Genomic DNA, 43,026 nt, shown 5'->3' on the forward strand with positions numbered 1-43,026 from the left:
TCTTAGTATGTTTGTCAACTGTAGTGGGTTGATGAAAAGTTATAACCTGGAGAGGACCAACTTGGTTCTCTCCTTTTTGATGTTCAAAGCAATGAGAATTCTAGTTTTAAAGTTGTCAAAGTTCCGGAAGCCAAAAGCATTTCGCTTGATGACCTTGATGAGGTTATTGGTAGCCTCTAGTTTTGCGTTTGAGTAGGGCAGTTCTAGTGCGTTCATAATCTTGTCCTTATCTTTCAAAAAGGTCTTAAAAACGGTTAGAAAGATAGGATTTACACAGGAAATTGTTTCTTCAATCAGATTAAAGAAATGGTCTGCTTTTTTCTCTTGAAAATGAAAGAGTAATAGTTGATAGAGGTCATAGTGCTCTCTAAGTTCTTGAGAGTATGAAAGTAGCTTTTCGAGAATCTCTTTATTGGTCAGGTGTGAGCGAAAGGTCGGGCGATAAAAACGTTTATCACTAAGTTTACGGCTATCCTGTTGAATGAGTTTCCAGTAACGTTTTAGTGCCTCATATTCGTGAGATTTACGACCAAAACGATTCATGACTTGGATGCGAAGACGATTCATAGCTCGACTGAGAAGTTGGACAATGTGAAAGCGATCGAGAACAATTTTTACATTTTGAAGTGAAACAGTCCAGTGGACTGTTTCAGCCTGAGCCTAGAAATTCGAAAGCGAAGCTGTTTAGCTAAGGCATAGTAAGGGCTAAACATATCCATGGTAATGACTTTCACGCGACTTCTCACCTTTCCAGAATAACGAAGAAAATGATTGCGAATGGTCACTTGAGTCCGCCCATCCAGGATAGCTACGATCTTTCTGGAATCAAAATCCTGTGCAATGAAGCTCATCTTACCTTTCTTGAAGCTGTATTCATCCCAAGACATGTGAGTTGGAAGGAAAGATAAATCTGTCTTGAATTTGAATTCTTTCAATTTACGAATGACTGTCGAAGTAGAGACAGATAGACTTTCTGCGATAGCCGTCATAGGGACTTTCTCGATTAATTTTTGAGTGATTTTCTGGTTGACGATGGTCGCGATTTGGTGATTCTTTTTGACTAAGGAAGTCTCTGCAACAGCTATTTTCCCGCAGACTTTACAACGGAAACGGCGTTTTCTCAATCGAATGAGAGTCTTGTATCCTGCACATTCGAGGTAGGGAATTTTAGATTCTTTTTGAAAGTCATATTTAGCCATTTGTTCTTGACAGTTGTGACATTTAGGGGCAGGATAATCGAGTTTAGCGATGACTTCTTTATGCGTTCCAGCATCAAGATAATCTAAGATTATGATGTTCTTGTCTTTAATTCCGAGCAAGTTTGTGATAAAATTTAATTGTTCCATAAGATTCTTTCTAATGATGGTTTGGTCACTTTTCATTATAGGTCTTATGGGACTTTTTTTCTACAACAAAATAGGCTCCATAATATCTATAGGGGATTTACCCACTACAGAAATTATAGAGCCTTTTTTCATTAGTTTGAATAGATGTAAGTAACATAACCTTCAGAAGTTGTAGTTGGGTTGAACCATCCACGTTTATTACTGATTGTACGATCTCCACCGTAGTTAGATTCAGATACCTGAATACTTGATGATGATGAAACAGCTGTAACAACCGCTACGTGTCCATATCCTCCATCATTCCAACATGCAATCGCACCAACTTGTGGTTGAGAACCAGTACGGAATCCTGCTGCTGCAGCACTTGTAGCCCACTGCGCTCCGTTACCCCAGTAATCTCCAGCCCAAGGTGCTAACGTTTTAGCTCCCCAAGTACACTCACCTGTTGGATAACTTGAAGCATTTGTACTATATGTTGGATGTGATGTTGTACGTGTAGCAACAGGAGTGTAGCTTGAATCATCATCTGATGATGACGAACTTGAAGTTGCTTGCACTTGTGCAGCAAATGTTGTATTTGCTGATGCTGCAACTGATTGACGTTGGCTAGTTTGTTGAGCTCGGTATGCTGCTTCTGCTTCTGCTGCCGCTTTTGCTTCTGCTTCTGCTGCTGCTTTTTGCTCCAACAAGCTCGCTTTTTCACCTTCTGCAGTAGCTTTCTCAGCCGCAAGGTTCAATTCTGCTACTTTCAATTCTGCTTGTTTTGTTGTCAAAACCTGAGCGTCGTCAGCAAGTGTTTGTTGGTTCGCAATAACTGTATTGATTGCTTCGTTGTTTGCAACTTGTTTTTCAGAGATAGCTTTCTTATCTTCTTTTTGTTGCTGCAACATTTTATTGTTTGCTGATACGATTTCACTCATAGCTGCTACACGAGAAATAGCTTCTGTAATTGAGTCAGAGTTAATAATCGTATTGATGTAGCTTGTAGCAGTTCCGTTCGTTTGTGCACTACGAGCTTGGTTTTCAAGCGATGCATTACGAGCTACGATATTTTTTGAAAGCTCTGCGATTTCACCTTCAAGTTTTTTAGATTCTTCTTGAAGTTTTTCGTTTTCAGATTGCAATTTTTCTTGCTCTGATTGAATAGCTGAAACTTTAGTTTGAATTTCGTCTACTTGTTTTTGAGCTTCTTTCTGTTGAGCTGTCAAGTTACTAATTTTACTATCTTGAGCAGCAATTTTTTCATCTGTTGTATTTGCTTTAACACTTGAAAGAACAGCTCCTTGTGAGACTAATACTGTACTTAACAAAAGTGATGCTAGGATTTTTTTCTTCATAAGTGTGAATACTCCTTCTTTTAAGACAATACTAGTATATCAAAAAAAGGCCTAATAAATATTACGCCTTTATTACAGTTTTGTTTCTTTCTTATAGATATATTTTTTCAAAAATAAACTGGAAAACTAACATCCATAGACAGTTTAATATCATTGACGGAACTAGACTATAAACGATAAAGACTGATATACTTGCAGCAGTTAATCCAACCGCCTGAGCTAATATAAAACTACCAAATTCAAACAAGAAAGTCATCATTAAAATTGCTAATAGTCTAGTCCATCTATTTGATAGAATGATAGAATTATTTTTATAAATGATTGCACCAATAATAACAAAAAGAAGACTGGCAATCCCTATCAAATGAAAGAAATATATATCATAGATAAGCCCTATGATTAAGCAATAAGCCAAAAACAAATATTCGGATACTTCTATCGTCTCAAATAATAAAAAGATGAAGATAAAGTGACTCACAATTTGAAAATGTGGAAAAAAACTATTTACACATTGCCCTAAATGACTGTCTATTAAGACAACTATAGGCAAGAGCAAAAACATTCCTATCTGCTTCAACAGTCTCATGATGGATTCCCCACTAACTCTACGACTTTGGTATTCATTGAATCAGACTGAAGTTTGACTAACACTTCTCTTGTCAGATAGTCATTGCTATGCGTCACAGATTCGACCTCACCTACTGGAATGTCAGTAGCATTAAAATTACCAAGACCACCAGTTACTACCTTGTCTCCTTGACTGATATCACTACTACTATTTAACTGGCTTATTTTAAGCAAGTCTTTTTCTTTGTCGTACCCAATGATAATACCATATATACTAGTAGAACCGTGCTGAATTTTAACGGAGATTTTCTCCGTATTTTCAGCGTTGGTTAATAAGTTGACCACAGTAGAGTTATCTTCAATCTTTCCCACGCTTCCAATCAGTCCCCCACCAGCAATCACAAGCATATTGCTTGTCACGCCTTGTTGAGAACCTGCATCAATTGTCAACTCTTGTTTCCAGGTTGCAGGAGTTCTCATGATGACGTCAGAAGCAATTAACTTGGTTGCACTCAATTTTGACTTCATATCCAATAACTGACGTAGTTGCTCATTTTCTTCCTTCAAACTGTCTGCTTCATTCGTTTCCTTCTTCATCTGATAGAGTTCTTTTTTGAGAGTTTCATTCTCGTTATAGGTTCTGGTCAAACGACCTAAATCAGATTTTACGGAAGAAAGCCATTGAAAAGGCTTTTGTACTATTCTATCGACTAATGAAATGCCATCTCCAGCTTTTGTTACAACTGCACTTGATTGTGTTGTCACTAAAAAAACGGATACTACTAATACAATGACAAATAGAACAATGATATATTTTGATTTTTTAAAACGGTTCATACCTCTACCTTATATTACATTCTAAGATTTTAGCAAAAATAGAATTGCACCCAATACACAAACAAATAATAGCGCTATACTGTCTCTGTTCATCCAATTTAACTGTCGATACTGACTGCGTCCATTCCCACCTTGATACCCCCTAGCTTCCATGGCTGTAGCAAGAGAATCTGCTCTCTTCAAACTGGTAGCGAACAAAGGAATCAAAATAGGAATCATAGCCTTAACCTTTTGAATTACATTTCCTTCTCCAAAATCAACACCACGCGCCTTTTGAGCATTCATAATGCGAATCGTATCATCCATCAAGGTTGGTACAAATCGCAAACTCATAGATAACATGAGCCCAATCTCATGAACTGGAACTTTAAATCTTTTTAAAGGTCCGAGCAAGGATTCAACCGCTGTTGCCAAGCTCAATGGCATGGTTGTCAAAGTAAGCAAGGTTGAGAAAAAGATAATCAACACAAAACGACAAAAAATAATTCCTGCCTGCTCAATACCATAGCTTGTGATTTTTATAAATCCCATCTCGAACAAGACGTGACCACCAGAGATAAAAAACAGTTGAAAAAGGGTTGTAAAAGCAATCAGAAAAAACATAGATCGCAAACCTTTTATAAAAAAAGATAAGGGAACTTCTGATAAAACGACAAATATGCCTGTTGCAATGAAGAGTATGAGATTTGTAATTGGATTATTGGCCCAAAAAGCGATGATGATCAATAAAATCATTGCTACTAACTTACTACGAGGATCTAGGCGATGAATAATCGAATTTCCTGGTATGTATCGACCTAAAATCATATTATCCATTGATAAACTCCTTAAACTCTTCTATCGTTATCGGCAATTGTTCGAAAGAAATTCCTCTGTCAACTAGCCTTTGAGCAAATCGTGTGATTTTAGGAACACCCAATTGGATATCTTCCATAAACTCCAGATTTTGAAAGACAAGACCTGGTTTCCCACCCTTAACTAGTTTCCCTTTTTCCATCACATAAACTTGATCAGCAAATTCAGCCACATCATCCATAAGGTGGGTTACTAAAACAATTGTTATGCCATCTTGATGAAGCTTTTTAAACAAGGCCATCAACTCTTTCCGACCAATTGGATCCAAACCAGCTGTTGGTTCGTCTAAGACCAGAATGCTAGGATCCATCGCCAAAATTCCAGCAATAGCAACCCTTCTCATCTGGCCACCTGAAAGTTCAAATGGACTTCGTTCAAAGAGTGATTCATCGATTCCTACTAGAGCTAGTTTTTCACGCGCAATAGCTTCTGCCTCTTCTACAGAAACTCCAAAATTTTGAGGGCCAAAAGCCACATCTTTTAGGACAGTTTCCTCAAAGATTTGATTTTCTGCAAACTGAAATACCAACCCAACTTGTTTGCGAATTTGACGAATTTGCTTATTGACGGATGTTGGTGTAATCAATGTATCAAAGACACGAACACTTCCCTCTGTAGGAACCAACAAACCATTCAAGAGTTGTAGAATTGTAGATTTCCCACTTCCTGTATGCCCAATAATGGCCGTATAGGAACCATCTTCTATGGTCAGACTCACATCTGACAAGGCTGCTGAAGCAAAGGGTGTTCCTTCCTGATACGTATAACTAACATTGTCTAGAATAATTCCCATAAAGCCTCCTCGAGCTCCTCCTCGGTCAGGTAGTGCTCTGGTAATTTCAAGCCACTAGTACGTAGCGAATCTTTTAATTGATTGACAAAGGGTTGATCCAAACCAATTTGATCTAAATCCGATCTAGAGAATAATTCTCTAGGCGCGCTTGTTGACTCGACCTTTCCTTTTTTCATCACCAAAACTCTGTCACTCATGGCCACCTCATCTAAATCATGCGTAATGGAGATGACTGTCATCTGGTGGTCTTGGCGAATTTTCTGGACTATCTTAATCAATTCTAATCGTCCCTCAGGGTCCAACATACTTGTAGCCTCATCCAAAATTAAAATATCTGGTCGCAGAGCAACAACTCCTGCAATAGCTACCCTCTGCTTCTGACCTCCTGACAAGCGAGCTGGTTCCTTTTTAGCAAATTCAGCCATCCCAACCAATGATAAAGCCTCAGAAACACGTTTCTTCATCTCTTCAAGTGGGATTCCTTGATTTTCCAGTCCAAAAGCAACGTCGTCTTCAACAGTTGCTCCTACGAATTGGTTATCAGGATTTTGAAAGACCATACCAATCTTACGTCTTTTTTCCCAGACATTTTCTGGAGTTAGGCAATCACCGTCTATCCAAATTTCTCCAGATTCAGCCTCGAGCAAACCATCAATCAAGCGAACTGTCGTTGATTTTCCACTACCATTATGACCAACGATTGACAACCATTCTCCACGTTTCACGTGAAACGAAATGTTATGAACATCATAATGTTCTTGATCTGCCTGATATCGAAAAGACAGGTCTTTTATCTCAATAATCGATTCCATATCTAACGAAAGGTTCCTTTAAACAAATATGCGCTTCCCTTGAAATAATCATAACCAGAATAAACTGTGAAGAACAAGGCAATATAAAGAGTTATCTGACCAAGCACATTCCAGTGAAGTAGCAAGAATATAATCGCAAACATCTGACTAAATGTCTTGATTTTTCCAGGCATAGCAGCAGCTAGAACAGTACCTCCTGTTTCAACTAAGAGCAAGCGTAAACCGGTGACAGCAAGTTCACGACAAATAATTATTGCTACCACCCAAGCTGGTGCCATCTTTAGACCGACCAACATGATAAAGGCTGACATGACCAATAATTTATCAGCCATTGGATCTGCAAACTTTCCGAAATTACTAACCACTTGCCATTTTCTAGCTAAATAACCATCTAGATAGTCAGTGATACTTGCAATAGCAAAAATAACTGCTGCTATTTTATGTAACACAGGAGATTGTCCAAATGATAGAAGGAGAACAAAAATCGGAATAAATAAAATTCTACCAAGCGTCAGTATGTTAGGAATATTTTCTTTTTTCATATTATCCTTCCTTAGTTTGAACTTAATGTTAGAGTAATCCAACCAGTTTGACCAGTTAATTTTGAAGTGTCAATTTCCTTATTATCAATTTTCACCGATACTCCTTTAACAACACCCAATGTTATGGTTACTGGAGATCCTTTAGAGATGGTTGTTTTGGCTATTTTATTATTAGGTTCAAGAGTCACTCCTCCTGCTAAATCAGTATCCGAAACACTAATCCAGCTTGTTGCATCTGTTACAGATAATTGAAGCTCCGCAGAATCTTTAGATGTCTTATATTCCACTGATAAAGCATCTCCCTGACCTGAAACAGTCAAAGTAGTTGCCTCACTCGAACTTGATGAACTAGTAGCTTGACTACTACTTGATGCTACACTACTAGAGCTACTTGTTGAACTCACAACACTATAGGTTGCTGCAGAAGACGCAGTTGGTTGAGTTTGAATATAATTCCACACATAGTAGGTTACAAAAATTAAAATTGATAAAGAAAAAAGAACAAAGTAAAATAGCGGGAGAAATGAATTTTTCTTGCGATTAGATCGTCTACGTCCTGAAAGTTCAATCTCATCTACATCAACTTCTTCATAAGTAATCATACTACCTGAATCATAGGCATCTAGAACAATATGTTCATCTAATTCAACTGCCCAAGCATACTTTCTCAAAAATGAACGAGCATAAAAAGTACTCGGTAGTTTGTCAAAATCATCTGACTCCATTGCCTCCAACAAATCCAGCTGAATATCTGTCTTTCTATGCAATTCCTCTAAGCTCAGTCCTTGGTTAATTCTTGCAAGACGTAAGACCTCACCAATTGTTTTTTTTCTCATACTTAACATTCCTTCTTTCTAGTGTATTTTCTAGCGATTATATCGGGAAAATTGTACAATCAACCATATCGCTATTATTTATCAAATCATGTCCAGCCTCTAGAACATCTTCTAAAGTAATTTCCTGCAAAAGTTTAGGAAGGTCAAACAGGGTAGAACCTGTATCGGTTGGATGATACTGAGTAGCAATATATTCTAAGGAATCCATACTATGAAGAAATTCCCCATACATCTCAGTTTTTACAATATCCAAGTGATCCTCAGTGACATCCTCATCTTTCATAAAATTACGAATAGCTTTACGAAATTGATGAGAAAGTGCCACAGGTTCCTTTGTATCCATTGTTAATATCACAAAATGGAAACGAGGATCAACTTCTATTTCTAGAGACAGGGAAGCATCCAGTTTACCAGACTCATATAATCTTTGAAATCTTTGTGAAGTCCAACCAAACATCATTGTAAACAACAATTTCAATAAAAGATGATAACGATATTGATCTCGATTTCCGATTTCTTTATTCCCTCTAATACCGATCGCTAATTTGGGAGAAGCAACGTCCATCCGTAAACTTTCAGTAGTCTTTACAGGATGTAAAGATATTTGTTCTCTTTTAAACTCATATTTTTTTTCTTGCGGATAAGATTTCTTAGCAAAATAATCTTCAAGCCGTTCAAAATCAAAATTCCCCACTAAAAAGATATTACTATTGACAGGTCTGTAAAACTCTTTAAAGTTCTCTTCTAAATCCTCCAAACAAATAGCATCAATAGAGTTTTCACTACCAACAATATCTGAAGCTAAAGGACTTTCAGGATAGAGATTTGCCAAAGTCTTGAAAAATAGACAAGAATCTGGATCATCCTGATACATCTCTCTTTCCTGTTGAATGATATCCTTTTCGCGCTCCACAGATTCTTCAGTCATATTGAAAGTAGTGACAAGTTCTTCTAGCAAATCTAAACACTCTAGAACATTTTCAGAAGTCGAGAAAAGATAGTTAGTGTTCGTAAAGCTCGTAAAGGCGTTACTTTCAGCCCCTAGCTCTGTAAAAGCTGCCATAACATCTCCAGAATCTTCTCGTTCAAAAAGCTTATGTTCTAAGAAATGAGCGATCCCTTGAGGATATTTTTGTAAGCCCTTATCATCTACTGTAAACCTTGTGTCAACAGAACCGACTTGGACACTCACAACTCCATAAACCTCGTTAAAGTCCTTTTTAGGTAGTAAAGTAACTGTCAAACCATTTTCTAAGCTAGTTTGATACAAAGTTTCTTTTACAGCAGGATAATATTTCTTTTGAAAAGTAGGTCTGGTCATTCTGCTCCTTCCATAAAATAAATAGCCTGCAACTTAAAACTATTTGCTGCTTCACAAATTGCTTCTCTATCAACTTGTTCGAGTTTATCGATTAAAGTTTTTGTATCAAGATTTGCTTTCCCAAAAAAGGTTGACAGATAATATTTATCGACAATAGAATCTTGATTATCCTGAGCTAGTAGTAAGGATCGACGAATCATTTGTTTAGTCTGATCAATTTCCTTATCTGTAAACTTGCTATTTTTTATGTCAAGCAACTGATGATTCATCAATTTTCTTACTTTATTTCGATTTTGCCGATCAATTCCAGCAAACAATCGTAAAAATCCACTAAAGAGATCCAAGTGACTTGACACCGTATAGGCCAGTCCTTCTTTTTCTCGCACTTGGGTAAACAGTTTCGAATGAGGAAAGGCTCCTAAAAGACCATTGACAAGAAGCACTGCCATCTGTGCTTCATCACCGTATGCCACTGAACTATGGTAACCCATCTCTAAAACAGACTGTCCTAATCTCTTTCTAACAATACCTTCTCTAAGAATATTAGAATAGGGTTGCTGATATTGAATGTTTACAGCTGATTTACGACCTATTAACGGAAATTTATGTAAAAACTCTAAAACTTCAATTTCATTAAAATCGCCTAAGAAGAAAATATCTATTTGGTCTTCTTTTAGCATTTTTTGATAGCTTGAAAAACATGTTTTTGAATTCTCTTCTGAAATTCTAGAAATCAAATCTTTTGGAACTAGCTGCATTGATTCTTCTTGGAAAAACAATTGATCTAACTCTTTATGTGCAAAGAAGAATGGGTCTTCCAATTCTGATTCTAGCCTTGATAAGATCTGTTTTTTCTCGATGTCAAAAGCATTTTTCTCAAATCCATCCTCATCCGACAATGGTGTAAACAGAACCTGGTGCAGTAATTCTAAAATTTGAGAAGTTAATACGTTTTTCTTACTTAAAAATTCATCACGCACATAGGTAATATTCAAATCCACAAGATGACTTTGTCCTCTTCGATAGGCGTGCGCTGACAAATCAGTTCCATACAAGGTTGCTAAACGTTTTCTAAACAGTTGAGCAGTTGGATAACTTTGGTTGGCAGTTTCAAACATACTGGCACTTAACATGCGACTTGAAATTGAATCCAAAGACAATGGAGCTGTGAAACGCACAGTAATTTTATTAGTTTTAAATTTTTTTGATTGGATAAAATGCACTGCAATTCCAGGTACTAACTCCATCGCTTACCTCCTTCTACATAGAGTTCTATTATACCATGAAAAGAGAAAATTTTCTTGTTCTCTTTATTCCTTTTAGAATTAAAATCGCTTTCATTTCTAATGAATTTACCTCTGCCATTTCAAGGTAAAATATGGTATAATACCAAAGATTGAGGTGAACTATGGAATACAAATTATTTGAAGAATTTATCACTCTCCAAGCTCTCTTGAAAGAACTTGGTATTATACACAGTGGCGGAGCCATTAAATCCTTTTTAGCTGAGCATCTTGTCTACTTTAATGGCGAATTGGAAAATCGTCGTGGGAAAAAAGTAAGAATCGGAGACTCCATCGACATTCCTGATTTGAAAATCCACATCATTTTGACTCAACCTAGTCAAGAAGAACAGGAAGAATATCTTCAAGAAAAACTTGAGAAAGAACGTGTGGCTAAACTTGTCAAAGAAATGAATAAGACGGTCAAAAAAAAGCCAACAAAAAAGACCCAGAAAGCTGAAACAAAAACTGCGCCACGTTTCCCAGGTAGATAAGTATGTGGCTGAAAAATTTATCCATCAAACAATTTCGAAACTATCAGGATGCTGAAATTGAATTTAATCCTAAATTGAATGTATTTGTTGGTCGAAATGCACAAGGCAAAACCAATCTCCTGGAAAGTATTTACTTTTTAGCTTTAACTAGAAGCCATCGGACAAAGACAGACAAAAATTTAATTCAATTTGAAGAAGAACAGCTTCAAGTTTCTGGAATTCTTCAAAAACGAACGGCTACTGTTCCACTTGAGATTGACTTGACTCCAAAAGGTCGGATTACTAAAGTTAATCACTTAAAACAAGCTCGGCTATCTGACTATATTGGACACATGAATGTTGTTCTATTTGCACCCGAAGATTTACAACTTGTCAAAGGAGCACCTGCTATCCGACGTAAGTTTATAGATATGGAACTAGGACAAATCAAACCCATATACTTGTCAGATTTGTCAAGCTACAATCATGTGCTCAAACAAAGAAATACCTACTTAAAGTCAGCCAATCATATCGACGAAACATTTTTATCTGTTCTTGATGATCAGCTAGTGGACTACGGTTGTCGAGTGATGGTTCACAGAGCAGAATTTATCAAAAAAATGGAGTCTTTTGGTCGTGAAAAGCACTTTGATATTTCAGACCAATTGGAAGAGTTGTCAATACGTTATCAACCATCTGTAAACTTCACTGACAAGGAACATCTAGCTGAATCTTTCTATGCATCACTTCAAAAAAGTAGAGCAAGAGATTTATTTAAAAAGAATACTGGAGTTGGTCCTCATAGAGATGATATGATTTTCATGATTAATGGTATGGAAGCAAGTTTCGGCAGTCAAGGGCAACATCGTAGCTTAGTGCTTTCTATAAAACTTGCTGAAATCGAATTGATGGAGAGCATTACCAAAGAATCTCCCATTCTTTTGCTTGACGATGTTATGAGTGAACTTGACAATGCTCGTCAACTTAAATTGTTGGAAACTATTTCTCATAACATTCAAACTTTTATTACAACTACTAGTTTAGAGCATCTTCAAAACTTACCTGATAATCTCAGTGTATTTACAGTAAAAGATGGTCAATTATCTGTAAACTAAGATTTACAATATTGTAAACAACAAAAATCTCCTGTTTTATAGGAGATTTTTTATTACATTGAATAGTTTGGCGCTTCATTTGTGATTTGCACATCGTGTGGATGGCTTTCTTTTAGACCAGCACCAGACATTTCGATAAATTGAGCATTGTCATGCAATTCTTTAAGGTTAGCTGCACCACAGTAACCCATACCAGATCGGATACCACCAATCATTTGGAATACGATATCAGCTGCTGCTCCTTTATATGCAACTCGTCCTTCAATTCCTTCTGGAACAAGTTTGTTTGCTTCATTGACTGAGCCTTGGAAGTAACGGTCACTTGAACCCTTCTTCATAGCAGCGATTGAACCCATACCACGGTATGTCTTGAACTTACGTCCTTGGAAGATTTCAGTTTCTCCTGGAGCTTCATCTGTTCCTGCAAACATTGATCCAAGCATTACTGCATTTCCACCAGCAGCAAGGGCTTTAACAATATCTCCAGAATACTTGATTCCACCATCAGCAATGATTGTTTTGCCATATTCACGCGCAACTGCTGCTGCATCGTAAATTGCTGTTACCTGGGGAACTCCTACACCAGCAATCACACGAGTTGTACAGATTGAACCTGGCCCAATACCAACTTTAACAACGTCAACTCCTGCATCATAAAGGGCACGGGCTCCTTCAGCAGTAGCAATATTTCCAGCAATCAGTGTACGGTCTGGGAAATGGGCACGGATTTCAGCGATTTTACGAAGAACCCCTGCAGAGTGTCCGTGTGCTGTATCGATGACAATGGCATCTGCTCCTGCTTCAAAAAGGGCTTCAGCACGTTCAAATGTATCAGAAGTGACCCCTACCGCACCTGCAACTAGAAGACGACCAAATTCATCTTTTGCAGCATTTGGAAACTCAATCACTTTTTCAATATCTTTAATCGTGATCAAGCCAGAAAGACGACCTGCTTCATCAACCAAAGGAAGTTTTTCAATACGGTGTTCTTGAAGAATGCTCTCAGCTGTTTCAAGATCTGTTCCAACAGGAGCAGTAACAAGATTCTCGCTGGTCATATGATTTGAGATTGGTTGATCGTAATCTGAAATAAAACGAAGGTCTCGGTTTGTTAAAATACCAACCAATTTACGATTTTCAAGAGTTTCAACCACTGGAACACCACTGATACGGTAACGTCCCATGAGTTCATCTGCTTCTGCAATTGTATGCTCTGGAGTCAAGAAGAATGGATCAATGATAACACCATTTTCAGAACGTTTTACCTTACGAACTTCATCTGCCTGCTGCTCAATAGACATATTTTTATGGATAACACCAAGACCACCTGCACGCGCAATAGCAATAGCCATTTGGCTTTCTGTTACAGTATCCATGGCTGCTGTAATAATTGGGATATTTAAAGTCAAATTATCTGCCAATTTTGTTGTTAAATCCGCATCATTAGGCAATACATGACTCTCTGCTGGAATAAGCAATACATCATCAAAGGTAAAACCTTTTTTCAAAAATTTAGTGTCCCAATTAGACATTGAAGTTTCCTCTTTTCTTTCTTTTTGAGCTTGACGCTTTTTGTATTGTATCTATCATACCATTCTATGAAAATTTGTCAATTATATTGATAATAGATAATGTAAAAAAACTATCCCTTTAACTTTAAAGAAGAGACAGTTTTAGAGTTCGTATTTTATCTATTAATGAAAGTAATTTAGACCCATTGCTGATTTTACTTCTGATAGCGTTTGGCCAGCAACTTCTCGAGCTTTTTCACTACCTTTTTGAAGCATATTGTACACTTCACCCATATCTTTAGCATATTCTAGGCGACGTTCACGGATTGGACCAAGTTCACGTTCTAGGATTTCCAGTAGATAACGTTTAGTCTTGACATCACCTAAACCTCCACGTTGATAATGCTCTTTCATGTCAGCAATTTCTTGAGCATCTTCAGGACGTCCGAAAACATCTAAGTAATGGAAGACCATATTTCCTTCAATCTTACCTGGATCCTCGACACGAATGTGATCTGGATCTGTATACATACTCATTACTTTCTTACGCAAAGTATCTGCATCATCTGACAAGTAGATACCATTATTAAGCGATTTAGACATTTTAGCATTACCATCAAGACCAGGTAAGCGACCTGCTCCTTCATTTTCAGGATAAATCCCTTCTGGCTCTACCAAAACATCACAGTTGTAGGAATGATTGAAAGAACGCACAATCTCACGCGTTTGTTCAATCATCGGTTTTTGGTCTGTACCTACAGGAACATAATTAGCCTTGAAAGCTGTGATATCCGCTGCTTGAGCAACCGGATAAACTAAAAATCCAGTTGGAATGCTTTCTCCAAAGCCTTTCTGAGCAATTTCTGTCTTGACTGTTGGGTTTCGTTCCAAACGAGCCAAAGACACTAGATTCATGTAATACATAGACAACTCTGCCAATTCTGGAATTTGACTTTGAATGAAAATCGTTGATTTGTTAGGATCCAATCCCACTGCAAGATAGTCCAAAGCAACATTCCCAATAGACTCTACAATAGTTTGTGGATCTTTTGCATGGTCAGTTAAAGCTTGCTGGTCAGCCAAAAAAACAAACATGTCATATTTATCTTCTTGCTGTAATAAGACACGATTTTTTAAGCTACCAACGTAGTGCCCAATATGTAATTTCCCCGTTGGACGATCTCCTGTTAAAATAATGGGTTTATTCATCTTATTCTCCTTTGATATGGTCCTTTCAATTATAGCATTTTTTTGATAAAAAGACAGGTAATTTTTTTATCAAATAATTACGATTTCAACTCCTCAACTGTAAACTATCTGTAAACTTAATTTACAAATAATTGACAGATAAAAATTTGAATATTTGCTGATTTTCTAGTAGAATTAGAGTATTACATATAATAGGAGAAAAAAATTGCTAACAGTATCTGATGTTTCACTACGTTTTAGTGATCGCAAACTTTTTGATGAGGTCAACATCAAATTTACAGAAGGAAACACATATGGTTTAATTGGTGCTAACGGTGCAGGTAAATCAACATTTTTAAAAATCTTAGCTGGGGATATTGAACCTACAACTGGTCATGTTTCTCTTGGACCTGATGAACGTCTTTCTGTACTTCGTCAAAATCACTTTGACTATGAGGATGAACGTGTTATTGATGTTGTTATCATGGGTAATGAAAAACTATACAACATCATGAAAGAAAAAGATGCTATCTATATGAAAGCAGACTTTACTGATGAAGATGGAGTTCGTGCAGCTGAGCTTGAAGGAGAATTTGCTGAACTAGGTGGTTGGGAAGCTGAGAGTGAAGCTTCACAACTCTTGCAAAACTTGAATATCCCTGAAGATCTTCATTACCAAAATATGAGTGAACTCGCAAATGGAGACAAAGTGAAAGTACTCCTTGCTAAAGCTCTATTTGGTAAACCAGATGTACTTCTTCTAGACGAGCCGACCAACGGTCTTGATATCCAATCTATTACTTGGTTAGAAGATTTCTTGATTGACTTTGATAACACCGTTATTGTCGTATCCCATGACCGTCACTTCTTGAACAAAGTATGTACTCACATGGCCGACCTTGACTTTGGAAAAATCAAACTCTATGTCGGAAACTACGACTTCTGGAAAGAATCTTCTGAGCTTGCTGCTAAATTGCTAGCAGACCGTAATGCTAAAGCAGAAGAAAAAATTAAGCAATTACAAGAATTCGTTGCTCGTTTCTCTGCTAATGCTTCTAAATCAAGACAAGCAACATCACGTAAGAAAATGCTTGATAAGATTGAACTTGAAGAAATTGTGCCATCTAGTCGTAAATATCCATTTATCAACTTTAAAGCTGAACGTGAAATCGGAAACGATCTCTTGACAGTAGAAAATCTATCTGTCAAGATTGATGGTGAAACTATTCTTGACAACATCAGCTTTATCTTGCGTCCAGGTGACAAGACAGCTCTTATCGGACAAAACGATATCCAAACAACTGCATTGATTCGTGCGATCATGGGTGATATCGACTATGAAGGAACTGTCAAGTGGGGAGTTACAACTAGTCGCTCTTACTTACCAAAAGACAATTCAGCTGATTTTGCTGGGAGTGAATCTATCCTTGACTGGCTCCGTCAATTTGCAAGTAAAGAAGAAGATGACAATACCTTCTTGCGTGGTTTCCTTGGTCGTATGCTCTTCTCTGGAGATGAGGTTAACAAACCTGTAAACGTCTTGTCAGGAGGAGAAAAGGTGCGCGTGATGCTATCGAAACTCATGCTTTTGAAATCAAATGTTCTAGTACTTGACGATCCTACTAATCACTTAGATTTGGAATCTATTTCAAGTTTGAACGATGGATTGAAAAACTTCAAAGAATCTATCATTTTCGCCAGTCATGACCATGAATTCATTCAAACATTGGCTAACCACATTATTGTCCTATCTAAAAACGGTGTAATCGACCGTATCGATGAAACCTATGATGAATTCTTAGAAAATGCTGAAGTACAAGCAAAAGTCAAAGAACTTTGGAAAGACTAAATAATACTTTAAAACTCAGTTGGATTAACCAACTGAGTTTTCTAACATTCTATGAGGTAACATGAAAACATTTTTTAGAAACTATTGGACCTATTTTATTTCTTTCATCATTCCCCTAGTAATTATATTCGGAGTCTATCTTTCTCAAGGTATCTACTGGAACAGTGATACTTCACCTTTATTAGGGGATGGATTTCATCAATATGTTATTTTTGATCTTAATCTTCGTAATATTTTACATGGGAGTGATAGTCTATTTTATACTTTTACCAGTGGTCTAGGTCTCAATTTTTATGCCTTGTCCAGTTATTATCTTGGTAGTTTTCTATCACCTCTTGTTTATTTTTTTGATGTATCAAGCATGCCAGATGCAGTCTATCTTTCAACCTTGTTGAAATTTGGCTTGATAGGTCTGTCAACCTTTTTTAGCTTGAGTATAATATTCAAAAATCTATCAGCCCCACTCAGATTATCTTTATCTACCTCATATGCTTTAATGAGCTTTACAGTTAGTCAACTTGAGATTAAAACCTGGTTGGATGTTTTTATTTTAATCCCCTTAATTTTAAATGGTTTACATCTACTCATAACGGAAAAAAAACGTATTCTATACTTTACAAGTTTGTCAATCTTATTTATCCAAAACTACTATTTTGGTTATATGACTGCCCTGTTTTTGGTAGTTTGGTATTTTTGCCAACTTTCCTGGGATTTTAAAAGTCGCAAGTATTCTTTCCTTGATTTTTTCCTAACATCCTTACTCGCTGGTTTAACAAGTTTCATCATGACACTCCCAACCTTGTTTGACTTAAGAACTCATGGTGAAAAACTAACCGCTATTACAAAAATAAAAACAGATGCCAGTTGGTATCTAGATCTGTTTGCTAAACAATTCATTGGTGCTTTCGATACGACTAAATATGGTTCCATCCCAATGATTTTTGTTGGCCTCCTTCCTTTTATCTTAACAATTGTATTCTTTACATTAAAATCAATTAAGTTTCACGTGAAACTATGCTATGCAACTCTACTCATTATCATCATTGCTAGTTTTTATCTAGAAGCCTTAGATTTATTTTGGCAAGGAATGCACGCGCCAAATATGTTTCTTCATCGCTATGCGTGGATTTTCTCTACTCTCTTGATTTATATTTCAGCAGAAGTTTTAAATAGATTTAAGGATATTAAGTTATGGAATATTTTATTCTCAATGACCTTCCTTTTATTTGGCTATTTGGCAACCATTTATTTTAAAAACCATTATTCGTTTTTAACTAAATTAAATATACTCTTAACGCTTGAATTCTTAGTGGTATACTTACTGTTATTATTGGCACTTATTAAAAAACTGATTTCACCAAAAATTTTTTCAATTCTTATTTTGATTTTTACAATAAGTGAAATTAGTTTTAATGCTTCATCGCAATTCAATGGAATTACGAAAGAATGGGGATTTGCTTCTCGTAGTACCTATGATAAAGATATTACAAGTATGGAAGCTATTTTGAAGTATACCAAACAGCAACCAGATACATTTACACGAATTGAAAAGTTACAAACTCAAACTGGAAACGATAGCATGAAATTTAACTACAATGGCATCTCTCAATTTTCATCTGTTCGTAATCGTTCTGCAAGTACAACGTTAGATAAGTTGGGTTTTAAATCTTCAGGTACCAACCTTAATCTTCGTTATGCAAATAATACTATCATTGCAGATAGTCTATTTGGAATCAGCTACAATATTTCTGAAACCTATCCAGATAAATATGGTTTTCATCCAAGCTATCAAAAAGATAATCTAACCCTTTATAAAAATCAATTCGCTCTGCCAATTGCTTTTGCTACACAGTCTCTTTACAAAGATGTCGATTTCAATGACCATACTCTTGATAACCAAACTCAATTTTTAAATCAAATTGCTGGCTTAAATGAAGAGTACTTTTATCCGATAAATCATCATACAGACTCTGGTGACAACGTGGTCAATCTAAACGGAACTGATACTGAAGATGCAACTATCAGCTACAGCATTGAAGTACCAGATAATAGTCAGGTTTACCTTTCCATGACCAAGCTAAATTTTTCAAACGATAAGAAAAAGCAAGTTGACATCATTGTCAATGGTGAAAAAAAATCCTTTACCACAGATAATGCTTTTACATTTTTTAATCTTGGATATGCAGAACATAAACAAACTTTTGATATCCAGATTAAGTTCCCAGGAAATGCTCAAGTATCATTTGAATCTCCAACTTTCTATCGATTAGATACTAAAAAGTATACGGAGGCAATTACTAAAATAAAAGAAAATCCAGTAGAAGTGAGCTCTTATAAAAATAAAGTCACTGTAAATTATAAGGTAAAGAATGAGACATCGATCTTTTTCACAATTCCTTACGACCGAGGATGGTCTGCTTACCAAAATGGTAAAAAAATACAAATTCAACAGGCACAAACTGGATTTATGAAAATTGATGTTCCTGAAGGTGAAGGAACTATTACCCTTTCCTTTATTCCAAAAGGATTTGTTGCTGGTGCAAGTTGTTCTCTTATAGCCATTATTGTCTTTATTTTTTATGATATTCAAAGAAAAAAATATTCTAGATAAAAAAAAACAATCGACCGAATTGGTCGATTGTTTTTAGTCTTCTTCAGCTTTTTTAGGTTGATAGGCTAGCATTCCTAAAGCAACAAAAATCATTACTGTAAAGATAAGGAAAATAATCTGACTATGAATATTACCTCTCATAGAAATGGTTTGTCGAAGACCTGAAACTGAATAACTCATAGGTAACCATGGATTAATAGTTTTAAAGAATTGATTCGTCAAAGCTAAAGGATAAGTTCCTGCACTTGATGCTAATTGAAGGAGTAATAAAATTAAGGAGAAGAAGGCGCCTAGGCGAGAATTCCAGGTTGTCAATGCTGTTATCATCGCCATGAAAGCAAGACTAGTTAAAATAATCAAAGCAAAGGTTTTGAATTCGTGAACTGCAGTCAGTCCGATTAAATGTACTCCACCATAAACTAATACTCCTGCCAAACCAGCAATGATACCGTTAATTTCAAAGCGAGACTTAAACCAAGCCCAGCGACTTTCTGGATGGCGCCCAGAAGGCAATTTAGCAAAAATCATATTAGTTGAAATAGCAGCTACAAAAAGAGCAACTGATATCATATACGGAGCCATGGCAATCCCATTAACAGCAACTTGATCCGTATCAGTTTTTGAAAGACTTAGAGGATCAGCCAGTAAGTCTGCATTTGTTGGTTCAGTTGAAGCCTTATTCAATTGTTTATCAGCCTCTGTCAACCCTTGATTTAATTGACTTGAACCATCACTTAATTTTCCAAGTCCTGATTGTAGAATTTCTGATCCTTGAGCAAGTTGATCTGCTCCACTAGCTATTTTTTCAGAACCATTAGATAGTTGATTTGCACCAGAAACTAGCTGGTCTGATTTATCAGCTAATTTTTGAGAGCCCGCTTGTAATTGATTAAATCCAGCGGTTAAATCTGATGTTTTATTATTTACTTGGTTGACACCTGATGCAAGTTTATCAATTCCTGTTGCTAATTCTGGTGCATTCTCTGCTAACTTAGCAGTAGCACCTGTCAATGTTGAAGATTTTTCTGTCAACTGATTAGAACCTTGTAGCAACTTATTGAATCTTCCTGTCAAGTTCGAATTTTTCGAACTCAACTGACTTGCTCTGAAAGCTACTTGGTCTACTGATTTTGTATAGTTATCAATACCAGATTCAAGAGTTTGACGAGCTGGCAATAATTGACCATCAATTGCTGTCTGTACTTTTGTTAATCCACTTGACAAACTTGTCAATGTAGCAGTAGTAGTTGGTAACAATTGCGCTGAACTTGTTTTTAAGCGACTAAGACTATTTACTTTACTATTTACATTCTCTAAAGAAGATTGTAACGTTTGAACTGTAATTAAAATTGTTCGTGCTGACTCACTAGTAGAAGATGATGGATTAGAAAACACAGAAGTTATTTCTGCCTGTTGGTCAGGAGTTAAGCTTTGATAAGCACTAGTAGATTGAATAGCTGACAAAGTAGTTTCTTTTTCAGCTTGATTTGAAGTAATGATGCTTTGTGCTGAATTTGCAATGGTTGATAGACTACTAGAAAGCTGGTTTGTTACTTGTGTTATCTCTCCACTATCTGCTGTTTGAATAGCTTGATTCAATTGCTCTAAACTAGTTGCTAATTGTTTAATCTTATCTTTTTGTTGGGTTGTCCCATCTAATTGAGTAGAAAGTTCTTGAATTCCTTGATTCAGTTGGGTAAGTCCTGTACGCAAGGTCTCTGATTGTTTAGAAATCTGATTTGCACCTGATGATAGACTTTGAACTCCATTTGTATAAGTATCAATACCAAGTGAAAATTGATTTAATCCTGAATTTAATTGAGAAACACCACCTGTATAGGCTTGTGTGCCTAAATCAAGTTGAGTCAATCCTGATACCAGTGCCAGTGTCTGTGAATTCAGTTGGTTTAATCCATTGTCGATTTGTGAAATAGCGCTGGTATATTGATTTAAACTAGTATTAAAATTACCAAGACCAAGATTTAACTGGTTTACACCAGCTGTATAGGTTCCTAAACCTGTAGATAATTGATCAGCACCATTAGAAAATGTGAGACTTGATTGAGCTAAGGTTTGAAGATTAGTCGTTAAGGTTTGGCTCCCATCAGAAAGCTGATTCGAACCATCAGCCAACTGTAAACTTGCATTTGCAGCTTGAGATAAACCAAGTTTTAAATCACCCATCTTCTCAAATAAAGATTTGGTATAAGATTGAGTAACATTAGTAGCCACTGTCTGTTTGATTTGTGTCATGGCAGAATCACTCATCTTGCTTGCAATAAAACTATGACCACTTGATGTCTGATAGTCAATCGTCATCTGTTCAGGATGATTTGTAAGGATAGAAGAAGCTTTCTCAGAAAGATTACTTGGCAACGTTACAACCATGTAATAATCTCCATCCCGCAGTCCTCTTTCTCCCTCACCTTCATCTACAAAATGAAAATCCAGGCTATTACTATCTTTTAAATTAGACACCATGTCTTCACCAATAGTGAGTTTTTCATCATTATAAGTAGCAGCTTGATCCTTATTAACAATTGCTACAGGTAACTCCGAAAGTTTACCATATGGATCCCACATTGATGATAAGAAAATGATATTGTAAAGAGCTGGAATTAAGGAAATTCCTATCATGACAATAATAAATGTCGGTTTTTTAAAGATTGCTTTCCATTCTTTAAACATATTGTCTCCTTTTTTAAACTACTTGTCTAAATTTTTGATATAATAGATTATACATAAAAAAATTAAAAAGACAAGATAAAAAAACTATTTTTAAAACACATTGTCTAAAAATGTTCATCTGGAGGGAACATGCAAGAGAGTAATAAACGATTAAAAACCAAGCGTATTATTGAAAATGCCATGGTAGAATTATTGATGGAACAACCATTCGATCAGATTACAACTGTTAAATTAGCACAAAAAGCTGGAATTAGCCGCTCCAGTTTCTATACTCATTACAAAGATAAATACGATATGATTGAACATTACCAAAGTAAACTATTTCATACCTTCGAATATATCTTTCAAAAACATGCTAATCAGAAACGAGATGCTATTCTAGAAGTATTTGAATACTTAGAATCAGAACCACTTCTAGCAGCTCTTTTATCTGAAAATGGAACCAAGGAAATTCAAAATTTCCTGAGAAATAAACTTCACATCCTACTAAGTACAGATCTTCAAAAACGTTTTATGCAACTCAAACTAAATGAAGTAGAATTAGAATACAGTAGCATCTACCTGACAAATGCTCTCTTTGGAGTCTGTCAAACCTGGATTGCCCACGGAAAAAAAGAAAGTCCACAAGAAATCACGGACTTTTTAATGAAAATGTTAGGTGATACAAATTAATAAAAAACTCTATAATATTTATAGGAAATCACCCCCTATGAATATTATGGAGCCTATTTTGTTATTCTAATTAGGCTAAGGCAATACAATTTCCTTAGTTTTATTTTCGGACACAAATCATTATCTATCCGTATGTTAGATATGTCTCCCCTCATTACATCGGACAAAGAATCAAAAAAGGAACACCAAATTAGTGTTCCTTTTATCTGACTCCGCCAGTAGGACTCGAACCTACGACATCATGATTAACAGTCATGCGCTACTACCAACTGAGCTATGGCGGATTAAATAGTCCGTACGGAATTCAAACCCGTGTTACCGCTATGAAAAGACGATTTCTTAACCAACGGACCCTCTACCTGTAGCAGATATAACCATTATATCAATTTATCAAAAATTGTCAATTACTTTTTTTAGTTTTTAGCCATTAGTTCTCTCAATTTTTTAGTTTTTAGGCGAGAGATAGGACAACGATGATCTTCATAAAATACAACTTCCATTTTTTTACGATCAATTTCTCTCACATTACCGATATTGACTAAAAATGACTTGTGAGCTAGATAAAAACGTTGGGTTTCCTTATCCTTTTCTTGAATATCTGTCATTGTTCCATAAAATTCTTTTGCAAAATTCTTACCTACAATTCGTAATTTATGAGAAGTTCCAGTTGTCTCAATGTAGAGAATATCATGATAAGGAATACAAAGATCATTTCCTTTATAACTATAATCAAAATAATCAACGACTGATTGGTTTTCAAGTAAAGTAGTTTTAGTGTAAAGCACACAGTCGGCAACTCTATTTTTAAAAACTTGATCACTGGTTTCTTTATCAATGAAATCCAATGCTGAAACTTTGTATTTATAAGTCAAGGTAGCAAATTCAGATCGACTTGTAATAAAAACAATAATGGCATAAGGATTGCGATGACGAATAAATTGAGCAACCTCAAATCCTTTTCTCTCAATCCCATTGATATCAATATCTAGAAAATAAAGCTGATTAACTTCATCATGCTCTACATATTCCATAAACTCTCTCACTTTTCCTGTTGTTTTATAGGAGATAGGAATATTTGTTTCCTTAGAAATTTTATTCAGAGTTGTTTCCAACCTTACTTGGTGTTCTATAATATCTTCTAAAATTAATACTTTCATATCAGTTCCCTCTTAAATCTAATCACTTGTTTAAATACATCATTATCAATTTCTGTTTCTAAAATAACATTGTCATATTTTCCTAAAATTTCTTTAACATTATTAAGTCCAAGTCCTCTATGTCTTCCTTTAGTTGAAAATCCTAATTCAAATAAATCTTCGGATTTTACCTTTCTTTTTTTACAAGAGTTTTGGATAACAACTAGGGTTTCAAGATCCAATTTGATGATAGCTACCTCTAGTTGTTTTTGATAGCTTTCAACTGCCCCCTCAACGGCATTATTGAGCAGAACGCTCATCACGCGCACCAAATCTAACAATTCCATAGACAAAGGTGTGATAATATCTTTTACCTCTAATGTGTACTCTACATCATTCGTTTTCGCATTGACAATAGATTGAGCAATCAAACTACGAAGAGCTGAATCCTCAATATTGTTCAAATCGAAATAGGTATACTTGTCTGAACGTAATTTTTGATTCGCCTTTACAAGAACTTCACTGTAAACTCTGTCAATTTCTTGTAAATCTTTACTTTCGATCGCCATTCTTAAGCTGACAAGCATTCCTGTATAGTCATGACGAAAACCACGAATCTCATTATATAAGGAAACAATCTCATCCGTGTAAGTTTGTAAATGTTTTTGCTCAAACTTCTTTTGTTCCAATTCAATCTCTTTTTCTATCTGAACCTTGTGAGAATTCATGGAGAAAAAGGTCAAAAGTAGACCAACAAAAACAATGGATGATAAAATACTTCCAAAACTATTTAAGTGACGAACCGTACTCACAATATCTGAAAGAAAAGAGACTATGTGTAGGAAGATAAATGCAAAGAGCACTTTCTTCAGAAATGGATAAAGATAGTCTTTATCAAAATATTTAAACTCTAGGTGGAAATAAGAAACAACAACTTTAATAACCAGATAAGTTAAGATCAGGATAAATAGAGAAAAATAATTGTTATACTTCAATGCAAACTCATCTCCTGTAATAGATGATAAGGTTACTGATAAAAAGTTATTAGTAGTATGATATAAGAGAGAAAATAATAGACTGATAAAAATTCCCTTAGACTTCTCATACTTCTTAAATCCAATAAAGTAACTAAATAGGAGTAAAGGAAATAAAAATTTAGACAATCCAAAACTACTAGCAGATACCAAATAAGTACCTTCTTCCACTGTCAATTGTAGTAGAAAGATATAAATACTAAAAATACATTGTTCTTTTCTAGTTGCTTTACAAATCCATTTATAAATTTTACTAATAATAAAAACATAAAAAATAGCTATTACCACACCAAATAAATCCATTATGTTCTCCCTATTTTGTTTCAATAAACTACTTCTTCAGAAATATTTTATTTAAAAACTTAAAACTCCTAATTTCCCCACCTCTAATTTCCTGCAATTCTTTTTCGTTTAATTCTTGGAAATCTTTCATCTGAGCAAAATCTGTATTCTTTTTCATAATATAAACTCCTATAATGTTTTTCTTGTAAATTAACTTACAAAAATATTATATAAAATCTACGATACCTATAGAGAATTATCTCTCAAATGCTCAAATTTTATTCTGAAGTGTCAAATTTTTACAAAAAAAGCTGGGATTTTTTCCCAGCTTACGTTTTTACACTGATCCCAGCAGGATTCGAACCTGCGACCGTTCGCTTAGAAGGCGAATGCTCTATCCAGCTGAGCTATGAGACCTTACCTATCTATCTTATCAAAAAAAGCTAGCTTAGTCAATCATCTATTTGTGATAGGGTGAGCCTTGTTGAATCGAAAATGCTCTATAGATTTGTTCTACTAAGACTAGTCTCATCAGTTGATGAGGAAGCGTTAATCTCCCAAAACTAACAGAGAGATTGGCTCTCTTTTTCACCTCTGGAGAGAGTCCTAAACTCCCACCAATGATAAAAGTGATTGTCGAAAATCCATTAATGGAGGCTCTTTCAAGCTGCTTGCTGAATTCTTCAGAAGAAAAAGTTGTTCCTTCAATAGCTAAAACAACTACAAAATCACGATCTCCTACTTTAGAAAGAATGCGGTTCCCTTCCAACTCCAAAATCTTTTGATTTTCAGATTTGCTAGCCCGATCTGGTGTTTTTTCATCTGACAACTCAATCATTTCTAAATTAGCAAAGCGTGAAATTCTCTTGGAGTATTCTGCTATGCCATCTTTGAGATATTTTTCTTTCAGTTTTCCAACTGTTACCACTTTAATTTTCATTCTTCTATTCTAACATATTCACACTCAATTTCACATCTTATTCACAGATAAGATTTTGAAAAACTTCAATAAATTCACAGTTTTTTGAAAGTTATCCACAGATTGTGAAAAACTTTTTTGTCTTTAAGCTTGGATTAAGCTAGCTATTTTATACTTTCATTGATTAAAAAAACATGGAGGCTTCTATGAAAAACTTACAAACTAGTTCCAAAAAATGGGGACAACTTTTATTAGTCATTCTCATTAGCTTTTTTAGTGGTGTTTTAGGTACTTTTACAACATTGCAGCTCAGTCAAAAACAAAACACTAGTCCAACAAATACAACCACTGTCAGCAAAACAGCTGTAAAAAATGAAAACTCAACCACACAGGCAGTCGATAAAGTTAAAGATGCTGTGGTATCTGTCATTACTTACTCCGCAAACTCCCAAAATAGTTTATTTGGATCTACAGAGACTGATACAGATACAAATACTGAGCAAGTATCTAGTGAAGGTTCTGGAGTTATTTATAAAAAAGAAGGTAACTTTGCTTACCTCGTAACCAATACTCACGTTATTAATGGCGCTAAAAAAGTTGATATTCGTTTAGCAGATGGGACTAAAGTTCCAGGTGAAATTGTTGGTTCTGATACTTATTCTGACATTGCAGTTGTAAAAATTGCTGCAGATAAGGTGACTACAGTAGCCGAATTTGGAGATTCTGATCAACTAACAGTTGGAGAAACAGCTATTGCAATAGGAAGCCCTCTAGGTTCTGAATATGCCAATACCGTGACACAAGGCATCGTGTCAAGTTTGAATAGAAATGTTTCTTTAAAATCTGAAGATGGACAAGCTATCTCTACAAAGGCTATCCAAACAGATACAGCCATCAACCCTGGAAACTCTGGCGGTCCCTTAATCAATATTCAGGGACAAGTAATCGGAATTACATCTAGTAAAATCGCCACAAACGGTGGAACGTCTGTGGAAGGACTTGGATTTGCGATTCCTTCAAACGATGCCATCAATATTATCAATCAATTGGAAAAGAATGGAAAAGTCACTCGACCAGCCTTGGGCATTCAAATGGTCAACCTTTCAAATCTTAGTAGCACTGATTTACAAAGATTGAATGTACCATCAAGTGTCACTGCAGGAGTAGTTGTTCGTTCTGTTATAACTAGTATGCCTGCCAATGGACATCTACAACAATATGACGTCATTACAAAAGTAGATGATAAAGCTATTTCTTCAACTACTGAATTACAAAGTGCTCTATATAGTCATTCTATCGGAGATAGCATGACCATTACATACTACCGTAATGGCAAGGAAGAAACAACTACCATTAAATTAGATAAGAGTACTAGTGATTTGGAACAATAGTTTACAGATATGTAAAGTTGCTTTACAGAATATCTAAGTTGTGTTAATGTAGAATTATGGAAGAATTTAAAATTGTTCAAATAAAAGATATTCAAAAAAATCCCTATCAACCTCGGAAGGAATTTTCAGAAGAAAAAATACAAGAACTGGCACAATCTATTAAGGAAAACGGCTTGATTCAGCCTATTATCGTTAGAAAATCTCCAGTACTTGGATATGAAATCCTAGCTGGAGAAAGGCGGTATCGTGCTTCAATAGCTGCTGGACTTTCAGAAGTTCCAGTCATTGTTAAGCAACTTTCTGATCAAGATATGATGCTTCATTCTATCATTGAAAATCTCCAACGCGAAAATTTAAATCCTATCGAGGAAGCTAAAGCATATCAATCCTTAATCGATAAAGGTTTTACCCACACAGAAATTGCTGAAAAAATGGGGAAATCTCGACCTTATATTACAAATCTAGTTCGATTGTTAGGGCTACCTAAACATATCCTGACAGAAGTCGAAAGTGGGAAGCTTTCCCAGGCTCATGCTAGACTCCTCATTCAATTATCAAGTGATAAACAAGATAAACTCTTGCATCGTATTCAAACTGAAAATCTCTCAGTTAGACAAGTTGAACAAATACTACAAAAAACGAAGAAGAGCAGCAGAAAAGAAAAAGACCACTTTGTCAAAGAGGAAGAGCAAAAATTGAAAAAAATACTCGGATTAGATGTTCAGATTAGCCTTCAAAAAAAAGATAGCGGTAAAATTTCAATTTCCTTCCATAACCAAGATGAATATCAACAATTTATTAACAGCCTGAAATAAGGCTGTTATTTTATTATTCTTAACTAACATGGTTATCCACCGATTTATCTTTTTAAAAAGCCTTATATTTCAGATTTCTCCTTAGTTATCCACATCTTGTGGATAAGAACTAAAAACATTGTTAATTGTTTTCCACAAGTTGTGGAAAAATAATCTTATCTATGGTAAAATGATTCTATCAATAAAACTTTAAAATTTTATAGTAAAGGAGGAGAAAGTCATTGAAAGAAAAACAATTTTGGAATCGTATTTTAGAACTTGCGCATGATCGGTTGACTCAATCAGTTTATGATTTTTACATCTTAGATGCCACCCTAGTTAAAGTAGAAAATGCCACTGCAACGATTTTCTTACCCCGAGATGAGATGCAGATATTTTGGGAAAGAAATATCAATGGAATCCTTTTAACAGCAGGTTTTGAAATCTATGATACTGAAATAAAGGCGCATTATGTCTTCACGAAAGTTGAAGAAACTGCCTCTCAAATAGCTATAGAACCTGATTCTATTAGCGATTATCAGACAATTCCCTCCACTATTCCATATTCTGAAACTGGACTCAAGGAAAAGTATACTTTCGATAATTTTGTCCAAGGAAATGGTAATGTTTGGGCTAAGTCCGCAGCTTTAGCAGTTTCTGAAGATCCTGGACTAACTTATAATCCTCTATTTATCTATGGAGGTCCTGGACTTGGAAAAACTCACCTGCTAAATGCCCTTGGTAATGAAATTCTAAAAAAGAGTCCAAATGCGCGTGTTAAATACATACCTGCTGAAAGCTTCATTAATGAATTTCTAGAGCATTTGAGACTCAATGATATGGAAAAATTCAAAAAAACTTATCGTAGTTTGGATCTCCTACTCATTGATGATATTCAATCTCTTAGTGGAAAGAAAGTACAAACTCAAGAAGAGTTTTTCAATACTTTTAATGCCCTTCACAATAATAATAAACAAATTGTTTTAACAAGCGACCGTAGGCCTGAACATTTAGAAAGTCTACCTGAACGTCTGGTCACGCGCTTCTCGTGGGGATTAACGACAGATATCACACCACCTGATTTTGAAACACGTATTGCTATTTTACAGAGTAAGACTGAACATCTCCATTATCATTTTCAGAATGATACACTCGAATATTTGGCTGGACAATTTGACTCGAACGTGAGAGAGCTAGAGGGTGCACTCAACGACATCAGCTTGATGGCCAAAGTCAAAAAGATTAACAACATCACAGTAGACATCGCTGCTGAGGCTATTCGTGCTCGCAAACAAGACGTTAACAAAATGATTGTGATTCCAATTGATAAAATACAAACAGAAGTGGGAAACTTTTATGGTGTTAGTGTCAAGGAAATGAAGGGAACTAGACGTGTTCAAAATATCGTTTTAGCCCGTCAAGTTGCCATGTACCTAGCCAGAGAAATGACAGATAATAGCCTTCCTAAAATTGGAAAAGAGTTTGGTGGCAAAGACCACACAACGGTCATTCATGCCCATGGAAAAATCAAATCCATGCTTGAAACAGATGATAATTTACGTTTAGAAATCGAAGCAATCAAAAAGAAAATTAAATAACTTGTGGATAACTTTAGAAAAATTTCTTTATTTATCCACACTTTTTAAACAAGGCTCTTTCCTTGAGTTTTCTTGATTAGCATCTGTTTTCCACAGTTTTCACACGCTCTATTATTACTATTATCCTTCTAATAATAAAAAGAATAAAGGAGAATCCATGATTCATTTTTCAATTAATAAAAATTTATTTTTACAAGCTTTAAATACAACAAAAAGAGCTATTAGCTCAAAAAATGCTATTCCTATTCTATCAACTGTAAAAATTGATGTTACCAATGAAGGAATTACCTTGATTGGATCAAATGGTCAAATCTCAATCGAAAATTTTATATCGCAAAAAAATGAAAATGCAGGTCTCTTGATTAACTCTTTAGGTTCAGTTCTACTGGAAGCTTCTTTCTTTATCAATGTTGTTTCAAGTCTTCCAGATGTAACACTTGATTTTAAAGAGATTGAACAAAAGCAAATTGTCTTAACTAGTGGAAAATCAGAGATTACTCTTAAAGGAAAAGATAGCGAGCAATATCCACGTATTCAGGAAATTTCTGCAAGCAATCCTTTAGTTCTTGAAACAAAACTTCTTAAAAAGATTATCAATGAAACAGCTTTTGCAGCTAGTACCCAAGAAAGCCGTCCTATTTTGACAGGTGTCCACTTTGTTTTAAGCAACCACAAAGAATTAAAAACAGTTGCGACAGATTCTCACCGTCTCAGTCAGAAGAAATTGACACTTGAAAAAAATAGCGATGATTTTGATGTTGTCATCCCAAGTCGTTCGCTACGCGAATTTTCAGCTGTTTTTACGGATGATATCGAAACAGTAGAGATTTTCTTCGCCAATAATCAAATTCTCTTTAGAAGTGAAAATATTAGCTTCTACACACGTCTCTTAGAAGGAAATTATCCAGATACCGATCGATTGATTCCAACAGATTTTAATACAACAGTGACTTTTGATGTTTCTAAACTACGCCAGTCTATGGAACGTGCTCGCCTCTTATCAAGTGCGACACAAAATGGTACTGTTAAATTAGAAATCAAAGAAGGAGTTGTAAGTGCTCATGTTCATTCTCCAGAAGTAGGGAAAGTAAACGAAGAAATTGATACTGAAAATGTAAGTGGTGATGATTTGACAATTAGTTTTAACCCAACTTACTTGATTGAAGCACTAAAAGCCTTGAATAGTGAAAAAGTTACAATCAGTTTTATCTCTGCAGTTCGTCCTTTCACCCTTGTTCCAGCAGACATTGATGAAGATTTCATGCAGCTCATCACGCCAGTTCGTACAAATTAATGGAAAGAGGTTGAGCCTAGCTCGCCTCTTTTATGATATAATCGAAAAAGAAAAAGGAGACTAACTATGTATCAAGTTGGAAATTTTGTTGAAATGAAAAAACCACACGCTTGTACAATCAAATCAACAGGTAAAAAAGCCAATCGTTGGGAAATTACCCGTGTTGGAGCTGATATCAAAATAAAATGTAGCAATTGTGATCATGTGGTCATGATGAGTCGATATGATTTTGAAAGAAAAATGAACAAAATCATCGACTAGGAACCTCATAGTAAGAGGGTTAGCAAGTTTTCCCTTTTTGTGTTATAATATTGAAGATTGAAATGTGAACGGAGAATGAGAAACTATGGCTTTAACAGCAGGTATTGTAGGTTTACCAAACGTTGGTAAATCAACCCTATTTAATGCAATTACAAAAGCAGGAGCAGAGGCTGCAAATTATCCATTTGCAACCATTGATCCAAATGTTGGGATGGTAGAAGTTCCAGATGAACGCCTCCAAAAATTGACGGAAATGATTACTCCTAAGAAGACAGTCCCAACAACCTTTGAATTTACAGATATTGCAGGGATTGTAAAAGGTGCATCAAAAGGAGAAGGTCTGGGGAATAAATTCTTGGCTAATATCCGTGAAGTTGATGCCATTGTTCACGTGGTTCGTGCCTTTGATGATGAAAATGTCATGCGTGAACAAGGTCGTGAAGATGCCTTTGTGGATCCACTAGCAGATATTGATACCATTAACCTAGAGTTGATTCTTGCTGACTTAGAATCAGTCAATAAACGCTATGCGCGTGTGGAAAAGATGGCACGTACTCAAAAAGATAAGGAATCAGTTGCAGAATTTAACGTTCTTCAAAAGATTAAACCAGTTCTTGAAGATGGTAAATCAGCTCGTACCATTGAATTTACAGATGAAGAGCAAAAAGTAGTTAAAGGTCTTTTCCTTTTGACAACAAAACCTGTTCTTTATGTAGCTAACGTTGATGAGGATGTGGTTGGAGACCCAGAATCTATCGATTATGTGAAGCAAATTTGTGAATTCGCAGCAACAGAAAATGCAGAGGTAGTAGTCATTTCAGCGCGTGCTGAAGAAGAAATTTCTGAGTTAGACGATGAAGATAAAAAAGAGTTTCTTGAAGCTATTGGTTTGACAGAATCAGGTGTGGATAAGTTGACTCGTGCTGCTTACCATCTACTTGGACTTGGGACTTACTTCACAGCTGGTGAAAAAGAGGTTCGTGCTTGGACCTTTAAACGTGGCATGAAAGCTCCTCAAGCTGCTGGAATTATCCACTCTGACTTCGAAAAAGGCTTTATTCGTGCAGTGACTATGTCTTATGATGATTTGATTAAATACGGATCTGAAAAGGCAGTAAAAGAAGCTGGACGTTTGCGTGAAGAAGGAAAAGAATATGTCGTTCAAGATGGCGATATCATGGAATTCCGCTTTAACGTATAATCAACATTTTTAATAGTGTCAATTAGGTTGGAAAAAAATTCCAACCCTTTTGACTTTTGAAAGGAAATATAAATGACAAAATTACTTGTAGGATTGGGAAATCCAGGAGATAAATATTTTGAAACTAAACATAATGTTGGCTTTATGTTGATTGATCAAATAGCAAAAAAACAGAATGTCACCTTTACACACGATAAGATTTTTCAAGCTGAATTAGCTTCATTTTTCCTTAATGGTGAAAAAATTTATCTAGTGAAACCAACAACTTTTATGAATGAAAGTGGGAAAGCAGTTCATGCTTTATTAACCTACTATGGTTTAGATATTGAAGATTTACTGATTATTTACGATGATCTTGACATGGAAGTCGGAAAAATTCGTCTTCGCGCTAAAGGATCAGCTGGCGGTCATAATGGCATCAAGTCAATTATCCAACATATTGGTACACAGGTTTTCAATCGTGTAAAGATTGGTATCGGTAGACCTAAAAAAGGAATGTCTGTTGTTCACCACGTTTTGAGTAAATTTGACAAGGATGACTATATAGGTATTTTACAGTCTGTTGACAAGGTTGACGATGCTGTAAATTATTATTTACAAGAGAAAAACTTTGAAAAGACGATGCAGAAATATAATGGGTAATGAAATGGCATTAATCGATTTCTTTTTAGAGAATAAACAAATTCTATCTTGGCATGAGAACCTACCACAGAAACAAAGACAATTATTGCTAGGTCTTTCTGGATCAGCAAAATCTTTAGCTATTGCTAGTAGTCTGAAGAGTCAGGATAAGGTTTTAGTGATGACTTCTACATATGGAGAGGCTGAGCGTCTGGTCAATGATCTAATCTCTATACTAGGTTCGGATCTAGTTTATCCATTTCTAGTAGATGATTCACCAATGGTCGAATTTTTGGTATCATCTCAGGAAAAGATTTTTTCTCGGGTTGAAGCTTTGCGTTTTCTAAGAGATAAGTCTCAAAAAGGGATTTTAGTTTGTAACGTCGCAGCTAGTCGGGTATTCTTACCAAATCCTCAAGTTTTTGATGATAGTATCTTAGAACTTCAAGTGGGCCAAGAATGCGAACAAAGAGAATTAAAAAATCACTTGATTTCCCTTGGTTATAAGAAGGTTACACAAGTTCAAAGTCAGGGAGAATTTAGCCTTCGTGGAGATATCTTGGATATCTTTGAAACTTCTCAACTATCTCCTTACCGAATAGAATTTTTTGGTGATGAGATTGATGGAATTAGAGAATTTGATGCCGAAACTCAATTATCAAAAGAGAGTCAAACTCAAGTACTAATCTATCCAGCTAGTGATATTTTGTTAACGAATGAAGATTATCATCGTGGTCAGAAATTTTTAGAACATGAGATTGATAAGGCACTTTCTCCAACTTTAAAGTCTTACCTAGAAGAAGTTTTTAGTTGTACGAAAGAGCAAGTTCTTCATGCAGATATTCGCAAGTTTTTGTCTGTATTTTATAAAAAACAGTGGACCTTGATAGACTATTTTAATCAAGTTCCTATTATCTTTGATGATTTTCAAAAAATCATGAATCAGTACGATGCTTTTGATAAGGAAACTGCTAGTTACTTTACAGAAGATTTACACAATAGTAAAATAGTGTCAAGTTTACAATATTTTGCTGATGTAGAAAGTCAGTTTAAAAAACATGTACCAGCGACTTTCTTTTCAAATTTTCAAAAAGGGCTTGGAAATTTGAAATTTAATAATCTGTACCAGTTCAATCAATATCCTATGCAGGAGTTCTTTAATCAGTTTTCTTTTCTGAAAGAAGAAATTGAACGTTACAAAAAATTAAAGTATACGATTGTTCTTCAATCAAGTAGCAAAACTGAACTAAAGAAACTGTTAACGATTCTTGATGAATATAGCATTAAAGTTGACAACAGTAATCAAAGTGAAATCTGTAAAGGAACTGTTAATCTTGTTGAAGGAAATCTTCGTCATGGATTTCATTTTGTAGATGAGAATCTTGTATTTATCACTGAATATGAAATTTTTAAAAAGAAGATTAAACGCAAGTATCGCAGACAAAATATTAGCAATGCTGAACGATTAAAGGATTATAGTGAACTCCAAAAAGGAGACTATGTTGTTCATCAAATTCATGGTATTGGTCAATATTTAGGGATTGAAACGATTGAAATCAAAGGAATTCATCGAGACTACGTAAGTGTCCTATATCAAAATGGAGACCGTATTTCCATCCCTGTAGAGCAGATACAGACTCTTTCTAAGTATGTCTCTAGTGATGGTAAGGCTCCAAAGTTAAACAAACTTAACGATGGACGTTTTAAAAAAGCCAAGCAAAAAGTAAAGAGTCAAGTTGAAGATATTGCAGATGACTTGATTAAGTTATATGCAGAGAGAAGTCAACTTAAAGGTTTTGCATTTTCAAAAGATGATGAAGATCAAAACGCTTTTGACGAAGCATTCCCATATGTAGAGACTGAGGACCAACTTCGAAGTATAGATGAAATTAAAAAGGATATGCAGGCTCCTCAACCGATGGACCGACTTTTAGTTGGAGATGTTGGTTTTGGTAAGACTGAGGTGGCCATGCGAGCTGCATTTAAGGCTGTCAATGATCATAAACAGGTTGTTGTTTTAGTACCAACTACCGTTCTTGCTCAGCAACATTACAGTAATTTCAAGGAAAGATTTGAACAATTTGCTGTCAATGTAGATGTTTTGAGTCGTTTTAGAAGTAAGAAAGAGCAGACTGAGACACTTGAAAAATTGAAAAAAGGTCAAGTAGACATCTTGATAGGAACTCATCGAGTTTTATCTAAAGATGTTGAATTTGCTGATTTAGGCTTGATTATCATCGATGAGGAACAACGTTTTGGTGTCAAACATAAGGAAGCTTTGAAGGAATTGAAAAAGAAGGTTGATGTCTTAACCTTGACAGCTACACCAATTCCTAGAACTCTCCACATGTCTATATTAGGTATCCGAGATTTATCAGTCATAGAGACTCCTCCAACCAATCGATATCCTGTTCAAACCTATGTTCTTGAACAGAATGATCGTGTCATTCGTGATGCTATATTGAGAGAAATGGATCGTGGTGGTCAGGTTTACTATCTTTACAACAAAGTTGACACGATTGAAAAGAAGGTTTCAGAGTTACAAGAGTTGATTCCAGAAGCTTCGATTGGCTTTGTTCATGGACAAATGAGTGAAATTCGTTTGGAGAATACGCTACTTGATTTTATTGAAGGTGAATATGATATTTTAGTAACCACTACAATCATTGAAACAGGAGTTGATATTCCAAATGCAAATACTTTATTTATTGAAAATGCAGATCATATGGGATTGTCAACCTTGTATCAATTAAGAGGTCGGGTTGGTCGTAGTAATCGAATTGCCTATGCTTATCTCATGTATCGTCCAGATAAAACCTTGACAGAAGTTTCTGAGAAAAGATTAGAGGCCATCAAAGGTTTTACTGAACTAGGTTCTGGTTTCAAAATCGCTATGCGTGATTTATCCATTCGTGGAGCTGGGAATCTTTTAGGAAGTTCACAGTCTGGTTTTATTGATTCTGTTGGGTTTGAGTTGTATTCTCAGTTACTAGAAGAAGCAATTGCTAAGAAAAATGGAACTGACAAGAAACGTGAAAAAGGAAATGCTGAGTTAATTTTACAAATTGATGCTTATCTTCCGGATGAGTACATTTCAGATGAACGGCATAAAATTGAAATTTACAAGAGAATTCGTCAAATTGACAATCGTGTCAACTACGAAGAATTACAAGATGAGTTGATCGACCGTTTTGGAGAATATCCTGATGTAGTTGCTTATCTTTTAGAAATTGGATTAGTAAAAGCTTACCTTGATAAAGTATTTGTCAATCGTGTTGAAAGAAAAAATAATAAACTTGTCATTCAATTTGAAAAAATTTCGCAGCAACTATTTTTAACACAAGATTATTTCCAGGCTCTATCTCAGACAAGTTTGAAGGCCAATATTTCAGAAAATCAAGGTTTAATTGAAGTTGTATTTGATATTCGAAATAAAAAAGATTATGAAATTTTAGAAGGATTGTTGACTTTTGCTGAATCCCTAGTGGCTATAAAAAATGCAAAAGAGTCAAATTAGGTATGACATTTTTCTTCTATAAAAGGGAGAAAAATGGTACAATAATAATTTGAGGTAATAAAGATGAGATTAGATAAATATTTAAAAGTATCAAGAATTATTAAGCGCCGCACAGTTGCTAAAGAAGTTGCAGATAAGGGACGTATCAAGGTAAATGGTATTCTTGCTAAGAGCTCTACAGATTTAAAAATCAATGACCAAGTTGAAATTCGTTTTGGAAATAAATTGTTGCTCGTAAAAGTGTTAGAAATGAAAGATAGCACTAAAAAAGAAGATGCTGCAGGTATGTATGAAATTATCAGCGAAACAAGGGTAGAAAACGATGTATAAAAAAATTGTGCAAATGAATAATTCTTTTATTCAAAATGAACACCAACGTCGTAAATACTTGATGGAAGAACGACAAAGACGAAATCGTTTTATGGGCTGGGTTTTGATTTTGATTATGTTGTTGTTCATTCTACCAACCTATAATTTGACTCAAAGTTATCAGCAACTACTCGAACGTCGCCAACAGTTAGCCAATCTGAAAAAACAGTATCAAGAATTGAGCGATGAAAAAGATAAAGAATCAAATCTTGCAACAAAACTAAAGGACGAAACTTACGCAGCTAAATATTTGCGTGCTAAATATTATTATTCAAAATCATGGGAGGAAGTATACACCATTCCGGACTTGCTTCCTAGGTAATAGAATATGGAAAATTTATTAGATATTGTTGAACAATTTTTAAGTCAATCAGATGAAAAATTAGAAGAGTTAGCTCAAAAAAATCATCTGTTACGACTTCAGGAAGAAGAGGAAAAGAAGAATGCGTAAATTTTTAGTGATATTACTACTTCCTATTTTCTTTAAAAGTGTCCAGGTAGTAAGCACTGAGAATCCAGTCATCATTCCAAATCAAGAAATTTATTCCTTAACTCATGCTACATATCATTTTTATTATCAAGATATAATTGAATCCCCTAAGTTTTATGGTGAAACGTCCATTTATGCTTCAGATGATTTGATAAAAGAGTCAGGGAAAGTTACAGCAGAAACAACATTAACTATTCTAGAATGGCGGTTAAATGGACAAGGTCAACCTGTCTTTAAATTATCTAATAATCAGTTTGTTGCTGCAGACAAAAGACTTCTATATGATGCATCAAAAATAAATTCTCTATCCCAAAAAGTATGGTTAGAACCTGGATTTTTCATTTACAATAGTCCCTATGATCAAATAGAAAAAGCAACTACTTTAGTCCCTTATCAAGAGGTTGAAGTGGATATGTCAGTGTTTGCTGAGGGTCGTGAATTCTTACATATCAAACAAATTGGTTGGGTTTCTAATGATTATATTTCTCAATATGATAATCGTATCCAGAAAGTACAAGAGTTACTGTCTGAAAATTATCAAAATGAACAGTTTTCTATTTATGTTAAACAATTGAGCACAGGTAAGGAAGCTGGGATTAATGAAAATCAGAAAATGTATGCTGCAAGTGTTATGAAGCTGCCCTATCTTTATTATATTCAGGAAAAAATCAATCAAGGTGATTACCAACTTGACACGAAACTGAAGTATGTTTCCGAAGTGAATGATTTCCCTGGTTCTTATAAGCCTGAAGGTAGTGGAAGTCTTCCTAAAACAGCAGACAACAAAGAATACACCATCAAAGATTTGATATCAAAAACAGCGAAAGAATCTGATAATGTAGCCCACAACATTCTTGGATATTATGTTACCAACAAGTCAGATGAGACCTTTAAAAAGGAGATGGCTAGAATTTCAGGTGAAGAGTGGAACGTAACAGATAAGTTAGCATCAGCTAAAATGGCTGGTCAAGTTATGGAGGCTATTTATAATCAGAATGCTTTTGTTTTAGAATCTCTATCACAAACGTCCTTTGACAATCAGAGGATTGCGAAAGATATTTCTGCTAAGGTAGCCCATAAAATTGGGGATGCAGACGAATACAAGCATGACACTGCTATTGTTTATTCAGAGTCTCCTTTCATCATTTCAATTTTTACCAAAAATTCAGATTATGATACCATTTCTAAAATTGCCAAGGATGTCTATGAGGTCCTGAAATGACAGACCAAAATTTTTTAAATCATTTTCTAGAAAAAGGTTATTTTAAAGATCATTCAAAAGTTGTAATAGCCTTATCTGGTGGACTTGATTCGATGTTTCTCTTTCATCTTCTATCAACTTATAAAAAGGAACTTGGTATTGAGATTTTTTTAGTCCATGTCAATCATAAACAACGACCAGAGTCAGACAATGAAGAACATGAATTAAGAAAACTAGCTGAACAAGTTGGAGTTCCGATTTATGTAGCTAACTTCTCTGGAGCTTTTACAGAAGCGAGCGCTCGTCAATTTCGCTATGAATTTTTTAGAGATGTTATGAGAGAAACATCCTCTACAGCTCTTGTAACGGCTCATCATGCAGATGATCAAGTTGAAACGATTTTTATGAGATTGATCAGGGGCACTAGGTTGCATCATCTATCGGCTATTAAAGAGAAGCAAAAATTTGATAGGGGAGAATTAATTCGTCCCTTACTCTCTTTCGATAAGAAGGAATTTCCTGAAATTGAACATTTTGAGGATGAGACAAATCAGGAAAATCACTATTTTCGCAATCGTGTTCGTAATCTCTATCTACCACAAATGGAGACAGAGAATCTTCAAGTTAGAAAAGCTTTACTAGAATTTGGAAAAGAAGTATCTGACTATCAGACAGCTATTGGTGAATTATCTCAAACAGTAGATATTGAAGATTTAACTCAGTTTTTATCTTTTTCAGAAGAAACACAACGAGTTTTATTGCAACACTATCTTGGTCGATTCGCAAACTTAAATGTAACAAGAGAACAATTTCAACAGATCCATCATATATTGAAAACCAAGAGTCAATATCGCCATCATTTAAAAAATGGTTATGAGCTTGTAAAGGAATACGATTACTTTCAGATTTGTAAAATCAGACCAAAGTCTGATGAAAAAAACAATGAGTGTGTGTTAGACTATCTAAACCAAGTTCACTATGAAGGATATCTATTTTCATTTGGACTTCCTTTAGAAGGAGATAGAGTTCAAAAAATATATGTTTCACGGGAAACATCCTTAATTTTACGGCACCGTCATTCAGGTGACTATCTGATAAAAAATGGACATCGAAAAAAACTAAGACGACTTTTTATTGATTTAAAAATCCCTAAAGAAAAACGGGAAAAAGTGATAATCATTGAGCAATCAGGTCAAATTTGTTCAGTTTTAGGAATTGAAACCAGTGATTTGAGTAAAAAAATGAAAAATGATATAATGAACACTGTACTTTATATAGAAAAAATAGATAGGTAAAATCATGTTAGAACAAGACATCAAGAAAATTTTGATTTCACAAGATGAAATTACAGAAGCAGCTAAAAAATTGGGTGCTCAGTTGACAAAAGATTATGAGGGTAAAAATCCGATTTTAGTTGGAATTTTAAAAGGATCTATTCCTTTTATGGCAGAATTAGTGAAATATATTGATACACATCTTGAAATGGACTTTATGATGGTCTCTAGTTATCATGGTGGGACTGTAAGTAGTGGTGTCATTAATATCAAACAAGACGTAACTCAAGATATTAAAGGTCGACATGTTGTCTTTGTAGAAGATATTATCGATACTGGTCAAACTTTGAAGAGCTTGAGAGATATGTTTACTGCAAGAGAAGCAGCCTCTGTTAAGATTGTTACTATGTTGGATAAACCAGAGGGACGTACTGTCGAAATTGAAGCAGATTATACATGCTTTACAATTCCAAATGAGTTTGTTGTAGGCTATGGTCTAGACTATAATGAAAATTATCGTAACCTTCCTTATGTAGGCGTATTAAAAGAGGAAGTTTACTCAAAATAGAAGGGTAAGTTGTTGAATGCAAAAACAAAATAATGGTTTCATAAAAAATCCATTTCTTTATTTGTTGATGATTTTCTTGCTAGTGACAGGATTCCAGTACTTTTTTGCTGGAAGAGCTGCTGGTCATAGTCAACAAATCAAGTACTCAGAATTGGTGCAGGAAATTACCAATGATAACGTAAAAGAAATGACCTATCAACCAAACGGTAGTGTTATTGAGGTATCTGGTGAATACAAAACTGCAAAAACAGAAAAGAAGGAAACTGGGATTCAATTTTTCACTCCTTCTGCTACAAAGGTAGAAAAATTTACTAGTATTATCCTACCATCAGATACCACTGTTGCTGATTTACAAAAGTTAGCAGGTGAACATCAAACACAAATTGAAGTGAAACATGAGAGTTCAAGTGGTATGTGGATTAACATCCTAGTGTCTATCGTACCATTTGGTATCTTATTCTTCTTCCTATTCTCAATGATGGGCAATATGGGAGGAAATAATGGACGAAATCCAATGAGCTTTGGTCGAAGTAAAGCTAAAGCTGCTAACAAAGAAGATATCAAAGTTCGCTTCTCAGATGTTGCAGGCGCAGAGGAAGAAAAACAAGAACTTGTTGAAGTTGTTGAATTTTTAAAAGATCCAAAACGCTTTACAAAATTAGGTGCTCGTATCCCAGCTGGTGTTCTCTTAGAAGGACCTCCGGGAACTGGAAAAACATTACTTGCTAAAGCAGTTGCAGGAGAAGCTGGTGTACCATTCTTTAGTATTTCAGGTTCTGATTTTGTAGAAATGTTCGTCGGTGTTGGTGCCAGCCGTGTCCGTTCTCTATTTGAGGACGCTAAAAAAGCAGCACCAGCCATTATCTTTATTGATGAAATCGACGCTGTTGGTCGCCAACGTGGTGTCGGTTTAGGTGGAGGTAATGACGAACGTGAACAAACCCTAAACCAACTCTTGATTGAAATGGATGGTTTTGAAGGAAATGAAGGAATCATTGTTATTGCGGCAACCAACCGTTCAGATGTTCTAGATCCAGCTCTTCTTCGTCCAGGTCGTTTTGATAGAAAAGTATTGGTTGGTCGTCCAGATGTTAAGGGACGCGAAGCAATTCTAAAAGTTCATGCTAGAAATAAACCGTTAGCAGAAGATGTAGATTTGAAATTGGTGGCACAACAAACTCCTGGTTTTGTTGGTGCAGATTTGGAAAATGTATTGAACGAAGCAGCTTTGGTTGCAGCTCGTCGTAATAAGTCAGTGATTGATGCTTCAGATATTGATGAAGCTGAAGATCGTGTTATCGCTGGCCCTTCTAAGAAGGATAAAACTGTTTCTCAAAAAGAACGTGAAATGGTTGCTTACCATGAGGCAGGACATACAATTGTTGGCCTCGTATTGTCCAATGCACGTGTCGTTCATAAGGTAACAATCGTTCCTCGTGGTCGTGCAGGTGGTTACATGATTGCTCTTCCAAAAGAAGATCAAATGTTACTATCTAAAGAAGATATGAAAGAACAATTAGCAGGTTTGATGGGTGGACGTGTTGCTGAAGAGATTATCTTCAATGTCCAAACAACAGGTGCATCCAACGACTTTGAACAAGCTACACAGATGGCCCGTGCAATGGTTACTGAGTATGGTATGAGTGAAAAACTTGGACCGGTTCAGTATGAAGGTAATCATGCTATGTTTGGTGCTCAATCCCCACAAAAAACAATTTCAGAGCGTACAGCTTACGAAATTGATGAAGAAGTTCGTTCATTGTTGAATGAAGCACGTAATAAAGCGGCTGATATTATTCAATCAAATCGTGAAACTCATAAGTTAATTGCAGAAGCATTATTGAAATACGAAACATTGGATAGTACACAGATTAAATCACTCTATGAGACAGGTAAGATGCCTGAAGCAATAGAAGAAGAATCACATGCACTTTCTTATGATGAAGTCAAATCAAAGATGACTGAAGAAAAGTAAACATAATAAATACTAACATAGAAAACTAATGTTCTCTATGTTCAGATTGAAGACAAAGTCCTTGGAAGTCAAGTTTCTAAGGGCTTTTCTTTGTGTAAAGTCGTATAATAGAGATAAGAAGAGTTGTGAGTTGTTCCCTATGTTTCACAAAGAAAACCCTGATTATAATCGTAAGCAATAGTTCTCAGTAGAACACTTCAAAGGCCGCAAGTCCCTTCTCAGGGAGTTAGAGCTAGTCTTCAAAGACTGGTGAAAAAAAGTTTAAAAAAGGTGTTGACAAGTAGGGAAAAGTCGGTATAATAGTAAGAGTTGAAAATAACAACTCCGGTCCGTTGGTCAAGGGGTTAAGACACCGCCTTTTCACGGCGGTAACACGGGTTCGAATCCCGTACGGACTATAGTGTATTGCAGATGAAACACTGGATGAAAAAAGTTAAAAAAAGTTTCAAAAAAGTGTTGACAAGC

37 protein-coding genes, 3 tRNA genes and 1 pseudogene are annotated in these 43,026 nt (G+C 35.4%); 21 read left to right on the plus strand and 20 right to left on the minus strand.

Annotation, left to right across the window (positions count from 1 at the left end):
* Positions 1-39: 39 nt before the first annotated feature.
* The 11 genes and pseudogenes from HMPREF2805_RS10460 to yfmF all read right to left on the minus strand — a co-directional run bounded on the left by HMPREF2805_RS10460 (position 40) and on the right by yfmF (position 10,493).
* A pseudogene (locus tag HMPREF2805_RS10460) lies at positions 40-1,346 on the minus strand (transposase).
* 131 nt (positions 1,347-1,477) lie between these two features.
* Positions 1,478-2,683 carry a peptidoglycan hydrolase PcsB gene (gene pcsB, locus HMPREF2805_RS01370; RefSeq protein WP_075231077.1) on the minus strand — a complete coding sequence of 402 codons (1,206 nt, stop codon included), beginning with the start codon at positions 2,681-2,683 and terminating at the stop codon, positions 1,478-1,480.
* A 91-nt stretch (positions 2,684-2,774) separates the two neighbouring features.
* Entirely contained in the window at positions 2,775-3,269 is a 495-nt protein-coding gene (gene mreD / locus HMPREF2805_RS01375; RefSeq protein ID WP_075231078.1) for a rod shape-determining protein MreD, read from the minus strand.
* Positions 3,266-4,087: a rod shape-determining protein MreC gene (mreC, locus tag HMPREF2805_RS01380; RefSeq protein ID WP_075231079.1), complete on the minus strand. Its 822-nt coding sequence runs from the start codon at positions 4,085-4,087 to the stop codon at positions 3,266-3,268. The genes mreD and mreC overlap by 4 nt, the downstream gene beginning before the upstream one ends.
* Before the next feature lie 21 nt (positions 4,088-4,108).
* Complete coding sequence (locus tag HMPREF2805_RS01385; protein ID WP_000369587.1) at positions 4,109-4,903, minus strand: energy-coupling factor transporter transmembrane component T family protein; 795 nt, start codon at positions 4,901-4,903, stop codon at positions 4,109-4,111.
* Positions 4,896-5,735, minus strand: coding sequence for an energy-coupling factor transporter ATPase (locus tag HMPREF2805_RS01390; RefSeq protein WP_075231080.1), 840 nt, complete (start codon positions 5,733-5,735; stop codon positions 4,896-4,898). Before HMPREF2805_RS01390 ends, HMPREF2805_RS01385 begins: the two co-directional genes overlap by 8 nt.
* Positions 5,720-6,547, minus strand: a complete 828-nt coding sequence (locus HMPREF2805_RS01395) for an energy-coupling factor ABC transporter ATP-binding protein (protein WP_075231081.1) — start codon at positions 6,545-6,547, stop codon at positions 5,720-5,722. Before HMPREF2805_RS01395 ends, HMPREF2805_RS01390 begins: the two co-directional genes overlap by 16 nt.
* Positions 6,548-6,549: 2 nt before the next feature.
* On the minus strand, positions 6,550-7,089 hold the full coding sequence (pgsA, locus tag HMPREF2805_RS01400) for a CDP-diacylglycerol--glycerol-3-phosphate 3-phosphatidyltransferase (protein WP_075231082.1): 540 nt from the start codon (positions 7,087-7,089) through the stop codon (positions 6,550-6,552).
* Between the two features lie 11 nt (positions 7,090-7,100).
* Entirely contained in the window at positions 7,101-7,925 is an 825-nt protein-coding gene (gene rodZ / locus HMPREF2805_RS01405) for a cytoskeleton protein RodZ (protein WP_075231083.1), read from the minus strand.
* 37 nt (positions 7,926-7,962) lie between these two features.
* Positions 7,963-9,246: an EF-P 5-aminopentanol modification-associated protein YfmH gene (gene yfmH, locus HMPREF2805_RS01410; protein WP_075231084.1), complete on the minus strand. Its 1,284-nt coding sequence runs from the start codon at positions 9,244-9,246 to the stop codon at positions 7,963-7,965.
* Complete coding sequence (gene yfmF, locus HMPREF2805_RS01415; RefSeq protein ID WP_075231085.1) at positions 9,243-10,493, minus strand: EF-P 5-aminopentanol modification-associated protein YfmF; 1,251 nt, start codon at positions 10,491-10,493, stop codon at positions 9,243-9,245. Before yfmF ends, yfmH begins: the two co-directional genes overlap by 4 nt.
* Before the next feature lie 161 nt (positions 10,494-10,654).
* Here yfmF and yaaA point away from each other — a divergent pair, with 161 nt between their 5' ends.
* Positions 10,655-11,023: a S4 domain-containing protein YaaA gene (gene yaaA / locus HMPREF2805_RS01420; RefSeq protein ID WP_075231086.1), complete on the plus strand. Its 369-nt coding sequence runs from the start codon at positions 10,655-10,657 to the stop codon at positions 11,021-11,023.
* Between the two features lie 2 nt (positions 11,024-11,025).
* On the plus strand, positions 11,026-12,117 hold the full coding sequence (gene recF / locus HMPREF2805_RS01425) for a DNA replication/repair protein RecF (RefSeq protein ID WP_075231087.1): 1,092 nt from the start codon (positions 11,026-11,028) through the stop codon (positions 12,115-12,117).
* 53 nt (positions 12,118-12,170) lie between these two features.
* Here recF and guaB read toward each other — a convergent pair whose 3' ends face one another.
* A complete protein-coding gene (guaB, locus tag HMPREF2805_RS01430; protein WP_075231088.1) occupies positions 12,171-13,649 on the minus strand; it encodes an IMP dehydrogenase in 1,479 nt (492 codons plus the stop codon).
* Positions 13,650-13,811: 162 nt separating this feature from the next.
* The gene (gene trpS, locus HMPREF2805_RS01435; protein WP_075231089.1) at positions 13,812-14,837 is read right to left on the minus strand and encodes a tryptophan--tRNA ligase; all 1,026 of its coding nucleotides are present in this window, start codon (positions 14,835-14,837) and stop codon (positions 13,812-13,814) included.
* A 205-nt stretch (positions 14,838-15,042) separates the two neighbouring features.
* Between trpS and HMPREF2805_RS01440 the strand changes: the two genes are divergently transcribed.
* Together HMPREF2805_RS01440 and HMPREF2805_RS01445 are read left to right on the plus strand one after the other, a co-directional pair.
* A complete protein-coding gene (locus HMPREF2805_RS01440; protein ID WP_000958799.1) occupies positions 15,043-16,665 on the plus strand; it encodes an ATP-binding cassette domain-containing protein in 1,623 nt (540 codons plus the stop codon).
* A gap of 61 nt (positions 16,666-16,726) precedes the next feature.
* The gene (locus tag HMPREF2805_RS01445; RefSeq protein WP_075231090.1) at positions 16,727-19,276 is read left to right on the plus strand and encodes a YfhO family protein; all 2,550 of its coding nucleotides are present in this window, start codon (positions 16,727-16,729) and stop codon (positions 19,274-19,276) included.
* Positions 19,277-19,309: 33 nt separating this feature from the next.
* Here HMPREF2805_RS01445 and HMPREF2805_RS01450 read toward each other — a convergent pair whose 3' ends face one another.
* The gene (locus HMPREF2805_RS01450) at positions 19,310-21,964 is read right to left on the minus strand and encodes a YhgE/Pip domain-containing protein (RefSeq protein ID WP_075231091.1); all 2,655 of its coding nucleotides are present in this window, start codon (positions 21,962-21,964) and stop codon (positions 19,310-19,312) included.
* 129 nt (positions 21,965-22,093) lie between these two features.
* On the opposite strand from HMPREF2805_RS01450, the gene HMPREF2805_RS01455 reads away from it, so the two are divergent.
* Entirely contained in the window at positions 22,094-22,636 is a 543-nt protein-coding gene (locus HMPREF2805_RS01455) for a TetR/AcrR family transcriptional regulator (protein ID WP_075231092.1), read from the plus strand.
* Between the two features lie 210 nt (positions 22,637-22,846).
* On the opposite strand, the gene HMPREF2805_RS01460 is transcribed toward HMPREF2805_RS01455, so the two are convergent.
* The 6 genes from HMPREF2805_RS01460 to rlmH form a co-directional block, all read right to left on the minus strand.
* Positions 22,847-22,920, minus strand: a tRNA-Asn gene (locus tag HMPREF2805_RS01460).
* Between the two features lie 129 nt (positions 22,921-23,049).
* Entirely contained in the window at positions 23,050-23,793 is a 744-nt protein-coding gene (comE, locus tag HMPREF2805_RS01465) for a competence system response regulator transcription factor ComE (RefSeq protein ID WP_075231093.1), read from the minus strand.
* A complete protein-coding gene (comD, locus tag HMPREF2805_RS01470; RefSeq protein WP_075231094.1) occupies positions 23,790-25,109 on the minus strand; it encodes a competence system sensor histidine kinase ComD in 1,320 nt (439 codons plus the stop codon). The genes comE and comD overlap by 4 nt, the downstream gene beginning before the upstream one ends.
* Before the next feature lie 28 nt (positions 25,110-25,137).
* The gene (locus HMPREF2805_RS10465) at positions 25,138-25,266 is read right to left on the minus strand and encodes a ComC/BlpC family leader-containing pheromone/bacteriocin (RefSeq protein ID WP_083301257.1); all 129 of its coding nucleotides are present in this window, start codon (positions 25,264-25,266) and stop codon (positions 25,138-25,140) included.
* Between the two features lie 165 nt (positions 25,267-25,431).
* Positions 25,432-25,505: transfer RNA gene (locus tag HMPREF2805_RS01475), tRNA-Arg, on the minus strand.
* Positions 25,506-25,548: 43 nt separating this feature from the next.
* Positions 25,549-26,028, minus strand: a complete 480-nt coding sequence (gene rlmH / locus HMPREF2805_RS01480) for a 23S rRNA (pseudouridine(1915)-N(3))-methyltransferase RlmH (protein ID WP_075231095.1) — start codon at positions 26,026-26,028, stop codon at positions 25,549-25,551.
* Positions 26,029-26,213: 185 nt separating this feature from the next.
* On the opposite strand from rlmH, the gene HMPREF2805_RS01485 reads away from it, so the two are divergent.
* The 16 genes from HMPREF2805_RS01485 (at position 26,214) to HMPREF2805_RS01555 (ending at position 42,959) form a co-directional block, all read left to right on the plus strand.
* Positions 26,214-27,398, plus strand: coding sequence for a serine protease HtrA (locus HMPREF2805_RS01485; protein ID WP_075231096.1), 1,185 nt, complete (start codon positions 26,214-26,216; stop codon positions 27,396-27,398).
* A gap of 56 nt (positions 27,399-27,454) precedes the next feature.
* The gene (locus HMPREF2805_RS01490; protein WP_075231097.1) at positions 27,455-28,213 is read left to right on the plus strand and encodes a ParB/RepB/Spo0J family partition protein; all 759 of its coding nucleotides are present in this window, start codon (positions 27,455-27,457) and stop codon (positions 28,211-28,213) included.
* Between the two features lie 221 nt (positions 28,214-28,434).
* A complete protein-coding gene (gene dnaA / locus HMPREF2805_RS01495; RefSeq protein WP_075231098.1) occupies positions 28,435-29,790 on the plus strand; it encodes a chromosomal replication initiator protein DnaA in 1,356 nt (451 codons plus the stop codon).
* 157 nt (positions 29,791-29,947) lie between these two features.
* Positions 29,948-31,084 (plus strand): DNA polymerase III subunit beta, encoded by a 1,137-nt coding sequence (gene dnaN / locus HMPREF2805_RS01500; protein WP_075231099.1) that lies wholly within the window; start codon positions 29,948-29,950, stop codon positions 31,082-31,084.
* A 66-nt stretch (positions 31,085-31,150) separates the two neighbouring features.
* Positions 31,151-31,345: a DUF951 domain-containing protein gene (locus tag HMPREF2805_RS01505; RefSeq protein ID WP_000285188.1), complete on the plus strand. Its 195-nt coding sequence runs from the start codon at positions 31,151-31,153 to the stop codon at positions 31,343-31,345.
* A gap of 85 nt (positions 31,346-31,430) precedes the next feature.
* Positions 31,431-32,546: a redox-regulated ATPase YchF gene (ychF, locus tag HMPREF2805_RS01510; protein WP_075231100.1), complete on the plus strand. Its 1,116-nt coding sequence runs from the start codon at positions 31,431-31,433 to the stop codon at positions 32,544-32,546.
* 72 nt (positions 32,547-32,618) lie between these two features.
* Positions 32,619-33,188: an aminoacyl-tRNA hydrolase gene (gene pth / locus HMPREF2805_RS01515; RefSeq protein ID WP_075231101.1), complete on the plus strand. Its 570-nt coding sequence runs from the start codon at positions 32,619-32,621 to the stop codon at positions 33,186-33,188.
* Positions 33,181-36,684: a transcription-repair coupling factor gene (mfd, locus tag HMPREF2805_RS01520; RefSeq protein ID WP_083301258.1), complete on the plus strand. Its 3,504-nt coding sequence runs from the start codon at positions 33,181-33,183 to the stop codon at positions 36,682-36,684. Before pth ends, mfd begins: the two co-directional genes overlap by 8 nt.
* 63 nt (positions 36,685-36,747) lie before the next feature.
* On the plus strand, positions 36,748-37,014 hold the full coding sequence (locus tag HMPREF2805_RS01525; RefSeq protein ID WP_001234970.1) for an RNA-binding S4 domain-containing protein: 267 nt from the start codon (positions 36,748-36,750) through the stop codon (positions 37,012-37,014).
* Positions 37,007-37,375, plus strand: a complete 369-nt coding sequence (locus tag HMPREF2805_RS01530; protein ID WP_075228438.1) for a septum formation initiator family protein — start codon at positions 37,007-37,009, stop codon at positions 37,373-37,375. The genes HMPREF2805_RS01525 and HMPREF2805_RS01530 overlap by 8 nt, the downstream gene beginning before the upstream one ends.
* 6 nt (positions 37,376-37,381) lie before the next feature.
* Entirely contained in the window at positions 37,382-37,504 is a 123-nt protein-coding gene (locus HMPREF2805_RS11445) for an SP_0009 family protein (RefSeq protein ID WP_261676148.1), read from the plus strand.
* Positions 37,497-38,765, plus strand: a complete 1,269-nt coding sequence (locus HMPREF2805_RS01535; RefSeq protein ID WP_075231102.1) for a serine hydrolase — start codon at positions 37,497-37,499, stop codon at positions 38,763-38,765. The genes HMPREF2805_RS11445 and HMPREF2805_RS01535 overlap by 8 nt, the downstream gene beginning before the upstream one ends.
* Complete coding sequence (gene tilS / locus HMPREF2805_RS01540; protein ID WP_075231103.1) at positions 38,762-40,039, plus strand: tRNA lysidine(34) synthetase TilS; 1,278 nt, start codon at positions 38,762-38,764, stop codon at positions 40,037-40,039. Before HMPREF2805_RS01535 ends, tilS begins: the two co-directional genes overlap by 4 nt.
* 4 nt (positions 40,040-40,043) lie before the next feature.
* Entirely contained in the window at positions 40,044-40,586 is a 543-nt protein-coding gene (gene hpt / locus HMPREF2805_RS01545; protein WP_006150551.1) for a hypoxanthine phosphoribosyltransferase, read from the plus strand.
* Positions 40,587-40,602: 16 nt separating this feature from the next.
* Complete coding sequence (ftsH, locus tag HMPREF2805_RS01550; RefSeq protein WP_075231104.1) at positions 40,603-42,561, plus strand: ATP-dependent zinc metalloprotease FtsH; 1,959 nt, start codon at positions 40,603-40,605, stop codon at positions 42,559-42,561.
* A 326-nt stretch (positions 42,562-42,887) separates the two neighbouring features.
* Positions 42,888-42,959: transfer RNA gene (locus HMPREF2805_RS01555), tRNA-Glu, on the plus strand.
* Positions 42,960-43,026 lie beyond the last annotated feature (67 nt).

Source organism: Streptococcus sp. HMSC034E03, assembly GCF_001811505.1.
GTDB lineage: Bacteria > Bacillota > Bacilli > Lactobacillales > Streptococcaceae > Streptococcus.

What these genes read in the sequence shown, in the direction of transcription:
- HMPREF2805_RS10465 (WP_083301257.1), bottom strand. Translation starts at nt 25,266, where the DNA reads ATGAAAAAGAATACAGATTTTGCTCAGATGAAAGATTTCCAAGAATTA.
- recF (WP_075231087.1), top strand. Translation starts at nt 11,026, where the DNA reads ATGTGGCTGAAAAATTTATCCATCAAACAATTTCGAAACTATCAGGAT.
- HMPREF2805_RS01390 (WP_075231080.1), bottom strand. Translation starts at nt 5,735, where the DNA reads ATGGGAATTATTCTAGACAATGTTAGTTATACGTATCAGGAAGGAACA.
- hpt (WP_006150551.1), top strand. Translation starts at nt 40,044, where the DNA reads ATGTTAGAACAAGACATCAAGAAAATTTTGATTTCACAAGATGAAATT.
- pth (WP_075231101.1), top strand. Translation starts at nt 32,619, where the DNA reads ATGACAAAATTACTTGTAGGATTGGGAAATCCAGGAGATAAATATTTT.
- HMPREF2805_RS01530 (WP_075228438.1), top strand. Translation starts at nt 37,007, where the DNA reads ATGTATAAAAAAATTGTGCAAATGAATAATTCTTTTATTCAAAATGAA.
- dnaN (WP_075231099.1), top strand. Translation starts at nt 29,948, where the DNA reads ATGATTCATTTTTCAATTAATAAAAATTTATTTTTACAAGCTTTAAAT.
- yfmH (WP_075231084.1), bottom strand. Translation starts at nt 9,246, where the DNA reads ATGACCAGACCTACTTTTCAAAAGAAATATTATCCTGCTGTAAAAGAA.
- HMPREF2805_RS01535 (WP_075231102.1), top strand. Translation starts at nt 37,497, where the DNA reads ATGCGTAAATTTTTAGTGATATTACTACTTCCTATTTTCTTTAAAAGT.
- pgsA (WP_075231082.1), bottom strand. Translation starts at nt 7,089, where the DNA reads ATGAAAAAAGAAAATATTCCTAACATACTGACGCTTGGTAGAATTTTA.
- pcsB (WP_075231077.1), bottom strand. Translation starts at nt 2,683, where the DNA reads ATGAAGAAAAAAATCCTAGCATCACTTTTGTTAAGTACAGTATTAGTC.
- HMPREF2805_RS01445 (WP_075231090.1), top strand. Translation starts at nt 16,727, where the DNA reads ATGAAAACATTTTTTAGAAACTATTGGACCTATTTTATTTCTTTCATC.
- comE (WP_075231093.1), bottom strand. Translation starts at nt 23,793, where the DNA reads ATGAAAGTATTAATTTTAGAAGATATTATAGAACACCAAGTAAGGTTG.
- mreD (WP_075231078.1), bottom strand. Translation starts at nt 3,269, where the DNA reads ATGAGACTGTTGAAGCAGATAGGAATGTTTTTGCTCTTGCCTATAGTT.
- HMPREF2805_RS01385 (WP_000369587.1), bottom strand. Translation starts at nt 4,903, where the DNA reads ATGGATAATATGATTTTAGGTCGATACATACCAGGAAATTCGATTATT.
- HMPREF2805_RS01395 (WP_075231081.1), bottom strand. Translation starts at nt 6,547, where the DNA reads ATGGAATCGATTATTGAGATAAAAGACCTGTCTTTTCGATATCAGGCA.
- rodZ (WP_075231083.1), bottom strand. Translation starts at nt 7,925, where the DNA reads ATGAGAAAAAAAACAATTGGTGAGGTCTTACGTCTTGCAAGAATTAAC.
- comD (WP_075231094.1), bottom strand. Translation starts at nt 25,109, where the DNA reads ATGGATTTATTTGGTGTGGTAATAGCTATTTTTTATGTTTTTATTATT.
- yaaA (WP_075231086.1), top strand. Translation starts at nt 10,655, where the DNA reads ATGGAATACAAATTATTTGAAGAATTTATCACTCTCCAAGCTCTCTTG.
- ychF (WP_075231100.1), top strand. Translation starts at nt 31,431, where the DNA reads ATGGCTTTAACAGCAGGTATTGTAGGTTTACCAAACGTTGGTAAATCA.
- HMPREF2805_RS11445 (WP_261676148.1), top strand. Translation starts at nt 37,382, where the DNA reads ATGGAAAATTTATTAGATATTGTTGAACAATTTTTAAGTCAATCAGAT.
- HMPREF2805_RS01505 (WP_000285188.1), top strand. Translation starts at nt 31,151, where the DNA reads ATGTATCAAGTTGGAAATTTTGTTGAAATGAAAAAACCACACGCTTGT.
- HMPREF2805_RS01455 (WP_075231092.1), top strand. Translation starts at nt 22,094, where the DNA reads ATGCAAGAGAGTAATAAACGATTAAAAACCAAGCGTATTATTGAAAAT.
- rlmH (WP_075231095.1), bottom strand. Translation starts at nt 26,028, where the DNA reads ATGAAAATTAAAGTGGTAACAGTTGGAAAACTGAAAGAAAAATATCTC.
- tilS (WP_075231103.1), top strand. Translation starts at nt 38,762, where the DNA reads ATGACAGACCAAAATTTTTTAAATCATTTTCTAGAAAAAGGTTATTTT.
- ftsH (WP_075231104.1), top strand. Translation starts at nt 40,603, where the DNA reads ATGCAAAAACAAAATAATGGTTTCATAAAAAATCCATTTCTTTATTTG.
- HMPREF2805_RS01485 (WP_075231096.1), top strand. Translation starts at nt 26,214, where the DNA reads ATGAAAAACTTACAAACTAGTTCCAAAAAATGGGGACAACTTTTATTA.
- HMPREF2805_RS01450 (WP_075231091.1), bottom strand. Translation starts at nt 21,964, where the DNA reads ATGTTTAAAGAATGGAAAGCAATCTTTAAAAAACCGACATTTATTATT.
- mfd (WP_083301258.1), top strand. Translation starts at nt 33,181, where the DNA reads ATGGGTAATGAAATGGCATTAATCGATTTCTTTTTAGAGAATAAACAA.
- mreC (WP_075231079.1), bottom strand. Translation starts at nt 4,087, where the DNA reads ATGAACCGTTTTAAAAAATCAAAATATATCATTGTTCTATTTGTCATT.
- HMPREF2805_RS01525 (WP_001234970.1), top strand. Translation starts at nt 36,748, where the DNA reads ATGAGATTAGATAAATATTTAAAAGTATCAAGAATTATTAAGCGCCGC.
- guaB (WP_075231088.1), bottom strand. Translation starts at nt 13,649, where the DNA reads ATGTCTAATTGGGACACTAAATTTTTGAAAAAAGGTTTTACCTTTGAT.
- HMPREF2805_RS01490 (WP_075231097.1), top strand. Translation starts at nt 27,455, where the DNA reads ATGGAAGAATTTAAAATTGTTCAAATAAAAGATATTCAAAAAAATCCC.
- trpS (WP_075231089.1), bottom strand. Translation starts at nt 14,837, where the DNA reads ATGAATAAACCCATTATTTTAACAGGAGATCGTCCAACGGGGAAATTA.
- yfmF (WP_075231085.1), bottom strand. Translation starts at nt 10,493, where the DNA reads ATGGAGTTAGTACCTGGAATTGCAGTGCATTTTATCCAATCAAAAAAA.